The 54,404-nt window shown below is 60.6% G+C and carries 58 protein-coding genes, 2 tRNA genes and 1 riboswitch (1 of these 61 running past the window's edge); of the genes, 29 read left to right on the top strand and 31 right to left on the bottom strand.

The window, feature by feature from the left end; all coding sequences use genetic code 11:
• The 3 genes from L6D82_RS26660 to L6D82_RS26650 form a co-directional block, all read right to left on the bottom strand.
• A protein-coding gene (locus L6D82_RS26660; RefSeq protein ID WP_236191979.1) for an MFS transporter crosses the window boundary here: on the bottom strand, window positions 1–536 show its start. It extends 631 nt beyond the left edge of the window; the window shows 536 of its 1,167 coding nt (coding positions 1–536); the start codon lies at window positions 534–536; its stop codon lies beyond the left edge, outside the window.
• A 17-nt stretch (window positions 537–553) separates the two neighbouring features.
• Window positions 554–1,789 carry an aminotransferase class I/II-fold pyridoxal phosphate-dependent enzyme gene (locus L6D82_RS26655; RefSeq protein ID WP_102717492.1) on the bottom strand — a complete coding sequence of 412 codons (1,236 nt, stop codon included), beginning with the start codon at window positions 1,787–1,789 and terminating at the stop codon, window positions 554–556.
• A 209-nt stretch (window positions 1,790–1,998) separates the two neighbouring features.
• Entirely contained in the window at window positions 1,999–2,487 is a 489-nt protein-coding gene (locus L6D82_RS26650; RefSeq protein ID WP_236191978.1) for a DMT family transporter, read from the bottom strand.
• Between the two features lie 78 nt (window positions 2,488–2,565).
• Between L6D82_RS26650 and L6D82_RS26645 the strand changes: the two genes are divergently transcribed.
• The 8 genes from L6D82_RS26645 (at window position 2,566) to L6D82_RS26610 (ending at window position 8,391) form a co-directional block, all read left to right on the top strand.
• The gene (locus L6D82_RS26645; protein ID WP_176240489.1) at window positions 2,566–3,477 is read left to right on the top strand and encodes a LysR family transcriptional regulator; all 912 of its coding nucleotides are present in this window, start codon (window positions 2,566–2,568) and stop codon (window positions 3,475–3,477) included.
• Between the two features lie 21 nt (window positions 3,478–3,498).
• On the top strand, window positions 3,499–4,236 hold the full coding sequence (locus tag L6D82_RS26640) for a PA3715 family protein (protein WP_102685902.1): 738 nt from the start codon (window positions 3,499–3,501) through the stop codon (window positions 4,234–4,236).
• A 35-nt stretch (window positions 4,237–4,271) separates the two neighbouring features.
• Window positions 4,272–4,994: a PA3715 family protein gene (locus tag L6D82_RS26635; RefSeq protein ID WP_236191977.1), complete on the top strand. Its 723-nt coding sequence runs from the start codon at window positions 4,272–4,274 to the stop codon at window positions 4,992–4,994.
• A gap of 4 nt (window positions 4,995–4,998) precedes the next feature.
• Window positions 4,999–5,415 carry a fosfomycin resistance glutathione transferase gene (gene fos / locus L6D82_RS26630; protein ID WP_236191976.1) on the top strand — a complete coding sequence of 139 codons (417 nt, stop codon included), beginning with the start codon at window positions 4,999–5,001 and terminating at the stop codon, window positions 5,413–5,415.
• Between the two features lie 60 nt (window positions 5,416–5,475).
• Window positions 5,476–6,114 carry a LysE family translocator gene (locus L6D82_RS26625; protein WP_236191975.1) on the top strand — a complete coding sequence of 213 codons (639 nt, stop codon included), beginning with the start codon at window positions 5,476–5,478 and terminating at the stop codon, window positions 6,112–6,114.
• Between the two features lie 77 nt (window positions 6,115–6,191).
• A complete protein-coding gene (locus L6D82_RS26620; RefSeq protein WP_236191974.1) occupies window positions 6,192–7,541 on the top strand; it encodes a sensor domain-containing protein in 1,350 nt (449 codons plus the stop codon).
• Window positions 7,542–7,659: 118 nt separating this feature from the next.
• A complete protein-coding gene (locus tag L6D82_RS26615) occupies window positions 7,660–7,815 on the top strand; it encodes a KGG domain-containing protein (protein WP_077045875.1) in 156 nt (51 codons plus the stop codon).
• Between the two features lie 75 nt (window positions 7,816–7,890).
• Entirely contained in the window at window positions 7,891–8,391 is a 501-nt protein-coding gene (locus L6D82_RS26610; protein WP_134022660.1) for a DUF4142 domain-containing protein, read from the top strand.
• 48 nt (window positions 8,392–8,439) lie between these two features.
• Here the strand turns inward: L6D82_RS26610 and L6D82_RS26605 are convergent, their stop codons facing one another.
• A complete protein-coding gene (locus tag L6D82_RS26605; protein ID WP_102685907.1) occupies window positions 8,440–8,850 on the bottom strand; it encodes a low affinity iron permease family protein in 411 nt (136 codons plus the stop codon).
• A 216-nt stretch (window positions 8,851–9,066) separates the two neighbouring features.
• On the opposite strand from L6D82_RS26605, the gene tam reads away from it, so the two are divergent.
• Window positions 9,067–9,837 (top strand): trans-aconitate 2-methyltransferase, encoded by a 771-nt coding sequence (gene tam / locus L6D82_RS26600; protein ID WP_236191973.1) that lies wholly within the window; start codon window positions 9,067–9,069, stop codon window positions 9,835–9,837.
• Window positions 9,838–9,876: 39 nt separating this feature from the next.
• Here the strand turns inward: tam and L6D82_RS26595 are convergent, their stop codons facing one another.
• Entirely contained in the window at window positions 9,877–10,605 is a 729-nt protein-coding gene (locus tag L6D82_RS26595; RefSeq protein ID WP_236191972.1) for a class I SAM-dependent methyltransferase, read from the bottom strand.
• Between the two features lie 530 nt (window positions 10,606–11,135).
• Between L6D82_RS26595 and L6D82_RS26590 the strand changes: the two genes are divergently transcribed.
• Window positions 11,136–11,504 carry a DUF6124 family protein gene (locus tag L6D82_RS26590; RefSeq protein ID WP_236191971.1) on the top strand — a complete coding sequence of 123 codons (369 nt, stop codon included), beginning with the start codon at window positions 11,136–11,138 and terminating at the stop codon, window positions 11,502–11,504.
• A gap of 221 nt (window positions 11,505–11,725) precedes the next feature.
• Here L6D82_RS26590 and L6D82_RS26585 read toward each other — a convergent pair whose 3' ends face one another.
• The 15 genes from L6D82_RS26585 to L6D82_RS26515 form a co-directional block, all read right to left on the bottom strand.
• Window positions 11,726–12,133: a type II toxin-antitoxin system HicB family antitoxin gene (locus L6D82_RS26585; protein ID WP_007957951.1), complete on the bottom strand. Its 408-nt coding sequence runs from the start codon at window positions 12,131–12,133 to the stop codon at window positions 11,726–11,728.
• Window positions 12,134–12,167: 34 nt separating this feature from the next.
• Window positions 12,168–12,347 carry a type II toxin-antitoxin system HicA family toxin gene (locus L6D82_RS26580; protein WP_007957952.1) on the bottom strand — a complete coding sequence of 60 codons (180 nt, stop codon included), beginning with the start codon at window positions 12,345–12,347 and terminating at the stop codon, window positions 12,168–12,170.
• A gap of 223 nt (window positions 12,348–12,570) precedes the next feature.
• Complete coding sequence (locus L6D82_RS26575; protein WP_039772722.1) at window positions 12,571–12,981, bottom strand: PaaI family thioesterase; 411 nt, start codon at window positions 12,979–12,981, stop codon at window positions 12,571–12,573.
• 288 nt (window positions 12,982–13,269) lie between these two features.
• Window positions 13,270–13,343 (bottom strand) — tRNA-Gly (locus tag L6D82_RS26570).
• A gap of 170 nt (window positions 13,344–13,513) precedes the next feature.
• Entirely contained in the window at window positions 13,514–14,398 is an 885-nt protein-coding gene (locus L6D82_RS26565; protein ID WP_102685948.1) for an alpha/beta fold hydrolase, read from the bottom strand.
• A gap of 316 nt (window positions 14,399–14,714) precedes the next feature.
• The gene (locus L6D82_RS26560; protein WP_236191970.1) at window positions 14,715–15,407 is read right to left on the bottom strand and encodes a pseudouridine synthase; all 693 of its coding nucleotides are present in this window, start codon (window positions 15,405–15,407) and stop codon (window positions 14,715–14,717) included.
• A 33-nt stretch (window positions 15,408–15,440) separates the two neighbouring features.
• On the bottom strand, window positions 15,441–15,659 hold the full coding sequence (locus L6D82_RS26555; RefSeq protein ID WP_236191969.1) for a cysteine-rich CWC family protein: 219 nt from the start codon (window positions 15,657–15,659) through the stop codon (window positions 15,441–15,443).
• 5 nt (window positions 15,660–15,664) lie between these two features.
• Window positions 15,665–17,152, bottom strand: coding sequence for a sensor domain-containing diguanylate cyclase (locus tag L6D82_RS26550; RefSeq protein WP_236191968.1), 1,488 nt, complete (start codon window positions 17,150–17,152; stop codon window positions 15,665–15,667).
• Window positions 17,153–17,320: 168 nt separating this feature from the next.
• Window positions 17,321–19,093 (bottom strand): allophanate hydrolase, encoded by a 1,773-nt coding sequence (gene atzF / locus L6D82_RS26545; protein WP_102685952.1) that lies wholly within the window; start codon window positions 19,091–19,093, stop codon window positions 17,321–17,323.
• 24 nt (window positions 19,094–19,117) lie between these two features.
• A complete protein-coding gene (gene uca / locus L6D82_RS26540) occupies window positions 19,118–22,750 on the bottom strand; it encodes an urea carboxylase (RefSeq protein WP_236191967.1) in 3,633 nt (1,210 codons plus the stop codon).
• A gap of 279 nt (window positions 22,751–23,029) precedes the next feature.
• Window positions 23,030–23,671, bottom strand: a complete 642-nt coding sequence (locus L6D82_RS26535; protein WP_236191966.1) for an urea amidolyase associated protein UAAP2 — start codon at window positions 23,669–23,671, stop codon at window positions 23,030–23,032.
• An 11-nt stretch (window positions 23,672–23,682) separates the two neighbouring features.
• Entirely contained in the window at window positions 23,683–24,408 is a 726-nt protein-coding gene (locus tag L6D82_RS26530) for an urea amidolyase associated protein UAAP1 (protein WP_129972869.1), read from the bottom strand.
• Window positions 24,409–24,421: 13 nt separating this feature from the next.
• Window positions 24,422–25,210 carry an ABC transporter ATP-binding protein gene (locus L6D82_RS26525; protein ID WP_129972868.1) on the bottom strand — a complete coding sequence of 263 codons (789 nt, stop codon included), beginning with the start codon at window positions 25,208–25,210 and terminating at the stop codon, window positions 24,422–24,424.
• Window positions 25,207–26,022 carry an ABC transporter permease gene (locus L6D82_RS26520; protein WP_102685956.1) on the bottom strand — a complete coding sequence of 272 codons (816 nt, stop codon included), beginning with the start codon at window positions 26,020–26,022 and terminating at the stop codon, window positions 25,207–25,209. Before L6D82_RS26520 ends, L6D82_RS26525 begins: the two co-directional genes overlap by 4 nt.
• 18 nt (window positions 26,023–26,040) lie before the next feature.
• Window positions 26,041–27,108 (bottom strand): putative urea ABC transporter substrate-binding protein, encoded by a 1,068-nt coding sequence (locus L6D82_RS26515; protein WP_102685957.1) that lies wholly within the window; start codon window positions 27,106–27,108, stop codon window positions 26,041–26,043.
• Between the two features lie 63 nt (window positions 27,109–27,171).
• Window positions 27,172–27,271: riboswitch (guanidine-I (ykkC/yxkD leader) on the bottom strand.
• Between the two features lie 283 nt (window positions 27,272–27,554).
• Here L6D82_RS26515 and L6D82_RS26510 point away from each other — a divergent pair.
• A complete protein-coding gene (locus tag L6D82_RS26510) occupies window positions 27,555–27,818 on the top strand; it encodes a hypothetical protein (RefSeq protein ID WP_064383076.1) in 264 nt (87 codons plus the stop codon).
• A gap of 178 nt (window positions 27,819–27,996) precedes the next feature.
• Entirely contained in the window at window positions 27,997–28,398 is a 402-nt protein-coding gene (locus L6D82_RS26505; protein WP_074691080.1) for a hypothetical protein, read from the top strand.
• A 52-nt stretch (window positions 28,399–28,450) separates the two neighbouring features.
• On the opposite strand, the gene L6D82_RS26500 is transcribed toward L6D82_RS26505, so the two are convergent.
• Window positions 28,451–29,563 (bottom strand): enoyl-CoA hydratase/isomerase family protein, encoded by a 1,113-nt coding sequence (locus L6D82_RS26500; protein ID WP_085747229.1) that lies wholly within the window; start codon window positions 29,561–29,563, stop codon window positions 28,451–28,453.
• Window positions 29,564–29,695: 132 nt separating this feature from the next.
• Between L6D82_RS26500 and ung the strand changes: the two genes are divergently transcribed.
• Together ung and L6D82_RS26490 are read left to right on the top strand one after the other, a co-directional pair.
• A complete protein-coding gene (ung, locus tag L6D82_RS26495) occupies window positions 29,696–30,391 on the top strand; it encodes a uracil-DNA glycosylase (RefSeq protein WP_085605867.1) in 696 nt (231 codons plus the stop codon).
• A gap of 159 nt (window positions 30,392–30,550) precedes the next feature.
• Window positions 30,551–30,988, top strand: coding sequence for a hypothetical protein (locus tag L6D82_RS26490; protein ID WP_236191965.1), 438 nt, complete (start codon window positions 30,551–30,553; stop codon window positions 30,986–30,988).
• Between the two features lie 66 nt (window positions 30,989–31,054).
• Here L6D82_RS26490 and L6D82_RS26485 read toward each other — a convergent pair whose 3' ends face one another.
• Genes L6D82_RS26485 through L6D82_RS26470 form a run of 4 tightly spaced genes read right to left on the bottom strand, consistent with a single transcriptional unit; the run spans window position 31,055 to window position 35,096 of the window.
• A complete protein-coding gene (locus L6D82_RS26485) occupies window positions 31,055–32,095 on the bottom strand; it encodes an AbrB family transcriptional regulator (RefSeq protein ID WP_236191964.1) in 1,041 nt (346 codons plus the stop codon).
• Window positions 32,088–33,602 (bottom strand): tripartite tricarboxylate transporter permease, encoded by a 1,515-nt coding sequence (locus tag L6D82_RS26480; RefSeq protein ID WP_236191963.1) that lies wholly within the window; start codon window positions 33,600–33,602, stop codon window positions 32,088–32,090. Before L6D82_RS26480 ends, L6D82_RS26485 begins: the two co-directional genes overlap by 8 nt.
• A gap of 1 nt (window position 33,603) precedes the next feature.
• On the bottom strand, window positions 33,604–34,062 hold the full coding sequence (locus L6D82_RS26475; RefSeq protein ID WP_236191962.1) for a tripartite tricarboxylate transporter TctB family protein: 459 nt from the start codon (window positions 34,060–34,062) through the stop codon (window positions 33,604–33,606).
• Between the two features lie 56 nt (window positions 34,063–34,118).
• Window positions 34,119–35,096, bottom strand: coding sequence for a Bug family tripartite tricarboxylate transporter substrate binding protein (locus L6D82_RS26470; protein WP_127797195.1), 978 nt, complete (start codon window positions 35,094–35,096; stop codon window positions 34,119–34,121).
• A gap of 450 nt (window positions 35,097–35,546) precedes the next feature.
• On the opposite strand from L6D82_RS26470, the gene L6D82_RS26465 reads away from it, so the two are divergent.
• Both L6D82_RS26465 and L6D82_RS26460 read left to right on the top strand, forming a co-directional pair.
• Window positions 35,547–36,218 carry a response regulator gene (locus tag L6D82_RS26465; protein ID WP_007957980.1) on the top strand — a complete coding sequence of 224 codons (672 nt, stop codon included), beginning with the start codon at window positions 35,547–35,549 and terminating at the stop codon, window positions 36,216–36,218.
• Complete coding sequence (locus L6D82_RS26460; protein WP_011332897.1) at window positions 36,211–37,596, top strand: sensor histidine kinase; 1,386 nt, start codon at window positions 36,211–36,213, stop codon at window positions 37,594–37,596. Before L6D82_RS26465 ends, L6D82_RS26460 begins: the two co-directional genes overlap by 8 nt.
• On the opposite strand, the gene L6D82_RS26455 is transcribed toward L6D82_RS26460, so the two are convergent.
• Both L6D82_RS26455 and ygfZ read right to left on the bottom strand, forming a co-directional pair.
• Window positions 37,597–38,418 carry an HDOD domain-containing protein gene (locus L6D82_RS26455; RefSeq protein WP_039772686.1) on the bottom strand — a complete coding sequence of 274 codons (822 nt, stop codon included), beginning with the start codon at window positions 38,416–38,418 and terminating at the stop codon, window positions 37,597–37,599. It lies immediately after the preceding gene.
• 35 nt (window positions 38,419–38,453) lie between these two features.
• On the bottom strand, window positions 38,454–39,395 hold the full coding sequence (gene ygfZ / locus L6D82_RS26450) for a CAF17-like 4Fe-4S cluster assembly/insertion protein YgfZ (RefSeq protein WP_085747225.1): 942 nt from the start codon (window positions 39,393–39,395) through the stop codon (window positions 38,454–38,456).
• Between the two features lie 149 nt (window positions 39,396–39,544).
• Between ygfZ and L6D82_RS26445 the strand changes: the two genes are divergently transcribed.
• Window positions 39,545–39,799: an FAD assembly factor SdhE gene (locus tag L6D82_RS26445; protein WP_007957989.1), complete on the top strand. Its 255-nt coding sequence runs from the start codon at window positions 39,545–39,547 to the stop codon at window positions 39,797–39,799.
• A complete protein-coding gene (locus L6D82_RS26440) occupies window positions 39,783–40,235 on the top strand; it encodes a protein YgfX (protein ID WP_236191961.1) in 453 nt (150 codons plus the stop codon). The genes L6D82_RS26445 and L6D82_RS26440 overlap by 17 nt, the downstream gene beginning before the upstream one ends.
• Here L6D82_RS26440 and nadB read toward each other — a convergent pair.
• Window positions 40,204–41,820, bottom strand: coding sequence for an L-aspartate oxidase (gene nadB, locus L6D82_RS26435; RefSeq protein WP_007957994.1), 1,617 nt, complete (start codon window positions 41,818–41,820; stop codon window positions 40,204–40,206). The genes L6D82_RS26440 and nadB overlap by 32 nt on opposite strands.
• 558 nt (window positions 41,821–42,378) lie before the next feature.
• Here nadB and rpoE point away from each other — a divergent pair.
• The 4 genes from rpoE (at window position 42,379) to L6D82_RS26415 (ending at window position 46,205) form a co-directional block, all read left to right on the top strand.
• Window positions 42,379–42,960, top strand: coding sequence for an RNA polymerase sigma factor RpoE/AlgU (gene rpoE / locus L6D82_RS26430; protein ID WP_003172477.1), 582 nt, complete (start codon window positions 42,379–42,381; stop codon window positions 42,958–42,960).
• Window positions 42,961–42,991: 31 nt separating this feature from the next.
• Entirely contained in the window at window positions 42,992–43,579 is a 588-nt protein-coding gene (locus L6D82_RS26425; protein ID WP_085747223.1) for a sigma-E factor negative regulatory protein, read from the top strand.
• 8 nt (window positions 43,580–43,587) lie between these two features.
• Window positions 43,588–44,550 carry a MucB/RseB C-terminal domain-containing protein gene (locus tag L6D82_RS26420; protein ID WP_236191960.1) on the top strand — a complete coding sequence of 321 codons (963 nt, stop codon included), beginning with the start codon at window positions 43,588–43,590 and terminating at the stop codon, window positions 44,548–44,550.
• Window positions 44,551–44,756: 206 nt separating this feature from the next.
• Entirely contained in the window at window positions 44,757–46,205 is a 1,449-nt protein-coding gene (locus tag L6D82_RS26415) for a DegQ family serine endoprotease (RefSeq protein ID WP_007958003.1), read from the top strand.
• Window positions 46,206–46,282: 77 nt separating this feature from the next.
• Here the strand turns inward: L6D82_RS26415 and L6D82_RS26410 are convergent, their stop codons facing one another.
• Window positions 46,283–47,716 (bottom strand): M48 family metalloprotease, encoded by a 1,434-nt coding sequence (locus L6D82_RS26410; RefSeq protein ID WP_236191959.1) that lies wholly within the window; start codon window positions 47,714–47,716, stop codon window positions 46,283–46,285.
• A 97-nt stretch (window positions 47,717–47,813) separates the two neighbouring features.
• Between L6D82_RS26410 and L6D82_RS26405 the strand changes: the two genes are divergently transcribed.
• Both L6D82_RS26405 and L6D82_RS26400 read left to right on the top strand, forming a co-directional pair.
• On the top strand, window positions 47,814–48,053 hold the full coding sequence (locus L6D82_RS26405) for a sulfurtransferase TusA family protein (protein WP_007958011.1): 240 nt from the start codon (window positions 47,814–47,816) through the stop codon (window positions 48,051–48,053).
• A gap of 32 nt (window positions 48,054–48,085) precedes the next feature.
• The gene (locus L6D82_RS26400) at window positions 48,086–49,156 is read left to right on the top strand and encodes an AI-2E family transporter (RefSeq protein WP_007958012.1); all 1,071 of its coding nucleotides are present in this window, start codon (window positions 48,086–48,088) and stop codon (window positions 49,154–49,156) included.
• Between the two features lie 34 nt (window positions 49,157–49,190).
• On the opposite strand, the gene L6D82_RS26395 is transcribed toward L6D82_RS26400, so the two are convergent.
• Window positions 49,191–49,664, bottom strand: coding sequence for a peroxiredoxin (locus L6D82_RS26395; protein ID WP_134022624.1), 474 nt, complete (start codon window positions 49,662–49,664; stop codon window positions 49,191–49,193).
• A gap of 10 nt (window positions 49,665–49,674) precedes the next feature.
• On the bottom strand, window positions 49,675–50,235 hold the full coding sequence (locus tag L6D82_RS26390; protein ID WP_007958014.1) for a glycine cleavage system transcriptional repressor: 561 nt from the start codon (window positions 50,233–50,235) through the stop codon (window positions 49,675–49,677).
• Window positions 50,236–50,548: 313 nt separating this feature from the next.
• Between L6D82_RS26390 and dapA the strand changes: the two genes are divergently transcribed.
• From dapA to L6D82_RS26365, 5 genes are all read left to right on the top strand, one after another.
• Complete coding sequence (gene dapA, locus L6D82_RS26385; protein WP_085747220.1) at window positions 50,549–51,427, top strand: 4-hydroxy-tetrahydrodipicolinate synthase; 879 nt, start codon at window positions 50,549–50,551, stop codon at window positions 51,425–51,427.
• Window positions 51,428–51,444: 17 nt separating this feature from the next.
• Complete coding sequence (gene bamC / locus L6D82_RS26380) at window positions 51,445–52,560, top strand: outer membrane protein assembly factor BamC (protein ID WP_064383102.1); 1,116 nt, start codon at window positions 51,445–51,447, stop codon at window positions 52,558–52,560.
• A gap of 4 nt (window positions 52,561–52,564) precedes the next feature.
• Window positions 52,565–53,323, top strand: a complete 759-nt coding sequence (locus L6D82_RS26375) for an MBL fold metallo-hydrolase (RefSeq protein WP_007958017.1) — start codon at window positions 52,565–52,567, stop codon at window positions 53,321–53,323.
• A gap of 28 nt (window positions 53,324–53,351) precedes the next feature.
• Window positions 53,352–54,065, top strand: coding sequence for a phosphoribosylaminoimidazolesuccinocarboxamide synthase (purC, locus tag L6D82_RS26370; RefSeq protein WP_007958019.1), 714 nt, complete (start codon window positions 53,352–53,354; stop codon window positions 54,063–54,065).
• Between the two features lie 83 nt (window positions 54,066–54,148).
• Window positions 54,149–54,238, top strand: a tRNA-Ser gene (locus L6D82_RS26365).
• Window positions 54,239–54,404 lie beyond the last annotated feature (166 nt).

Raw genomic sequence — 54,404 nt, 5'->3', positions numbered from 1 at the left:
AGGCGCGAGACAATCGCGGCCATCAACAGGCTGACCGCCCCCAGCAGATAAAAGATCGCCTGCCAGCCCAGCGTCACCTGAATGAGCGAACCGGCGTATTGCCCGATCCCCAGCGCGACAACGAACGAAATCGAAATCCACGACAGTGCCTTCGCCAGCAGATCGCCCCGGAAGCTGTCACGAATCAGCACCCGTGCCATCACCGAAATACCGCTGGCGCCGATCCCCTGAAGCAGTCGCAGCAACAGGAATGTCTCCAGTGTCGAGCCCAGCGGCAGCGCCAGATTCGCCAGACCATAAATCCCCAGCGCCGCCAGCAGCACCGGTTTGCGGCCGATGCGCTGGGCCAGACTGCCCCAGAGCAGCATCGGCAGCGCCATGCCGATCAGGTACAGCGACAAGCCCCAGGCCACCTGTGTTGCATCGACGTGCAAGTGCCCGGCGATCTGCGGTAACGCCGGCAGGTAGATGCTCATGCCCAACTGGGCGAGGAACACGGTGGAGCAGGTGATAAGCAGAATGAGGCCGGGGTTCATAAGTCGTCCGTGAAGGTTCAGCGGTGGCGATCGCTACCGTGAGTCATTAACAGGTCGGTGATCAAATCACAGAAGTGGTGGATCAGTGTCGATTCCATGTCGGCGCGCAGCGTAACGCGGATCGCGGCTTTGCCCTGGGCTACCACCGGGAAAAACACGGCGCTGGTGAAAAAACCGTGTTCGGCCAGTTCAATGGCGATTCGATTGGCCAGGGCGGCGTCGCCACAGTTGATCAAGCGGATGGCCATGGAGCTGCCGTGCTGTTCGGTGCTCAAGAGGCTGTCGAACAGGCGAATATTGGCCTGGAGCCGAACCTGCAAGGCCCTCAGTTCTGCACTGCGATGCAGCTCGATCGACGCGAGGCCCGCACCAATGGCCGCGCAATTGAGGCTTTGCGACCAGTTGCTCGGCCCGCCGTAACGCTGGATCAATGTCTTCTGCCGCTGATTGCCGAGCATCACCAGACCGCCGCTCGCCCCGAACGATTTGGCCAGCGAAGCGACGATCAGGCAGTCCTCTTCCAGTGCCGGCATTCTTGGCCGTACAAGGCCGGCACCGTTGCTGCCCACCGCCGACAATGCGTGGGAGTCGTCCAGATAAAGAAACAGGCCGTAACGTTCTTTCAGATACAGCAGGCCGTCCAGGTTGGCGACGCCGCCCATGCTGTAGGCACCGTCGGCGATATAGGCGACGGTTGTGTGGCGCTGGCACACCGATTCGAGAAAATCCATGTCGTTGTGAGGGCCGGTCAGTACCTGGGTTTCGTCGGCGCAACTGGCTTTCAGGTGATTCATCGAATAGTGGGCCAAGCGGTCGAACACCATCACCGGCGGACGGTTGTGCGTGAACACGCCACTGGCCAGCAGCGGCAGGATCCCGGCGCTCGCGGCGCTGCAGGACAGACTGCTCAGACACACCGCGCCAAACAATTGCGACAGCTCGTTTTCGTACTGATCGAGCAGTGCCAGCTTGCAGCGGTTTTTCGAATTGGCAACGCGCAGTGTCCCGGTTTCACGCAGCGCCGCGATGGCGCCTTCAAGCAGGGCAGGGTGGTGGTCGAGACCCAGATAGGAGGTGGTGCAGAAATGATGAAGTTGGCGCCCGTGCTGATCAAGCAAGTGATTGCAGCCTTTGACCTCGACGTTGAGTGCGGCGATTTTTCCGGCTTCGGCGGCCTCCCAATCGTGGTCTGCCAAAGCGATGACTTTGCGGTAATTGGAGAAAGTGTTGGCGGATTCCGTCAGGTGATTCATAGGCAGCTCTCCTTGAGCAGGGCAATCCATGGGGTGTTGCAAATTGTGTGTGTTGCCAGACTTTACAGAGAGCTATGCAAGGTCAGAATCGGCTGCGTCCGATAGCATTGACGGCTGTTGGAGATTTACTTGTAGGGCGAAGCCTTGCCGGGCTGTGAAGCGATGAAATGCCCGACAAGTCCGGTGCTAGAGAGCCTACGCTTGAACCCTTATCCAACGGCTGTGGCGCTCTTTTCCAGCGTCGGGGAGAACTGGATCAACGCCACTCCCGCCATCAACAACACCGCGCCGAACAGGCGCGGCAATGTCAGGTGCTTCTCCACCAGCCCGAACAGGCCGAAGTGATCCAGCAAGATTGACGTGATCATTTGCCCGGCCAAAGCCAGCGCCAGAAATCCCGAAGCCCCCAGCTTCGGCAGCAACACCACCGCCAATGCGACGAAGCACACCCCGAACGCGCCGCCGGTCCACATCCACAACGGCAGCTTGCCGGCGAGGGCCAGCGACGGCAACGGTAGGCGCAAGGCGACAATCACCGGCAACAGCACCAGCACGCTCACCACCAGCGAGGTCAGCGTCGCCCACAGCGGATGCCCCAACCCGCGCGCCAGATTGATGTTGATCGCACTCTGAAACGGCACCACCGCCCCGGCGAATACCGCCAACAGCAGCAATCCGACCCACTGCAACGTTCCCATGATCGTTCTCCGGCAAGGTTTTGCTGGACTCTAGGGTATTCGTCGCGCAGATTTAAATTCTGTTTTTGTATCCGGGACATGCACCTAATGAATGATCTGCGCCGTATCGATCTCAATCTGCTGGTGATCCTCGACGCCTTGCTCGGCGAGCAGCACGTGACCCGCGCTGCCGAGCGCCTGCACCTGAGCCAACCGGCAGTCAGCCACGCGTTGGCGCGTCTGCGCGACTTGCTGGGTGATCCGTTGCTGGTGCGTGCCGGTTCCGGGCTGGTGCCCACCGCGCGGGCGCTGGAGCTGGCGGCGCCGCTGGCCGAAACCCTGGCTCAGGTGCAATCGCTGCTGGCGCCGAACACCTTTGATCCTGCCAGCGCCCGTCGGACCTTTCGCCTCGCGATGTCGGACTACGGCGCGGCGCTCATCCTGCCCGGGCTGATTCGCACTCTGCGCGCGGAAGCGCCGGGCATCGACCTGCAAATCAGCCATGCCAGCCGCGAAGGCATGGTCGAAGGCCTGCTCAACGGCGACATCGACCTCGCCGCCGGCGTACTCCCCGAATTGCCCGGCGAACTGCGCAGCACGCCGCTGTTCGAAGAGCGCTACGTCTGCCTCCTGGATCGCCAGAGCCTTCCCGCCGGAGGTGTTCTCGACCTGCCAACCTATCTCTCCCGTCCCCATGTCTTACTGGAAATGCGCGGCAGCGGCACCCCGGAAATCGAACGCACCCTGACCGCCCTGCGCGAACGCCGTCGCGTCGCCATCAGCCTGCCGCACTGGAGCGTTGCGCCGCGGTTCATCAGCGGCACGGATCTGATCCTGACCGTGGCTTCGCGGGCGTTGAACGAGGTGGATGACGAATCGCTGATCGTCGTGCCGCCACCGTTTGAAATAGAGCCGTTCACGTTTGTATCGGCGTGGCACAAGCGGCGGGGCGGGGATCAGGCGTTGAACTGGTTGAATCGGCGAATTGAGCAGGGGATAGTGCGCGGCTGAAAAAACATCAAGGAGCGGGGCGTGACAGTGAAGTCTGGGGTTGTTGTGGGGCTGGCGCTTTGTGGGGCGCTGATGGCGGGGCAGGTGCTGGCTGATTGTGTGCCTGCGCCGGTGACGGGCGCGCGGGACTTTTCAGTGTGCAAGGCGTGGCCGGCCTTTCCAGGTTTGACGCTCAAGGCTGTCTCTAAATTTGAGCCGGATCCGGTATATGGCAAAACCGGTGATGTCGGCAGTTACGATCTTGCGCTCTCTGTTGTCTCGGTCGAGGATCCGGAGCCTCTGGCCACCTATCACAAGCCTTCTGCATTCCAGTCCGATGCGTTCGCGCTGGAAAATCTGGAGTTCGATACGGCGCGCTACAAATTGACCCCTGAAACTCGGGCCTTTGGTGTTCGGGTCGTCTTCAAAGGCTCCTCACGCGTCAATCCCATGGATGAGACTTCGCTGTCCCTTTACGTGAAAGAGGGCGACACATTACGGCCAGTGCTGGATCGGCTTGTGGTGTATGGCTACAACGGAGAGTGGGATGGAAATTGTGCGGGAGAACGCGCGAGCACCCTGCGCACGATCGAGATTGGAAAGACCAGTTCTCATGGTTACGCCGACCTGATCGTCAAATCGGTGACTACGGGTACTGTTGGCAAAGGTGATCCAGACACTTGTGATGAGAAAACCACAACCGGTAAACCTGTGCTGACAACCCTTCGCTACGACGGAAAATCTTACGTTTTGCCTAAAGGTTTCAAAGCCATCGAGTGATACAGAGCCAACGCGACTTATTTCAAGGAAGAACAATGCTCACCCCAACCCGACTTTTCATCGCTCTCGGCTTACTGGCCATCACCGCTCCAGCCCAGGCCCAGGTTTCCTGCGTCACCAAGGATTACAACGACCAGTCAATGGCACGCTGCAAGGCATGGCCGGCGTTCAAGGATCAGGCGATTGCCCTCAAATCCACCTACGTGCCAGATGCTGGTAGTGACGATGCCGGTGTGTTTGATCTGGATCTGGCGATCATCGATACCAGCAACTGGAAGACGCTGGCGACGTATGCGAAACCCGGTGCCTACAATTCCGATGCCATTCGTTTCACTGATCTGCTGGTCGATACCGCTCGCTATCGCCTGGCCCCGGATGTTCGCGCGTTCGGGCTGCGGTCAAAGTTCTCGCACAATTCAAGCGCCATCCCCTACGAAAAAACCGACCTGACACTCTATGTGCGCGAGGGTAATAAACTGCGCCCGGTACTTGATGGCCTGGTGGTCTACAAGAATAACGGTGAGTGGCTGGAAAACTGTGTGGGTGAAGGTCTGCAAATTCGCCGAACCGTGGAAATAGGCCCGGTCAGCCACAACGGCTATTCCGACCTGATCGTCACCTCAAGCGGCACGGCGATGAAAACCGTCAAGGCCGGCAAGGAATGCGTTTCTCAGGATTCCCCGCTGAAGAAAACCCAAATCACCCTGACCTACGACGGCAAGCAATACACCGTCCCCGAAAACCTCAGAGGTTACTGACCCGATGCTCACCGGCCTCAACCATCTGACCCTCGCCGTCACCGATCTGGATCGCAGCCTCGGGTTCTACCGCGACGTGCTGAAGCTGCGAGTCGAAGCCACGTGGGACGCCGGTGCCTATCTGTCGCTTCCGGGCCTCTGGTTGTGCCTGTCCCTAGACTCGAAGCGCCATCCCGAGCCCGCCGCCGACTACACCCACTACGCCTTCAGCCTTGGCGCAGTGGATTTCCCGCTGTTCGTGCAACAGCTTCGCGCCGCCAACGTGCAGGAATGGCGCGACAACCGCAGCGAAGGCGCGTCGTTCTACTTCCTCGACCCGGACGGGCACAAACTCGAAGCCCACGTCGGCGATCTCGCCTCGCGACTGGCCGCGTGTCGGCAAAAGCCTTATGCGGGGATGCGTTTTTTCAACGAGTCGTGAATATTCACAAACCGCTGGGATAGACTGGCGGCCACGTTTTCCGGGACTTGCAGGTTTTCCATGACTCCATCATTGCTAATGGCCGTGCTGGCTTCGGGTTTCATTTACGGCATCACGCCGGGGCCGGGTGTGCTGGCGGTGTTCGGCATCGGCGCCGCGCGCGGGCGGCGGGCCGGGGCGGGGTTTCTGTGCGGGCACCTGCTGGGCGATGTGATCTGGTGCAGCACGGCATTGATCGCGATTGTCGGCGCCCGGGAAATCGGCAGCACCGCGTTCGATGTACTCGGCGTACTCAGCGGCCTGTACCTGTTCTGGCTCGGCTGGCGTGCGGTACGGGCCAAGCGCAGCAACGTCGAGCAGCCCCAGGGCGTGGCGCGTCAGCCGTTCTGGCACGGCATCCTGTTCGGCCTGACCAACCCCAAGGCTTACCCGGTGGCGGTGGCGACCTTCACTGCGTTGTTGTCGAGCCGCGCCGAACTGCTCAACTGGTCGATGCTGCCGATGCTGATCGCTTTGAGTTTCCTCGGCGGATTGCTCGCCTACGCTATCCTCATTGGCATCGTCGGGGCGCGCCAGGTGCGTACGTTGTACCAGCGTCATGAACTGGCGATCACCCGATTGTGCGGGATCATGTTCATCGGTTTTGCCATCAACGCGCTGGTGCATGCGCTGCCAGGGCTGATACCGAACAAGGCTTGAAAACATTCGCTGGGATGCGAGGTCGAGGTCATGGATGGTTGAACAGTGCTGCATTGCCCGGACACCTTTTTTGAACCATGGAAAGCCGAAATTCCGCGCCGCTGGCGAGTTACATCGATCTGTTGCTGGACGCCGTTTGCGCGGTCGACAGGCAAGGTCGTTTCGTTTTTGTCAGCGCGGCCTGCGAGCGGATTCTCGGCTACACGCCTGACGAACTGATCGGCCAGTCGATGATTGACTACGTCTACCCGGCCGACCGTGAGCGCACCCTGGCCGCCGCGAGCGACATCATGGGCGGCGAGCCCAAGCACAATTTCGAAAACCGCTACGTGCGCAAGGACGGCAGCGTCGTGCACATCCTGTGGTCGGCGCGCTGGTCGGAAGTCGATCAACTGCGCATCGCCGTGGCCCGTGACATCACCGAGCGCAAACTCGCCGAATCCCGTCAGGCGGCGTTGTACGCGATCTCTGAAGCGGCCCATGCGGCGGAGGATCTGCTGGCGCTGTTCAAGCGCATCCATATGATTATTGGCGAATGGCTGCCGGCGCTGAATTTCTCGGTGGCGCTGTACGACGAACACTGCGCGCAGCTGAATTTTCCCTATCACGTCGACGATGACGAGTTGCAACCGGAGCAACCCGGCACCGTCACCGGACGCCTGTGTGCGGAAGTGATCCGCAGCCGCCAGCCAATCCTCCTGACCCCGGATTGCCCTCACGCGCCGCCGGAGTTCGCCGCGCTGGTGGCCGGCCAGCAATCGCCGTGCTGGCTCGGCGTGCCGCTGAGTTCGAAAGACCGCACCATCGGCGCGCTGATCGTCAAAAGCCTGGCCGGTGGCGAGCGCTACACCGAACGCGACAAGGAACTGCTGCAATACGTCTGCGCCCAGGTCGCCACCGCCATTGAACGCCAGCAACTGCACGCCCGCCTGCGGCGCATGGCGCAATACGATCAACTGACCCAGTTGCCCAACCGCGAACTGCTGCGGGATCGGCTAAAGGCTGCGCTGAACCATGCGCGGGAACGGGCTGGGCACATGGCGCTGCTATACGTCGATCTGGATCGTTTCAAACAGGTCAACGACACCTTTGGCCATGGGGTCGGCGACATGCTGTTGCAGGCGGTGGCCAACCGGCTCAAGGGCTGCGTGCGCGAGACCGACACCGTGGCGCGGATCGGCGGCGACGAGTTCGTGGTGCTGTTGCACAGCGTCCACGCCGCCGACGATGCCGACAGTGTCGCGGAAAAAATCCGACAGGTACTGGTGCAACCCATGCGCCTGGACGGGCACAACCTGCACATCGAACCGAGCATCGGCGTGGCCCGTTATCCCGAGCATGGTGATGAGGAACAGCAACTGTTTCGTCACGCCGATCAAGTGATGTACGCCGCCAAACGGCAGAATCATAAAAGGCTGGACAGCTGATCGGCGGGTCACCGTTCGTCGCGGCGACGGCAACTTTTCTAAACCTTTGTCAGTCAGGAAATTCTCAATCTAGGCGGGCACCTGCTCGCTTACGATCAATGCCAAGAGGTAGAGAATCATGCCTAACTCAAGAAACTCGAACTCGGGAAACTTCGCCAACGATCGAACGAAGGCGTCTGAAGCCGGTCGCAAAGGTGGGAAAACCACCACCACGACTGTCGACAAAGAGCCAAAAACCGACATGGGCCGCAAGCCTGCTCAGAAATCGAAGTAGTCGGCGAAGGTTGTTTTGATTGAGAGGCGGGGGCGCAAGCTCCCGCTTGAATCTGCACAGAAGGAGGGCGCGACCATGAGCCGGATGGCCACCCGAGTACGCCACATCAGTTTTGTCAGCCTGCTGGGGTTGTTCGCCAGCAGCGCTTTTGCCCAGTCGCCCGCCGACTTCATCAACGAGGCCTCGGCCAAAGGCATGGCCGACATCGAGGCCAGTCGTCTGGCGCACAGCAAGGCTGAATCCAAAGAGGTCAAGGATTACACCATCGTCGTCATCAACGACCGCACCACCGCCAACCAGCACCTGGCGAAAATCGCCAAGAAACTGGATCTCCCGGTGGCGCCACGCGAAGAAGTCGCCGACAAGGCCAAAGCGTTGATGCCGGAAGTCAAAGAAGGCGCCAGCTTCGATCAGGCCTACGCCGCCAGCCAGGTCAAAGCCACGGAAGAGGCCATTCAGCAGATCCAGCAGGAAGCCCAGACCACCGACGTGCCCGAGATCAAGGCGTTTGCCGACGAGACCCTGCCGAAACTGCAGAGTCATCTGGAAATGGCCAAGGCCCTGGCCAGTCGCTAAATCCGCAGCAATAAAAAAACGGCGCTCATGGCGCCGTTTTTGCGTTCTTCAACAGTCGTTCAGATCCTGTTTCGGCTTGCTCTTGTCCCCAAGGCCTTCCAGGTCGAACACCTCGTTCTCGCCCATCGCCCGGTAATGCCGGCGCAGCGCTTCCAGCTGCTTGAGATCCAGCGACTCCAGCCCGAGCATCGCGTTCTGCGCCTCCTTGTTCACCCGCAGCAACTCATCGAGTTTCAAATGAATGATGTCGGTGTCGCGGTTCTGGGTGTTCTGAATCAGGAACACCATCAGGAACGTGATGATCGTGGTCGAGGTGTTGATGATCAGTTGCCAGGTGTCGTTGTAATCGAAAATCGGCCCGCTCAATCCCCAGAGCCCGATCAGAATCAAAGCCCCCATGAACGTCTTGGGGCTGCCGGCCCAGAGCGCCAGCGTTTGCGAAATCTTTGCGAATTTCATGGCCGTGTTCCTTGTTGGGGGGAGCTTGAAATTCAGACATCGGGGGTGGGCGGAAAATTCTACTTACAGTTTTCTGAGTCCCTGTGGGCACGGCCGAAAACAGCGTTCCCGGCGATATCGGACCTACGTAGGGGAGGGCAGATAAACACGATCGCTGTATCGTGACGGCAGCCGCTTTTCCACGTTTCGCCAGAACGTCCACGACAGGAGAACGCAATGACCTGGTCCGCCAAGCAATACGTCACTTTCGAAGATGAACGCACCCGCCCGGCCCGCGACTTGCTGGCGGCGATTCCCACGCCCGAGGCACGTTCTGTGGTCGATATCGGATGTGGCCCCGGCAATTCGACCGAGTTGTTGGTGGAGCGTTTTCCGGGGGCGAAAGTGCAGGGGCTCGACAGTTCGCCGGACATGATCGACGCCGCGCGCAAGCGTCTGCCGCAGTTGCAGTTCGCGGTGGCGGACATCGATAAATGGGCCGATGAAGGGCCGTTCGATGTGATCTTCGCCAACGCGGTTTTGCAGTGGGTGCCGGATCACGCGACGTTGCTGCCGGCGCTGGCGGGCAAGCTGGCGCAGGGCGGCAGTCTGGCGATTCAGATGCCGGACAACCTCAACGAGCCGTCCCATCGGTTGATGCGCGAAGTCGCGGCCAACGGGCCTTGGGCCGACAAACTGGCGGGCGCGGCGGGGCAGCGGACCGAGATGGCGGATGCCAGTGCTTATTTTTCGATGCTGCGTCCGCATTGCGCGCGGGTCGATGTGTGGCGCACCACCTATCACCATCAGTTGGCGGGCGGGGCTTCAGGCGTTGTCGAGTGGTTCAAGGGCAGCGGTCTGATTCCGTTCCTCAGTCCGCTGACTGAAGCGGAGCGGGCTGAGTATCTGGCGCACTATCTGGCGGAGGTTGCAAAGGCTTATCCGGCGCTGGCGGATGGTTCGGTGTTGTTGCCGTTTCCGCGGTTGTTCATTGTCGCCACACGTTGAAATGAAAAAGGGCCGATTTGATCGGCCCTTTTTTTGCGGTCAGCGCTGTACGGCGACCAGCATCATCATCGGCCGCTCACGCTCTTCAGCGAGCGCCGGTTGCGCGGCCACTTCGGCATCGCTCGGGCCCCATTCATTGACGTGTTGAATCGTGAACCCGGCGTCGATCAACGCGTTGAGCAGCGTGCCGACCGTACGATGCTGCTTGATCACGCCATCGGCCAGCCAGTTGGTCACCCGCTCGCCCTCCATTTGATAACTGTCCAGCGGCCAGCGCTTGTGGCCCTCGCTGTCGATCAGCCAGCCCGGATTGCGCGGCGCCATGAAGATCGGGTGCTCGATGGAAAACACAAAATGCGCACCGGGTTTAAGCGCCGTATGCAGTTTGGCAAACAGCCCAGAGAGATCCTTGATGTAGTGCAGGGCCAGTGAGCTGTAGGCCAGATCGTAAGTGCACGCAGGCAAATCGAGGTGTTCCAGGTCGGCACGTTCGTAGCTGATGTTCGCGGCCGAGGTGGTTTCCTTCGCCCGTTCGAGCATTTTCTCCGAGACATCCAGCCCCAGTACGTCGGCCGCGCCCTGTTCGCTGGCCCAGCGGCAGAACCAGCCGTAGCCGCAGCCCAGATCCACTACCTGCAAACCGTGCAGGGATGGCAGCAGGGCTTTCAACGCGGGCCATTCCGGCGCGGCATCGAGGCCACCGATGGAGCGGTTCATCTGGCTGTAGCCCTGGAAAAACTCGGGGTCGTCGTAGATGTTCTGGGTCATGGGTTTGCTGCTCTTTTGAATTTGATTTGGGTGGCTCGGAGGCCACGGATTTGAATCCCTCGAAACGTGAAGGCGCGTATTCGTCGATGGCCGCGCAGTGGGAGGGTGGTGGGCGATGGGGAAATGCTAGCGGGTCGTGGCGAGTGTGAGAACCGGGGGAGTGTTGGGGATCTGTAAACGCGGTTTTTCGATTCGGGATGTTTAAAGAGTGGGTTCCGTTTACTGATCCTTCCCACAAGGTTTTCAGGTTGTCCGTCGGAAGTGCGGACTCTAGCCTGTGAGGGTCGCTGATGAATCGGCGATCGGGATTGGAACCCCGGCGACTTCCCAAAAAAGCAAAAGCAGCTTTCATGACGTATGCTTGCCCGCCTTCATGGTGTGCACTCTTGTTATGGCGGCTGTGCGCGAGAGACTTCGAGTCTGTCGGGTTTTTGGCTTTTTTCGCCCGGGTTCCAACTCGCGTACAGCTGCCACCTCTTCGATTGGAACCGAGTAGGTCAGCTCCACCTATCGACTAGAAAGAAGCCATTATGAAGAAGCCAACCCCGAATCCCCCAGAAGTCGAAACCGACCCAACGTCCCCCTACAGCTCAATCGACTGCAGAAAACTCCACGACGCCGCCAACCGCGCCCTCGATCATTACCTCTGCCCCGGCGCCCATGTCATGGGCACGACCAAACAACCCGAACCGATGTACTTCGCCAACCCGGCCTACGACACCGAATCCCTGCTGGCCAACGCCAGCGAGTCCCTGGGCTCGGCATCCGAGATGCTCAACAACTTCGCCGCCACCCTCGACCCCACCCACCGCAGAACCGCGATAGGCATTGCGCAGTTGGTGATGCTGGGGGAATTGGCGGTGAATCAGGCGCTGGATCATGTTGAGGTGAAAGGCTGATGCTTTGTTTTGGTGAAAAGGCTGAGCCGGATAAGAGCAAAATATAGTGAAACCTAACGGTATATAGGGACACCCGTTATACGTCGGTAGATTTATGTAGAAACAAGCAATTGTGAAGCTGTCTTAAATCCCGGCGTCGCTGAATCGAACAAGTAACTACGCCGATGCGACGTTTCAGCGGGCAAGAAAAAACCGGTCTTCAAGACCGGTTTTTATTCGCTTCAACGTTGCTGCAAAACCTTGAGCGCCGCCGAGGCCAGGAATCCGGAGCGGCTTTTCTCTTCCGGATGGTGCAACACGTATTCATCGATACGGTTGAGCAAATAGCCGGGCAATGTGATGTTGAGTTTCTGAGCTTTGCCCAGGTATTTGGTCACATCGATATCAACCACCGCCCACGTGCAGCCAGCGTATTTGGGGTTGGCTGCATGCAGTGTGACCTTGTTGGCCGGCGGGATGGGCGAGCCGTCTTCGGCCAGAATCTCGAAATGGCCTTCGATGGCTTCGCGGGCCATCGCCATCGCGTCATCCAGATCATCTCCAGCGGAGAAGCAGCCCGGAATATCCGGCACCTCCACTCCCCAGGCATGTCCTTCATCACCCACTGAAATCGCGATCGGGTAAAGCATGTGTCGTCCTCCACGGCGCAATTGACCTGATGAGTCAGAGCAGCGCCTGCTGCAAAATACTGATGGCCGTTTTCTTGAGCAGATCCTTCTTCGGGTGAGGCACTGTGACCAGACCAGGTTTGGTCGGATGCTTGAAGTGATGATGACTGCCCCTGACCCGCACCAGATACCAACCGTCTGCGACGAGCTGGCCAATTAGAAAACGGCTATTCACAACACCTCCCTGTGGTGTGCTTGGTGGGTACTATACCCACGATTTTTTATCGATCAACACTATAACCACCGAGCGGTCATCGTCCTTTGGTGGGGCTGGTGTTCGCGAAGGAGTCTAGGCGGGAATACTTCAGCGGAATGGGGAGTGTATTGCGGGCCGTTGCTGCGAAATGAAACGGGCACAAAAAACCGGTCATCAAGACCGGTTGGATGCAGGGGGGATACTACTGCGGCACCGCGAACACCGCACTGGCACGGGCAACCATTCGATCACCGACATGCAACCCAACAGTGGCAAACGCCAGCTGCCGTCCTTTTTTGGAGTGCTCAACGCGTACCTCAAGCCACTCATTGATCTGCACCGCGCTGAGATAGTCCAGGGTCATACTCGCCGTGATCAATGGCAGGGGAGGGTCGCTGGAGAATGCCATGGCGTAACCCATGCCGACATCCGCCAAAGTCGCCAATACACCGCCATGCAACGTGCCCCGTCCGTTGGCATGTCGTGAGTCTGTCCGCAGACCGATTTCAAGTTGCAAGCCACTGCCTCTGGTATAGATCGGGCCAAGCAAGTCGAGCAGCGGACTGCTGCGGGTCAGCGGAGTGAAGCCCTCGGGGATAGCGGTGTCGTTCATGGTCGATCCCTCTTCCGGTTGGTTACCAGCTTATTTAGCCTGGATACGGAGCGTAGCTTAGAGGGTTTAATCCTGATTTCGCCGTCGGAGAAGGATCATGCGTATGGGGAATTTGCAGCGATAAGCTGATCACGATAGAGCATTAGGGGCAGGGTTGTTTCGACGGTAGCGATCTTTGGATTTACTAATGAAAACTCAAATCCCGGACACAAAAAAACCGGCCATCAAGGCCGGTTTTTTCTGTTTGCTCATCCCCCGTCAAACCACGACGCAGGACATAAATTCGATTGGAGCGGGTGAAGGGAATCGAACCCTCGTTATCAGCTTGGGAAGCTGGAGTAATGCCATTATACGACACCCGCTCAGAGCGGCTGACTTTGTACCAGACTCGGCCACGGATTTGAAGTTTTCTTTGCACGCGAACTACGGAAAGTCTTGAAACAGAGCCGAAATCGGTCAATCGCGGGCAAGCGCTGCGGGCTGGAGGACGGCTTAATCTCAGCCCCGCAGGCTTGCTCGCGACGACACTGTTTCAAATGGCCAATGCATGGTGATCCTGGACAAACTGGTAACGCGTTCGGCTGGCCTGTTGCGCCGGTTTCAGGAAACCGAGCAGGGCGTTCTGGCTGTCCCGGCAGGCCGATTTGTGTTCCATGTCGAGGAAGTGCCCGGTGGCCTGCAGGGTGGTGAAGGTGCTCTGCGCCACGTGGCTGCCGAACAGGCGCGCATCCTCAGCGGCGGTGTACTCGTCCCATTCGCCGTTCATGAACAGCACCGGCACGTTGATTTTCTTCGCCGCGTTCAGATAGCACTGACGGTCGCTGTGCAGCACGTCGTTGATGTGGAAATGCATCTGCCCGTATTCGTGCTCGGCCAGGCTGCTGACGTGGCGATAGTTGAAGCGCTTGAACAGCGACGGCAGGTGTTTGCCGATGGTGTCGTTGACGAGGTGGCCGACCCGATCGCCGTCGCGTTTGCCGAGGCATTCGACGCCGCGTTCGAGGTAATCGAGCATGTGCGCGTTGATTACTGGCGAGAACGAGCTGATCACGGCTTTTTCGATGCGCCGAGGCTGATGCGCGAGGGCGACCATGGTCGCAGCGCCACCCCAGGAGAACGACAGCACGTGTTCGGCCGCGAAGTGATCGATCAGCTCCAGCAGGATCAGACCTTCGACTTCTTTCGTCAGATGTTTCTCGTGGCGGTTGTGGACTTTCGACTTGCCCGCGTAGGGCTGGTCGTAGCAGACCACGTTGAATTGCGGGTGCAGATTTTTCACGGTTTGTGCAAACGACGCAGTCGTGGCCATCGAGCCGTTGACCAGGATGATGGTCTTTTCTGCGGCGTCTGCGCGATAGAACTCCGTGTAAACCCGATACTGACCCTGTATATCCAGCACAGCGATTTCTGGCCTCATGTCATAAGACTCCTGGCAAGCAAGCGGGTATGCGCGCAAATGAGATTGCACGAGCTTTGTGACAGGTAGGCATATGCCTGGAATTTTGTGGCCCATGTCGATCCGGTACGGCAGGTCGACGGGTGTTGTTATTGGCGGGCAGTCTGCCGGCTGAGGCGCAGCCCTGATGGGCTGTCTACCGACAAAAAGTTTCTTGGATGTTATGTGTGACTTATCGGTCACAATTTGGCCGACGACCTGATTCAAGCAGGGGGATCCGGATCGCGCAAGTGCCGTTGGTAAATTGTTCGACAACTTCTGCTGAGCGGTCGGCTGCTTAGAACAAATGAATCTCTTCGGTGCGCAAGGCGCGGTACTCGCCCGGTTTTAGCGCGTGATCCAGCGGCAGCGGGCCCATGGATTCGCGGTGCAGGCGCAACACTTTGTTGTTGAAGTGACCGAACATGCGCTTCACCTGATGGTAACGACCTTCGACGATGCTCAGCCGCGCCGTTCGTGGGCCGAGCACTTGCAACTGCGCCGGTTGGGTGGTCAGGTCTTCGAAGGCGAAGTAGATCCCTTCAGCGAACTTGATCGCATATTCCGGGCCGATCTCCTGTTCGGTCTCGACGTAATAGACCTTCGGCAATTTGGTCTGCGGCTGGGTCAGGCGCCGCGACCAGTTGCCGTCGTTGGTGATCAGCATCAATCCGGTGGTGTTGAAGTCCAGGCGCCCGGCGATGTGCAGGTCGTCCTTGTCCGGCTCGTGGATCCGGTCGAGCACGGTCGGATGCTCGGGATCGCGGGTGGCGCTGACGCAGCCTTGCGGTTTGTACAGCATGAAATAGCGCGCCGACTTGCCGCTTTGCAGCACTTTGTCGTCGACTTCGACGCGGCTGAATTCCAGGACTTCGCTGTGGGGATCGCTGACGACTTTTCCGTCAATGCGCACGCGCTTTTCCGCCAGCAACAGGCGAACCTGCTTGCGGTTGTAGCGGGGCAGGTTACTGAGGAAACGGTCGACGCGCATGATCAGGAATCGGCAGGAAGCGGGCCGCGCATCTTACGGGATCGACGGCCTGGCCGCTTGCAGTTGCGCCTCGACCTGAGCGCAACGCGGGCACAGGCAGGATTGGTCGCGCAGTTCCGCCGGCAAGGCTTCGAGCACTGCCGGGTCGATGGAAACGCCGTAGCACCAGCAGGCACGGTCGGCGGTGCGCGGGTCGGCCAGGCTGCAGTCGTTGCGTGCGCCGCAGGCCGGGCAGAGGTCAGGTTTGTTCATGAATGTCAGGCATAGGTCGAGTGAGGCATTTCCACGCAGGTGCGGTTGCGGCCGGTCTGTTTGGCCCGGTACATCGCATGATCGGCCCGGGACAGCAGACTGTGCAAGGTGTCATCCGGTTGCAGGGTGGTGGCGCCGATGCTGACCGTCAGATTCAGGGTGTGACCGTTGTAGGCATATTCATGCTGTTCGACGTGCTGGCGGATCTTCTCGGCAATCTTCTGACCGGTCTCGCCGTCGGTGTCCTTCAGCAGAACGATAAATTCCTCACCGCCCCAACGACAGACGATGTCGGAATGCCGAAGGCAACTTTGCAGATCCCGGGCAAAACCGATCAGCACCTGATCGCCGGCCATGTGTCCGTAGGTGTCGTTCAAGACCTTGAAGTGATCCAGATCCAGCAGCAGCGCCGTCAGCGGTTTCGGCTCGCGGTGAGCTTCGTGCAGCGCTTGCACGGCGAGCAGGTCGAAGCCACGGCGGTTGGGCAGTTCGGTGAGGCTGTCGAGGGTGGCCTGGGCGTGGATTTTTTCCTGATAGCGGCGGATCAAGCGGTTGACCAGGGCCAGCACGATCAACGTCACCAGCAGGCAGATCAGCAGGTTGAGGTACAGCGACTGGCGGATTTCGCTCAGTGCGCCGTCTTCGCGTTTGTCGACAAACAGGTACCAGTTCAGCTCCGGAATGAACCGCACGTTGAGGAAATGTCCTTGGCCGTGGGTGGAATATTCGTAGCTGCCGCTGTGGGGTTTGGGCAGCTGGCTGACCAGGCTTTTCATGCTCTCGAGGTCGTTCAGGCTTTTCCCGACTGGCGCCCCTTCCGGCCCACCCTCGGCGCCGGTCAAGACCAGTCGGCCGAAGGTGTCGACGAAGTAAACGCTGCGTTGATAGCGCTGCTGGTACTTGTCGATCAGCTTGATTACCGCGTCCACCGTCAGCCCTACGCCGGCGGCGCCGATGAAGCGATTGTTGTAGTCGTAGACCTTGTAGTTGATGAAGAAGGTCATGTTGTCTTTGTTGGCCAGATCCGGGTCGACATTGATCTCGTACTGATCCTTCATGTCGCGCACGCGGAAGTACCAGGCGTCACGCGGTTCGTCGATTTTCACCTGCTTGAGCACGCCCTTGGCGTGGTAGTAGGTGTGGGTGCTGTTGGAGACGAAGAACGCGGTGTAGGCGCCGTAGTGGGTCATGACCTCGTCGAGGTAACGGGTCATCTGGTCGCTGTCTTTCTCGCCGTTCACCACCCAGTCGCGCATGAAGGTGTCGCGGGACATCATCGAGGAAATCAGGATCGGTCTGACGAGGTCTTTCTGGATTTCCGAGTACACCGTGTCGGACGTCAGCGGCAGTTCGGTGTTGACGATGTTGTCGCGGATCGATGCCCGCGAGGCGTAGTAGCTGAGCAGGGAGGTGGCGAGGAAACCTGCGCCGAGGAGGGCGACGAGGGTCAGTACCAGCGAACGTTGGGAGTGAAACGCAGATCTGAGCGGCATTGGCAATTCCGTTGACAGTGACCCGATGGGCAGCATTCTAGTGGCACGGCGGGGAAAAGACTGCGGGATTTGTGCCTGAAATGCGGGGGGATCAGCCGGGCAGGGGTGTCTGGAGAATGGCTCGCTCATCCAGCCCCCTCCCGGAACGAGAGGGGGGCGGTGTTCGGATCAGTTTCCGGTTTGCAGATACGCTCGCCAACCACCCAAGTGGCTGATATCGATTGCACCTTCCAGACCGTAAGGTTCGCAGATGAATCCGCTTTCCCATCGGCCATCCGCCAGTTGCACCTTGCCCAGGCCCAGCGGCGCCGGGATGCCGGTCAGGAACGAGCCCAGCTCACGGCTCGGCAATTCCCAGACTTCCACCTCGATGGCCACGCCACCTTCGGCCACGCGCAGCATCCCCGGACGCAACGGTGGGCCGCCGGCCAGGGCATAGAGTTTGTAGTCCTTCGAGCTGTAGGTGGCCTCGATCAGGCGTGCGTCGCGCTGGCGCAGTTGCCAGTTCAGGGCCAGCCCGTCCAGATGCGCGCCGCAGACCACCAGTCGTGCACGGTCATGGCGCGCCGGATTGTTCGGCGTCGGCAGCGCGCGATCCTGCTGGCGCTGCAAGGCATCGGCAACACCCAGCAAGTACTGATCGGTGAACACCCGGCCAAACAGCGTCACGCCCCACGGCAGCCCGTTGGCCATGAAACCGCTGGGCACGGCGACGGCGGCGTAATCGAGCAGGTTCATGAAGTTGGTGTAGTAGCCCAGTTCGGAATTGCGCAGCACCGGTTCGGCGTCCAGTTCCTCCAGCGTCACCGGACGACCGATGGTGGGCGTGAGCACGCAGTCGAGTTCTTCCAGTGCTTTATCGCAAACGGCTTTCAGCGCTTGCAGGCGATATTGCGCGCGGAACGTCTGCACGCCGCTGACGGCCGGTGCTTTGGCCAGCACCGCGCGGATCACCGGCAGCACCGATGCGGGATTTTCTTCCATCAATTCGCCGGCCACGCTGTAGCGCTCGGCCACCCAAGGCCCTTCATAAAGTAACCGCGCCGCTTCGAGGAACGGCGACAAGTCCAGCTCGACCGCTTCACCGCCCAGAGCTTTCAGACAGTCGATGGCGTCGCCGAACAGCTGCGGGCCTTCTTCACAGCCGAAAAATTCCAGGTCTTGCGCACGCGGTACACCGAAGCGAAACGGCCGTGGCGCACCGAACGCGGAGCCGTCGTTCCATGACGGATTGCTGCGGCTGTATTCGTCCCGTGGATCGAGGCGCGCGGTCAGCGCCAGTAGCTGACTGGCTTCCCGCGCCGTTGCGGTGAACGTGGTGACGCAATCGAGCGTGCGACAGGCCGGCAGCACGCCGGCGGTGGAGATCAGGCCTTTGCTGGCCTTCAATCCAACCAGATTGCTCAACGCCGCCGGCACCCGGCCGGAGCCGGCGGTGTCGGTGCCCAACGCGAAACTGGCCACGCCTAGCGCCACGGCCAGCGATGAGCCGGCGCTTGAACCGCCCGACGGATACTCCGGCAACACGCTGTTCGGGCACACGCCATAGGGCGAACGGCTGCCGTTGAGGCCGGTGGCGAACTGGTCGAGATTGGTCTTGCCCAGCGGAATCGCGCCCAGCGCCAGCAGCTGCTCGACGATGGTCGCCGAACGTTCCGGTACGTAGGCGAACGCCGGGCATGCAGCGGTGGTCGGGACACCGGCCAGATCAATGTTGTCCTTGATCGCGAACGGCACGCCATACAACGGCAGGCTGTCGAGATCGCGACCGTCGAGGGCGGCCAGATAAGGCTCCATTTCCTCGGCGCTGAGCAGGTGGATGAACAGGTGATAATCCGGGTTCAGCGCAGCGGCTTTTTCCCGCAACGCCAACAGCAATTGCCGGGGTGTGGTGTCGCCAGAGCGGTAGGCCTGGCGCAGGGCATCGAGTTGCAGATTCATGGGTTGATCCTTTGGCAAATGGGTTCAGTCGAGTTCCAGCACCACGACCCGTTGACCGGCGCGTACCGCCGAACCAGGTTGCACGCGAATCTCCCGGACCACGCCGGGCAGCGGCGCGAGCACGGGGATTTCCATCTTCATCGACTCCAGAATCACCAGCGCATCACCGGCCGCGACGCGACTCCCGACCTCGACCTGGACCTGCCACAGATTGCCGGCGATGTGGCTGTCGACACTCTGCTGACCGCTGGCCAGCGGTGTTTCTTCGTGGCTTTGCGGCACGGCCTCTTCGCTGTCGAAGTGCGCCTGGCCGCTGGCGATCCAGCGTTCGCGTTCGGCGTTGAACGCGGCTTGTTGTTGCAGGCGAAAGGCGTGGATGCTCTCGGCTTCGCGGTTGAGAAACCCTTGATAGTCGCCGAGGTTGAGCTGGCTCTGTTCGATGTTCAGCTCGAAGCGGCCGAGGGGAAAGTCGCGGCGGATGCGCAGCAGTTCTTCGGCGCTGACCGGGTAGAAACGGATCTGATCGAAAAACCGCAGCAGCCACGGTTTGCCGTCGAACGCGGCGACTGCGCGATAGCGGTTCCACATCTGCAAGGTACGCCCGACGAACTGATAACCGCCGGGGCCTTCCATGCCGTAGACGCACATGTAGGCGCCGCCGATGCCCACCGAGTTCTCGGCGGTCCAGGTGCGCGCCGGGTTGTACTTGGTGGTCACCAGCCGATGGCGCGGGTCGAGCGGCGTGGCGACCGGTGCGCCGAGATACACATCACCGAGGCCCATCACCAGATAGCTCGCGTCGAACACCGTGCGCTGCACCTCGTCGAGGTTCGGCAGGTCGTTGATGCGGCGGATGAACTCCAGGTTGCTCGGGCACCACGGCGCGTCCTTGCGCACGGTGGTCATGTATTTCTCGATCGCCAACTGGCAGGCCGGATCGTCCCACGACAGGGGCAAGTGGACGATTCGCGACGGCACTTGCAAGTCCTGGGCGGCGCACACCGCATCCCATTCACCGGCGACGATGCCGAGCAGATCGGCCAGCGGCAATTGTTCGGGCTGGTAGTGGATCTGCAAAGAACGAATGCCCGGTGTCAGGTCGATCACGCCGTGCAGGTTTTTGCCTTCCAGCGCCTGCATCAGGGCATGGGCGCGAAAGCGCAGGACCAGATCCAGTTCCGGCGCGCCGATTTCCAGCAGCAGATGGGTATCGCCGGACACACGCCCGACCAGCCGCTTGTCGTACTGACCCAATTCCAGAACCACAGGCGAAACCAGGGCCTGTGGGAGCTGGCTTGCCAGCGATGAAGTTGACTCGGTGTCTGCTCGGGCCCCATCGCTGGCAAGCCAGCTCCCACAGGTGTCCCAATTGAGGGCGAGATCGCGTGCGGTCTTGAGATCGACGGGCACGAACTGCACTTTGTCCCCGGCCTTGAGTTGACCCAGTTGCCAGAGATCGGCCTCGATCACCGTCACCGGGCACACGAAACCGCCAAGGCTCGGGCCGTCCGGGCCGAGGATCACCGGCATGTCGCCGGTGAAGTCCACGGCGCCGATGGCGTAGGGATTGTCGTGGATGTTCGAGGGATGCAGCCCGGCCTCGCCGCCGTCGGCGCGCACCCACTCTGGTTTCGGCCCGATCAGGCGCACGCCGGTGCGGCTGGAGTTGAAATGCACTTCCCATTGCGTGGCGAAAAAGGTGCCGATGTAGTTTTCAGTGAAGTATTCCGGCGCGCCGTGGGGGCCGTAGATCACCCGGATCCGGCGCACGGCGGGCAGTTCTCTGACGTGATGCGGGGCCAGCGTCTGCGCGGCGCTTCGGTCGCTCAGTGGGGCCAGGTGCAACACGTCCCCGGCACGCAGGGCTCGCCCGCCATGACCGCCGAACTGACCGAGGGTGAAGGTGCTTTTGCTGCCCAGATAGTTCGGCACCTGCAGGCCGCCGCGCAGGCACAGGTAGCTGCGGGCGCCGGCGTCGAGCAAACCGCCGAGATGTAACTGGCTGCCCGCTTCAATCAACAGCGCGGTGTTCATCGGCACCGCTTCGCCGTCGAGGGTCAGCGCCAACGGCGCCCCCGTCACCGCCACCACCGCATCGCAATTGAAGCGCAGCAACGGCCCGCTCATGGTGATTTCCAGCGCCGCCAGGCCTTCATCGTTGCCCAGTAAACGATTGCCCAGACGCAACGCGCGACTGTCCATCGGCCCCGAAGGTGGCACGCCGACCGCCCAGTAGCCGAGGCGACCGGGGTAGTCCTGGACGCTGGTCTGGGTGCCGGCGCTCAGCACTTCAAACGTGTTGGCCCGGTACACCAGGCCTTCCAGGCAACGGGTCCAGGGCTCGCCGCTGGCAAACGGCGCATCGAGCAGAATCTGCCGCAGGTAGTCGCGGTTGGTTTCCACGCCGTACAGCAGGCTGTCGCCGAGCGCCTGATGCAGATCGGCGCGGGCCTGTTCGCGGGTCGGCGCCCAGCTTATGACTTTGGCGATCATCGGATCGAAGTAGGGCGGGATCTCGCAACCGGCCTCGACCCAGGTGTCGATGCGCAGATGCCGGCCATCGGCGACGGGGAAATCGACCGCTGTCAGCAAGCCTGGGCTGGGCTGGAAATCGCGCCCAGGATCCTCGGCATACAGCCGCGCCTGAATCGCATGCCCCTGCGGTCGCAAACCTGCGAACAACTCGGCCAGCGGCGGCAAGTCACCGGCCGCCAACTCGATCATCCAGCGCACCAGATCGACGCCCCACACCTGTTCGGTAACGCCGTGTTCGACCTGCAACCGGGTGTTCACTTCCAGAAAATAGAAGCGCTGCGCATCGCTGTCGAAAACGAATTCGACGGTACCGGCGCTGCGGTAATTCACCGCTTTGGCCAGTTTGATCGCCGCCGCACACAGCTCATCCGCCATGCCGTCGGGCAGGTTCGGTGCCGGGGTTTCCTCGAGGACTTTCTGATTGCGCCGCTGCACCGAGCAGTCGCGCACGCCGAGGGCGATCACCGCGCCGTGGCCGTCGCCGAACACCTGGACTTCCAGATGCCGCGCACGCTGGATGTACTTCTCGATGAACACCCCGGCGTCGCTGAAGTTGTTCTGGCCGAGGCGCTTCACTGCCTCGAACGACTCGCTCAGTTCGCTGGCGTTACGGCACACACGCATGCCGATGCCGCCGCCACCAGCAGTGCTTTTGAGCATCACCGGATAACCGACCTGCGCGCCGGCAATCAGTGCAGCATCGAGGCTGTTGAGCAGTTCGGTGCCTTCGAGCATCGGCACGCCGTGCTGTTTGGCCAGGGCCCGTGCGGTGTGCTTGAGGCCGAACACTCGCAGTTGCTCCGGTGTCGGGCCGATGAAGGCAATGCCATGGTTTGCGCAGGCTTCGGCGAACGCGGCGTTTTCCGAGAGGAAGCCGTAGCCGGGGTGGATCGCGGTGGCGCCAGTGGCTTTGGCGATGGCGAGAATCTTGTCCACGGCCAGATAGGTGCCGGCCGCTGCGCCTTCGCCGAGGCTGTGGGCTTCTTCGGCTTGCAGGATGTGCAGGCTGGCTGCATCGGCTTCGGAGTACACCGCGACGCCTTCGACGTGCAGTTCACGCAAGGTGCGCAGAATGCGGCAGGCAATCGCGCCACGGTTGGCAATCAGGACTTTTTTGAACATGGCAAAACCCCTGAAGGGGATGCGGGCCGTCCCGCAGTTTTTCGATGAGCGCCGGGGTCGTCCCCGACGGCAAAATCACAATTCGAAAGTCACCATTGACCTTGTGGGAGCGGGCTTGCCCGCGATGGCGGTGTGTCAGTCATCATCAATGTTGGCTGTGCCGACGCCATCGCTGGCAAGCCAGCTCCCACAGGGTTCAGGGGTGTTTTGGGGATTTCAGACACTGGCCGGAACGGGCCCGGCACAGGGCAAAAAGCCAACGGCGCAGACGGACGAATTTCAGTTCCATACCAGTAGCTCCGCAGGTGTCGGGTTGTAGGCGTTGCACGGGTTGTTCAGTTGCGGGCAGTTGGAGATCAGCACGATCACGTCCATCTCCGCGCGCAGGTCGACGTATTTGCCGGGGGCGGAAATCCCGTCTTCGAAGGTCAGGCCACCCTCGGCAGTCACCGGCACGTTCATGAAGAAATTGATGTTCGGCCCGATGTCACCTTTGCCCAGACGCCAGTCGTGGGCGCAGGCGCGCAGGTAGTTGTCGCGGCAGCTGTGCATGTAGCGTTTTTCCAGGGCGTAGCGCACGGTGTTGCTCTCTTGCGCGCAGGCACCGCCAAGGGTGTCGTGGCGGCCGCAGGTGTCGGCTATCAGGGTCAGCATCGGTTTGCCGAGGTTGGAATACAAAACGCTGCCGGTGCTCAGGTAGACGTTGTTTTGTCGGCGCAATGTGCGTTGCACGTCGTAGCGTTCACGTGGATTGGCGAGGCTGTAGAACAGCGTATCGACTGCCTGATTGCCTTCCAGGTCTAGGATGCGCAGGGTCTGGCCGGCCTTGACCTCCATCAGCCAGGGTTCGCCGGCGGGAATGGTGGCGCGGTACACCGCAGTGTCGGGTTGTTTTTGCGAAGTGGCGATAGCAACTGACATGGCGACGATCCTCAGGCGAACAAACGGTCGGTGTTGATAAAGCCGCGCTCGTTTTCCGGGCGCGAGGTACGGCAGTGCTCGGCGACGCTCGGGTCGGCGTTCATCCAACTCAGCTTCAGCGGTTTGGGGGCGTATTGCGGCGACGGATCCAGCGGATGTTGCAGGGCGGTGAGCACAACCAGGGTGTCCATCGGTGCATACAGTTCGATGTAGTCACCGGCCTGCGAGTGGCCTTCGACGAAGTGCAAACGCCCGTTGTCATCGACGTTGACCCGGCTGAACAGGTTGAGGGTCATCAGCAGGTCGGACAGGCCCAGCCCCCACTTGCCGAGCTCCACCAGCAGGTTGTCGGTGCCGTTGCGAAAGAAGCCGTTGCGCAGTTCCTGATAGCGGCCCTGACCGTATTTTTCCGCGACTTCCTCGGCGCACAGTACACCGCCGAGGCTGTCGCTCCAGCCGCAGGTGTCGGCGGTGATTGCCGCCAGCACCCGACCCATGTCCGAGTACAGGCAATGGCCGGTGGTGAGCTTGGCGGTGTGTTGGCACTTGAGGCTGTCGGGCAGGTTCAGGCGCTCGGTTTTCTCGTTGGCGTTGAGCAAGGTCAGGCTGACGTTGGCACCGCCGCGCAGGTCGGTCAGGCGCAGCAACTGGCCGCGTTTAAGGACGAAGGAACGGTGGCCGCCGCCGGGCAGGGTTTCTTCGGCGAAGGGTGGAAACAGTTGGGTCGAATCAGTCATGGGAGCAGTCCTCTCAGGCAATACGAAGGGTGCCGGCCAACGCGGCGGGCAGGGCGTCGACGGCGGCGCGTTGGGCGCGACGGTCGCTGTTTAAAGGGATGTCGTAGGTGATGCGGGCGCCATAGGCGCCGGGGGCGTGCGGGTCGAGGCGGACCTTGTCGAACACCAGCAGGCGGGTGCCGAGGCTGAAGCCTTCGGACAGGTCGTGGGTGACCATGAACACGGTCAGTTGCGTTTCGCGCCAGAGCGCCAGCAGCAGCGCGTGCATGTCCTTGCGAATGCCCGGATCGAGCGCGCCGAACGGTTCGTCGAGCAGCAAAACCCGCGGTTTCATGATCAGCGCCTGGGCGATCGCCAGCCGCTGTTGCATGCCGCCGGAGAGCTGCGCGGGGTACTTGTCCAGCGCATGGCCGAGGCCGACTTTGTGCAGCAGCGCCGAGGCCTGTTCGCGGGCGTCTTTTTTCGCGCTTCCGAACAAGCGCCCGAGCAGCGGAGCGCGCGGCAATTCCAGGCCGATCGCAACGTTGTCCAGCACGCTCAGATGCGGGAATACCGAGTAACGCTGGAACACCACGCCACGGCTGGCATCCGGCTCTCGGGCCAGCGGCTGGCCGTCGAGCAGAATCTCGCCGCGACTGGCGGTTTCCTGCCCCAGCAGCAGGCGCAGGAAGGTCGACTTGCCGCAGCCCGAAGCACCGACCAGCGTGCAGAACTCGCCCTCGTTGACGTTGAGGTTCAGGCCTTCGAGCACCACTTGGTCGGCGTATTGCTGCCAGACGTTTTTCACCGTGATGAAGCTCATTTGGCGGCCCCCTCATACCAGGGAAATGCCCGACGGGTCAGGTATTTGAGGCCCCAATCCATCAGCCAGGCGAGCAGGGTGATCCAGACCACGTACGGCAGGATCACGTCCATCGCCAGGTAACGGCGCACGAGGAAAATCCGGTAGCCCAGACCGTCGGTGGAGGCGATGGCTTCGGCGGCGATCAGGAACAGCCACGCCGAACCGAGCATCAGCCGCAGCGAGATCAGCAGACGCGGCAACAGTTGCGGCAGCACCACACGCAGCATCAATGTCCAGGTCGAGGCGCCAAGGGTCTGCGCCTTGATCAGCAGTTCGACGGGGATGTCCCGGGCGCGCTGTTCCAGATCTCGGGCCAGGGCCGGGGTGATGCCGATCACGATCAGCATCACTTTCGACAGCTCGCCGAGGCCGAAGACGATGAACAGGATCGGCAGGATGGCCAGCGGCGGCACCATCGACAGCACCGTCAGCATCGGCGACAACGGTGCGCCGAACAGCGGCAGGGTGCCGGCCGCCATGCCCAGGCACAACCCGGCCAGCGCCGCGATGCCGAGGCCGATGGCCAGGCGTCCGAGACTCGACGCGGTATCCTGCCAGAGCAGGTATTCGCCGGTTCGACTATCGGCATTGAATGCCAGGCGTTTGACCGCATCGCTCATCTGCACCGCACTGGGCAGCAGTTTGTCGTTGGGGTTGTCCGCCAGGCGCTCGGCCGAGCCCATGAAGTAGGCGAACAGCACCAGGGCGAAGGGCAGGATCACCAGCAACAGGCGACTCGGTCGATCCGGGTGACGATTGATCAGGCGCATGGCCAAATCCTCCGTGGCTTACAGCTTGGCGTCGGCGGCCAGCTGCACGTAAGTCGGATCGAAACGCAGCTTGAGATTGCCTGTGTCACCGCTGGTCACGCCGTTGGCGAAGGACATGCCGACGGCACTGGTGTCTTTGGCGCCTTCGCCGAGCAAGCCGTGCTGGAACGAGAACTCGGCAACTTTGCGCATGGTTTCCGGCAGTTGCTTGCTGGTGGCGAACGCCAGGGCTTCTTTCGGCGTGGCGAACAGTTTGGTGGTGTCCAGTTGCGCCTGGAATCCGGCCAGATCGGTGCCCGAAGCTTTGGCCATGTGCTCAAGCGCGGCTTTGCCGGCGGCGTTTCTGGCGTTCATCAAATCGACCACTTCGAACCAGGCGCCGGTCAACGCCTTGCCCAGCGCCGGGTTGTCTTTGAGGGTGGCGCTGTTGACCACCATCATGTCCATGATTTCGCCGGGGATCTGGCTGGAGTTGAAGACTTCGGTCACGCCGGGTTTGGCCTTGATGTCCGAGAGCATCGGGTTCCAGGTGGTGACGGCGTTGACCTGCTCGGTGTTGAAGGCGGCGGAAATGTCGGCGTCGGAGGTGTTGACCACTTTCAGGTCTTTCTCGGTCAGGTCCACCGAGTCCAGCGCGCGGGCCAGCAGGTAATGCGAGACCGACAGTTCGACCAGGTTGACATCCATGCCCTTCAGGTCGGCAACTTTTTTGCCTTCGCCCTTGAGGACGATGCCGTCGTTGCCGTTGGAGAAATCGCTGACGATCAGCGCGGTGCTGTCGACGCCACCGGCGGCCGGAATGGTCAGCGCATCCATGTTGGTCATGGTGCAGCCATCGAACTGACCGGCGGTGTATTGATTGATCGATTCGACGTAATCGTTGAGTTGCACGACATCAATCTTGATCCCGTATTTCTTCGCCCATTTATCGACGATGCCCTGGCTGCCGGCGTATTCCCATGGCATCCAGCCGGCATAGATCGTCCAGCACACGCTGAAATGGTCTTTCTGCGCGGCGGGGGATTGAGTGCTGATGAGCGCGGCGAACGCGGCGGCGAGCAGGGCGGGCAAACGTAGTCGGGACATGGTGGCTTCTCCAGTTGATCGAGGGCGGACAGGAAGGCAACGCGGCACCGCGAACGGTGGCTTGTCTCCCGGGCTTTTGTCCCGCCGTGTAACCTCAACTGGAGGTCGCCAACTCTCGGACCAGCACTCGCAGATGCGAGCCGGAACCCTAGTCAGCCATTGCAAATTGTGGTGCCGCGAACCTGTGATGACTCCTGCACGGGTTTGCTAAAGCGAGAGGCGTGCCAAGTCGGGTCGGGCCCTCTGCTACGGGCTTTCGTGACGTTGCGGCGGACGGCGAACGCCTGTGGGCGCTTTGTGTTGGTGCGCGGTTGCACCGTCATGCAGCGTCCGCTGCCGCTGATCCGATGCCCGTGAGGGTTGGGCACTCGCTGCCGGTCCGCCAGTCAAATCTGTTGTCAGCCGGTCTGTGCCGACTGCTGTCACAGGTCTTTCAGGAGGCCGCCATGCGTATTTCAAAATTGCTGCGTCGGGTGCTGCTGGGAGCAGTGCTCGGTCTAGGGCTGTCCGGTTGTTACTACTACGCCGGCGGCTACGATGTTTACTCCACGCCCTATTACTATCCCGGCTATTACTCACCCTATTACTACGGTGGTTATTACGGTCCGCGCTACTACGGCGGCGCCCGCTATTATTACGGCGGCCATGGCTATCGCGGCGGGTACGGACGGGGTTATCACGGCGGCGGATACCACGGTGGGCACCACTAATCAGCGGCTGAATGACGGAGTTTCTGCATGAACAAGGTTTCATGAATCACTTGTTTCAAGTTGTTGCAGAAACGCACCGGATGCCGAAAACGCTGTCAGATATTTCGTCAGTCGCCGAATGAAAGACTGACGCCTGCCAGCGTCGCTGGTGTGGCTACCCGCGGTCCAGGAGGCCGCCATGTATCGCCGAATTCTTCTGTTTACCGTGATGCTTTTTTCCCTTGGCGGATGCGTCCCTTATTCCTACGGAGATGGCTACTACAGCTCAGAGGTCTACACATCGCAGGCACCTTCGTATTACAGCGGTGGCACCTATTACAGCGGCGGCAGCACGTATTATTCGGCGCCGCGCTACTACCAGCCAGCACCACGCTATTACCAACCGGCTCCACGCTATTACTCGGCGCCTCGTTACTACCAACCGGCTCCGCGTTACTACGAGAACCGTCGCTGGCACGGTCATGATCGCGGACGCTGGGACGACCACCGTCGCGGCGGCTGGGATGATCGCCGGGGTCGTGGCAACTACGACCGTCACAGTGGACGCGGCGATTACAACCGACACGGCAACCGCTGGTAACCTCCCCGCAAAAAAGCGGCGCATTGAGCGCCGCTTTTTTTGTGCCCGGATTTCAGTAGCTGGAGAGATCCGCCAACGGATGCCGCCCCTCCCACACCTTGTGAAAGTGCGCCTCGACCACCGCGTCCGGCACCCGGGCGATGTCCGGCCAGTGCCAGTGCGGTTTGTGATCCTTGTCGATCAGCCGCGCCCGGACCCCTTCGCTGAATTCCGGATGCCGGCAGCAATTGAGGCTCAGGGTGTATTCCATTTGAAAGACTTCGGCCAGCGACAAGTGGCGGGCACGAATGATCTGTTCCCAGACCAGATGCGCCGTCAATGGCGAGCCTTCGCTCATGGTTTTCGCCGCACGGGCAATCAACAGGTCGCTGCTGTCCCGATGCAGGCTGATGGCTTTCCACGCGCAGGTCACGTCGCTGACATCCAACAGCTCATCAATCTGCCGACGGCGCGGTAACCATTGCGCTTCCGGCATCTGCGCCACGGCTTCCTGCTGCAATGCCTTGAGCAGGCTGTTGAGCTGCATGGCGGTCTGTTCCTGCCAGTTCAACTGCAACAAGCCGTCGATCAGTTCCTGCTGCTGTTCGTCGAGCAGGAAGCGGTCGGCCAGGTCCAGATCGATCGCATCGCGGCCGTTCATGTGCGCGCCGGTCAAACCAAGGAACAGACCGAGCTTGCCCGGCAGACGCGACAGGAACCAACTGGCGCCGACGTCCGGGTACAGGCCGATGCTGATTTCCGGCATCGCCAGACGACTGCTCGGCGTGACGATCCGGATGCTCGCGCCTTGCAGCAGGCCCATACCTCCGCCGAGCACATATCCATGGCCCCAGCAGATCAACGGTTTCGGGTAAGTGTGCAGGCTGTAATCCAGCCGATATTCAGCGTTGAAGAACTGTGCGGCCAGCGGTGGCACTTCGCCGGGATGGGCTCGGCAGGCTTCCACCAGGCTGCGCACTTCGCCGCCGGCGCAGAAGGCCTTGGCGCCGTTGCCGCGCAGCAGCACGCAGACGATTTGCGGATCCTTGGCCCAGGCGTTCAATTTGTCACTCAGGGCGTGGATCATCGGCAGGGACAGCGCATTGAGCGACTTTTCGGCATCCAGCGTGGCCACGCCGATGCGCGCGCCGTCGGTGCCGGTGAGTTCTTCGAAGTGCAGATTCATCGTGACCTCGATCGGGAATTTGAACGATCAGTATGATCGCTGTGTGGGAAAGTGCCGGATCTGCGTCAGATCAATTGACAAGCGTGGTCGGCTTTCCTAGGGTTCGCCCCATTGTTTTTGCCGGGTATGACCATGACTGCTGACGACCGTATCAAACTCGAACCGAGCTGGAAGGAGGCACTGCGTGCCGAATTCGACCAGCCCTACATGGCAGAGTTGCGCACTTTTCTGCAGCAGGAGCGGGCGGCCGGCAAGGAAATCTATCCGCCGGGCCCGATGATCTTCAACGCGCTGAATTCGACGCCGCTGGACAAGGTGAAAGTGGTCATCCTCGGCCAGGACCCGTACCACGGCCCGGGCCAGGCCCACGGCTTGTGCTTCTCGGTGCAACCGGGCGTGCCGGCGCCGCCGTCGCTGGTCAACATCTATAAAGAGCTGAAGCGCGACCTGAACATCGACATCCCCAACCACGGCTATCTGCAGAGCTGGGCCGATCAGGGCGTGTTGATGCTCAACACCACCATGACCGTCGAACGCGCCAACGCCAATGCGCACAAGGACAAGGGCTGGCAGTTCTTTACGGACCGGATCATCGAAGTGGTCAGCCAGCAGCAACCGCATCTGGTGTTCATGCTCTGGGGCGCACATGCGCAAAGTAAACAGAAGCTGATCGACGCCACCAAGCATCTGGTGCTGACCTCGGTGCACCCGTCGCCGCTGTCGGCTTATCGCGGCTTTCTCGGTTGCGGGCATTTCAGCCGCACCAACAAATTCCTCGAGCAGAACGGCGAAGCGCCGATCGAGTGGCGCCTGCCGTCGGTTGTTTAATTAATCTTCTGAAGTCTCTCGGGTGGTGAGAGCCGCCCGTCGGATTGCTTCATCGACCTGTTATTTCTGACAGTAGATATAAAAGCGAAACCCGCGTTTAGTTATGCAGTCGGCGTCCACAGTCGAGTGCGCTGGTAAACATTGGAGCGGGAGATCGTCATGACAGATTTGAGAATCAAGAATGTAAAGTCCTTTCCGAAGGCGTCGGGAAGTCTTTTTGCAAGAACTACGCGGTTTGATCAAGATGACCCACGAAACGTTATCGACACTCAAGATGTTTTTCTCCACGATGACGACAACTATTTCGCTGCAGGTGGTCGTATCGATATCGATAGATATTTTACGTCGCTTATTTTTAAGCTTCCAAAAGGCCTCGCGAGTGGCAAGCACGCTCTCGGGCCCGGCAGTATTGACGTAGATTTCTTCGTTGATGTGGGTGATGGCGAAGAGCACTACCGAGCGATTAGTGGAGAGATCACGCTCACTGAAGTCGTCGAAGGTACCCGTTATAAAGCCTTGGAGTTTCGATTGACAGGCCGCATCGGCGTGTCTGGTAAAACGGTAGAAGTGATGATGGGGAAATTCGATATTTCCTGATTGGGCTAAGAATACGCTTCAAGTCATGCTCCTCCGGTCTTGAAGCGTATTGGGCGTCTACATGACTTACGGACATTCCCCGTTTCTATTCCAATACTTGAACAACGGTTCCGCCAGAAACAACACGAACAACAACCGCATCACCTGCATCGCCGTCACCAACGGCACTGACAGTTGCAGGGTTTCCGCCGTCAGGCTCATCTCGGCGATCCCGCCGGGCATCATGCCCAGGGTCAGCGATCGCAGATCCAGATGCGTCATTGCGCTCAGCCCCAACGCCGCCAGGGTCGCGATCAACATGGTCAGCGCCGTGCCGATCAACGTGCGTCCCATGAACGATGGTGCGCGGCGGAAGAACTGCCGGTTGAAGTGGCAACCCAGGCCGCTACCGATCAACCACTGGCCAATCTGACTGCCGCCATTGGGCAGACCGATGTGCAGATCCCAGCCGATGCTCACCGCCGCGCTGACCAGCAGCGGGCCGAACAGCCATGGGTTGGGTTGACGCAGGCGTTGCCAGATCCAGGCGAGCAGGCCACCCGCCGGAAAAAGAATCGCCAGCCAGCGCCAATCGACGCTGCCGGCGTGTGAAATCGGATTGCCATCACCCAGCAGATACTTGAACGCCGCCGGAACACACAACACCACCACCAGCACCCGTAGACTCTGCCCGGCCGCGACATGGCTGAGCAGCGCGCCGTTGCGGGCGCCGAGGTTGACCATCTCGCCGGAGCCGCCGGGCATGCTGGAGAAAAACGCCGTGGCGCGATCCTCGCCGGTGCGGCGCATCAGCCACACGCCGACCACCGCCGAGAGACTGGTGACCAGTGCGCCGAAGAAGATCAGGCCGAAGTGGCCGAGTACCTGCTCCATCACCAGCGGGGTGAAGTGCAGGCCGATACCGATGCCGACGATCCACTGGCCGCACTTGCGGCCGCCAGGGATTTCTGTCAATTGCCACGGGGTCAGGCAGCGCACCAGGATGATCGCCAGCAACGAGCCGACCATCCACGGCAGCGGCCAGCCGATCTGGCTGGCGATGAAACCGCCAAGCAGACCGACCAGCGGGGTTCCCCACCAGGTTTTGAGGGAGAGCCGATCAGACATCGGCAACGGCGCGTTGCGCGGCCGAGCGTTTGCGCCAGATACGCAGCAGCGGCATCAGCAACATGATCGCGGTCAGCACCCAGACGCCGAAGGTGATCGGGCTCGACCAGAGAATCTCCAGCGCACCGTTGGAAATCGACAGCGCCCGGCGCAGGTTCTGCTCCATCAGGCCGCCGAGGATGAACCCCAGCAGGACTGGCGACAGCGGGAAATCCAGTTTGCGCAGGATGTAGCCGAAGATGCCGATGCCGACCATCAGGAACAGGTCGAACGTGGTTGCATGCACGGCGTACACGCCGATCCCGGTGATGATCGCGATCACCGGCACCAGCGCCCAGTTCGGCACGGCGAGGATGCGGGTGAAGATGCGGATCATCGGGATGTTCAGGATCACCAGCATGATGTTGGCGATGAACAGCGAGGCGATCAGGCCCCAGACGATGTCCGGCTGTTGCTGGAACAGCAGCGGGCCGGGGGTGATGTTGTACAGCGACAGGGCGCCGATCATCACCGCTGTGGTACCCGAACCCGGAACACCGAGGGTCAGCATCGGCACCAGCGCGCCGCAAGCGGAGGCACCGATGGCGGTTTCCGGCGCAGCGAGACCGCGGGCGTCGCCCTGGCCAAACTTGCCGCTGGCACCGGCGATGCGTTTCTCGGTCATGTAGGCCACGGCGCTGGCGAGGGTCGCACCGGCACCCGGCAACACGCCCATGATGAAACCGAGCAGGCCGCAACGGATGTTCACCACGAACACCGACGCCGCTTCCTTGAAGGTGAACATCATCCGTCCGGTGGCTTTCACCGCTTCCTGGCCGCGATGGGTTTTCTCCAGCAGCAGAAGGATTTCGCTGATCGAGAACAGGCCCAGCACCAGCACCACAAACTGAATGCCGTCAGTCAGGTGAATGTTGTCGCCGGTAAAACGGTACACACCGCTGTTGGCGTCGATGCCGACGCTGGAAAGGAACAGACCGATCAACGCCGCGATAAAGGTTTTCACCGGTCGGTCACCGGCCATGCCGCCGAGACAGACAATCGCGAACACCATCAACACGAAGTATTCCGCCGGCCCGAAGGCAATCGCCCATTTCGCCAGTAGCGGGGCGAACAGCACCATGCCGCAGGTGGCGATGAAGGCGCCGATGAACGAACTCCACGCCGACAACGACAACGCCACACCGGCCAGGCCTTTGCGGGCCATCGGGTAACCGTCGAGGGTGGTCATCACGGTGGAGGCTTCGCCCGGAATGTTCAGCAGGATCGAGCTGATCCGGCCGCCGTATTCGCAGCCCAGATACACCGCCGCCAACAGAATCAATGCCGATTCCGGCGGCAGGCCGAGGGCGAACGCGATCGGGATCAGCAACGCCACGCCATTGATCGGGCCCAGGCCCGGCAACAAGCCGACCACGGTGCCGATCAGCGTGCCGGTCAGGGCCGTGACCAGGTTGTACGGACTCAGCGCGACGCCGAAGCCCTGACCCAAATAACCGAGAGTATCCATATCAGTTCTCCAGAACGTCGAGCAGGCCGAGGGGCAGCGGAACGTCCATCACGCGGTCGAACAACACGTACAAACCAATCGCCATCAGCGTCGTGACAATGACGCTGGGCACCCAGCGCCCGCCGTACAGGCGCGCCATCGGGATGCCGATCAGAATGCTGCTGAGGATGAAGCCCAGCGGTTCGAACAAGCCGGCGAACACCAGCAGCAAGGCGACGCAGATTGCGATCTTGGTCAGGGTTTCGCGATCCAGCGGCGGCTCGTCATCGCTGTGTTTGATCGGCGCCGGGCGAAACACCATGTACAGCAGCGCCAGGCTCATCAGGCCCAACATCAACAGAGGGAATGCCCGAGGACCGACCGGTTCGTAGGAAAAAGCCGCCTGATACGGCCACGCCATCAGCGCCAGGCTGGCGCAGGCCAGCAACAGCACTGAGGCAAAAATGCGTTGAATAAGCATGAGGGAACTCCTGCCATGGCCCCGGCGAGAGGGCCATGGACGCTAGACAGAGACGATCACTGAATCAGGCCGAACTCTTTGGCCAGCACCTTGTAGTCCGCCACCTGTTTCTTGACGTAGGTGTCCAGCTCGGGACCGGTCATGGCGAACGGGAAGAGTTCACGCTGATCACGCAGCTTGGCGAAGTCTTCCGAGGCCAGCAGTTTGTCGAAGGAGTCTTTCCACCAGGCGTAGTCTTCATCGCTGACTTTCGGCCCGAGGTAGAAACCGCGCACCACCGGCCAGACGATGTCGTAGCCTTGCTCGCGCGCGGTAGGAATGTCCTTCATTTCCGGCTCGTCCAGGCGTTTCTCGGCAAACACGGCCAGCAGGCGCATGTCACCGCTCTGAATGTGCGGCATAGAGTCGGAGATGTCGGTACTGCCGACCTGAATGTGGCCGCCAAGCAGGGCGGTGGCGATCTCGCCGCCCCCTTCGAGGGCGACGTAGCGCAGGTCGCGTGGGTTGATCCCGGCGGCTTTGGCGATCAGCGCAGTCTGCATCCAGTCCTGGCTGCCGACGGTACCGCCGGAACCGATCACCACAGCGCTCGGATCTTTCTTCAGCGCCTGCACGAGATCATCGAGCGTTTTGTAGGGCGAATCGTTTTTCACCGCGATGGCGCCATAGCTGGTGCCGACCGCCGCCAGCCAGCGCACGTTGGTTTCATCGAACCGACCGAACTTGCCCTGGGCCAGGTTCAACAGCGAACCGCTGGACCACGCCACCAGCGTGCCGGCATCGGCGGGACGCTGCGCCACAACGGCGTTGTACGCCACTGCGCCGACACCGCCGGGCATGTAGGTCACGCGCATCGGTTTGGTCAGCAGTTTTTCGTTGACCAGCGCGCTTTGCGCCAGTTTGCAGGTCAGGTCGAAACCGCCGCCGGGGGAGGCGGGGGCGATGCATTCCGGACGTTTCGGTTCGGCCATCAGTTGGCCGGCGAACAGCACGCAACCGGCGGCGAGGGCGAAACGGCGCAGGGATCGGTTCATGAGTGTCTCCACGGGAGTTGTTGTTTTTGGGGATGTTTCAGGTGCGGCAGTTGCGCGCGCGCAGGCTATCAGGCTCAGACCCGGACGGGTTGAACGCCGCGCAGCCGAGGATGGCGCTGACAAGCGAAAACGGGGAAATTCGAGAGGAAGAATGAAACGGGTCAACCTGAAGCTGTGTCGACAGCATGGTGCAGTACCTCGTTATTGTTCTTATTGGCGAAAACGCATCGTGGCGTTTTTCGAGAGCTACGTTTTGAAGCTACGGTGCAAGTACAGGCAAAACGGCGAAGGTCGGCAGTCGGGACCTTCGGTGAAACGACTCTAACGGCCCAACCTTTCGCTAACCTTTCAGTATTCTTTCGCGTGTTTTCGGGCTTCACAGTGGCGGTTGCGGCTGTAAACTCCGCCGCAAAGAATGGCGTCGGCCATCCCTGAATGAGGTAGAGATCCATGCGTGTCCTGCTCGTCGAAGACCATTTACCGCTGGCCGAAAGCGTCGCTCAGGCGCTCAAGAGCACCGGCCTGACCGTGGACGTCTTGCACGATGGTGTGGCTGCCGACCTGGCCCTGGGCAGCGAGGAATACGCGGTGGCGATCCTTGATGTCGGCCTGCCGCGCATGGACGGTTTTGAAGTGCTGGCGCGCCTGCGGGCCCGGGGCAAGAACCTGCCGGTGCTGATGCTGACCGCTCGCAGCGACGTAAAGGATCGGGTCCATGGACTCAATCTCGGTGCTGACGATTATCTGGCCAAACCGTTCGAACTCACCGAACTCGAAGCGCGGGTCAAAGCACTGTTGCGCCGTAGCGTGCTCGGCGGCGAACGCCAGCAGCGTTGCGGCGTGCTGGCCTACGATCTCGATACCCGACGCTTCACCCTCGGTGATGAATTGCTGACGCTGACCTCCCGCGAACAGGCAGTGCTCGAAGCGTTGATTGCCCGTCCGGGTCGGGTGATGAGCAAAGAACAACTGGCTGCGCAGGTGTTCGGTCTCGACGAAGAGGCCAGCCCGGATGCCATCGAAATCTACGTGCACCGCCTGCGCAAGAAACTCGACGGCCATTCAGTGGCCATCGTGACTTTCCGCGGTCTGGGTTATCTGCTGGAAAGCCGCGATGCATAAGCCCAGCAGCCTGCGCTGGCGGTTGTTGTGGAACCTCGCGCTGTTGCTGGTGGTGTTGATGCTCGCCAGCGGATTGAGCGCGTACTGGAACGGTCGCGAGGCCGCCGACACCGCCTATGACCGCACGCTGCTGGCCTCGGCGCGGACCATCGCCGCCGGTCTGTCGCAGCGCGACGGCAGTCTCAGTGCCGACGTGCCTTATGTGGCGCTGGATACCTTCGCTTACGACAGCGCGGGGCGCATCTATTACCAGGTCAACGACATCAACCAGAAGTTGATTTCCGGCTACGAAAACCTGCCGGGCCCGCCGCCGGGCACCCCGAGAACCGACAGCTATCCCGCCCTCGCGCGCTTTTACGACGCGAAATATCAGGGGCAGAACGTACGTGTGGTGAGTCTGCTCAAGGCAGTGAGCGAGCCGAACATGAACGGCATGGCGGAAATCCGCGTCGCCGAAACCGACGAGGCGCGTGTCAGCATGGCTCGTAGTCTGGCGGCCGACACCTTGCTGCGGCTCGGGATGCTGGCGATTGGCGCGTTGTTGCTGGTGTGGTTTGCGGTGAGTGCGGCGCTGCGGCCGATCGAGCGTTTGCGCACGGCAGTGGAAGAGCGTCAGCCCGATGACCTGCGGCCGTTGCCGCTGGTCGAGGTGCAACACGAGTTGTGGCCGCTGGTGCGGGCGCTCAATCACTTTACCGAACGCCTGCGCGGGCAATTCGAGCGGCAGGCGCAATTCATCGCCGATGCGGCCCATGAACTGCGCACGCCACTGGCGGCGCTCAAGGCGCGACTTGAACTGGGCTTGCGCTCAAACGAGCCGCAGACCTGGCGCGACACGCTGGAGTCCTCGGCGCAAAGCACGGATCGCCTGACCCATCTGGCCAACCAGTTGTTGTCGCTGGCGCGGGTGGAAAACGGCGCCCGGGCGATCGCCGAGGGCGGGGCGCAGTTGCTCGATCTGAGTCAGTTGGCGCGGGAACTGGGCATGGCCATGGCACCGCTGGCTCATGCTCGCGGCGTTGCCTTGGCGCTGGAAGCGGACGAGCCGGTCTGGCTGCGTGGCGAACCGACATTGCTCAACGAGTTGCTGAGCAATCTGGTGGACAACGCGCTGGCGCACACGCCGCCGGGCGGCAACGTGATTCTGCGGGTCACGGCGCCGGCGGTGCTGGAGGTTGAAGACGATGGGCCGGGCATTCCGCTGGAAGAGCGGGATCGGGTGTTCGAACGTTTTTACCGGCGCAACCAGCAGGTGGCCGGTTCCGGGCTGGGGTTGGCGATTGTCGGGGAAATCTGCCGCGCGCATCTGGCGCAGATCAGTCTGCACGATGGCGAGCAGGCAGGTTTGAAAGTGCGGGTGAGTTTTGTCGCCGGTTGATCAGTAGAACATCGACCGCGATTCTTCCAGATCGGCGCACAGCGCCTTGTTTTCCGGATCGATGCCAAGCTTGCGGAATGCCGGCACGCTGAACGGATCGATGCGGGCCAGCGGATGGTCGGTGTCCTTGTGGCAATACAGGCTGGCCACTTGCACGATGTCGACGTAATCGATCTGCTGCGATTCGCGCTTGAGGTCCTGATACAGCCCCGGCAGCTCCACCAGACGCTCCGGAAACTCCCAGACCCGCAGCAGCTTGTCGCCGAGCAACGGATGAATGTGGTCGATCACATGGTTGAGGCTGACCGGATCGGACAGCAATTCGTAGTGGTCTTCGGCATAGGTCAGGATCGGCAGCACGCCGATCTGATGAACCAGTCCACCGAGCGCGGCCTGATCGGGCTTGAGCTGGGTGTAACGGCGGCACAGGGCGTAGCTGACGCCGGCGATTTCCAGACTCTTGCGCCAGACTTCGCGCATCTTCTGTTCGACCACATCCGAGCGGGCGTGGAAGATCTGCTCCATCACCAGGCCGATCGCCAGGTTGCTGCTGTAATTGACGCCAAGCCGGGTGATGGCGGTGTGCAGGTCGGTAACTTCCTGGGTCGCGCGCAGCAGCGGGCTGTTGACCACTTTGATCAGGCGCGCCGACAGCGCCGTGTCGCGGCCGATCACTTTGCTCAGGTCGCTGACGCTGATGTCCGGATCTTCAGCGGCCTTGCGAATCTGCAAGGCCACTTCCGGTAACGTTGGCAGAACCAGGTCATCGTTATCGATGGCCTCAACCAAATCCTGTTGGACCTTATCCGCCAGCTCACTCATGTCGTTTCTCTAGGGTGTTGCAACAAATGCTGCGATCAGCGCTGGATTTCGCGGTCGCGATCCAGTTCGTAAGGCAGGTCGAGCAAGTGCAGCGCCGGACCTTCGGCCGTGCCCAGATGCAAATCGCCTGCGTCGGCAGCTTCGGCCTGCAACACCGCCAGCAGTTCAATATTCTTTTCGGCACGGGCGGCCAGCACCACTTCGCCGATGGAGCTGCCGTGGCTCGGGGCGAACAGCGGGGTGCCCGGCTCCGGCAATTCACTGGCGTCCAGTTGCACGCGGTACAGGCGACGCTTGAGCTTGCCCAGATACTGCATGCGCGCGACGATTTCCTGGCCGGTGTAGCAGCCTTTCTTGAAGCTCACGCCGCCGACGGCTTGCAGGTTGAGCATCTGCGGGATGAACAGCTCGCGGGTGCTCGGCATGACCTGGCCGATACCGGCGCGGATCTGGCCCAGCAGCCACTGATTGAGTTCGCCTTCGATCAATTGTGCGGACAGCTTGCCTTTGATGCCGTCGGCCTGATCGGCAGGCACCCAGAGTTCGGCACGGTTCGGGGAGACGCGAATCGCGATCAGCCCTTCGTGGCGAGCCACGCTGTCGGTATTCGCCGGCAGTTCCAGACCCAGGCTGCTCAGGGCAGCATCGCCATGATCCAGACCGAAGCGCACCCAGGAGGCGCTTTCGTCGGTCAGTTTCGATTTGGAGAACACCGCGTACTTTTTCAGATCCGCCAGTTGCGGCTCCAGCAGCTCGCCGGCCATCGCCAGCAATACGCCGTCGCCTTCCAGCACGATGCGGAAACTCGACTGCATCCGGCCTTTCTGCGTGCAGCGGGCACCGAGGCTGGCCTGGGTATCACTCAGGTAATTGATGTTGCAGGTCAGCTGGCCTTGCAGGAATTTGCCGGCATCCGCGCCGCGAACCGCGAGAACGCCTTCATGAGAGAGGGTGCAGAAAAAAGCAGAATCGGCCATGGGTCATCGCAGGGTAAATAGACTGGGGCACATCATAAGGGGGTGGTGTTGAAATGGGTAGTTGATAAAGGATCGGTGGTGCCCGACCAAAGCCGACTGTTCGGCCCGCTTCGGGCCTGTATACTTGCGGCCTATTTGAGGAGGGCTCCATGGTCGAACAAGTTGAACTGAATCGCCTCTTTTGGCACAGCCGTCGCGGCATGCTTGAGCTTGACGTGTTGCTGGTGCCGTTCGTGAAAGAGGTCTACGCCAATCTGAACGAGGTGGATCGCGCGCTGTATGTCCGCCTGCTCGAGTGCGAGGATCAGGACATGTTCGGCTGGTTCATGGAGCGCAGCGAATCGGAAGATCCCGAACTGCAACGCATGGTTCGCATGATTCTGGATCGTGTCCAGCCCAAGTAACACGTTTGAATGCCGCTGGCATGCCTCACGGCAGTTGCTGGCGGCGTATCTTCTGGCCCAGGCATTCGCGCTGGGTTCTCTGTTTCTGTTATCGATTCCATTCTGGGTCGGGTCGCTCGGGGTTTTCGCGTGTCTCGCCCATGCTGCCTGGGTGTTGCCGCGGCACATCCTGCTGAGTCATCCCAAGGCATTCTGCGGATTGCGCCGGGACGCCGATGGCTGGCAACTGTGGAACCGGGCCGATGGCTGGCAAGCGGTGCAATTGCGCCCGGACAGTCTGGCGCTGCCACTGATCGTGGTGCTGCGCTTTCGATTGCGCGGTGAGTGGCGGGTCAGGTCGATCTGCGTGCCCCGGGATTCGCAGGCGGCGGATCTGCACCGACGCCTGCGGGTACGCCTCAAGTTCAGCCGACGTAGGTGGGCGGCACCAGAATAGTGTCGAGTGCTTCGGGCAGCAGGTCCGGGTAGTCGAGGGTGTAATGCAGGCCACGGCTTTCCTTGCGCTCCATGGCCGAGCGGATCATCAGTTCCGCTACCTGCGCCAGGTTGCGCAACTCGATCAGGTCACGGCTGACTTTATAGTTGCTGTAGAACTCGTCGATTTCGTCCAGCAGCAAACGCACGCGATGCTGGGCCCGTTGCAGGCGCTTGTTGGTGCGCACGATGCCCACGTAGTCCCACATGAAGCGCCGCAATTCGTCCCAGTTGTGGGCGATTATCACGTCTTCATCGGAGTCGGTCACCTGGCTGGCGTCCCAGGCGGGCAGGGCGCGCGGGATCGCGACGTCGGGCAGTTGCTCGAGAATGTCCGCCGCCGCCGATCGGGCGTAGACGAAGCATTCGAGCAGCGAGTTGCTGGCCATGCGGTTGGCGCCGTGCAGGCCGGTGAAGCTGGTTTCGCCGATGGCGTACAAACCGGGCACGTCGGTGCGGCCCTGTTGATCGACCATCACGCCGCCGCAGGTGTAATGCGCCGCCGGCACGACCGGGATCGGTTGCTTGGTGATGTCGATGCCGAATCCGAGGCAGCGCTCGTAGACGGTCGGGAAGTGCGATTTGATGAAGGCTTCGGGTTTGTGGCTGATATCGAGGTAGACGCAGTCGACACCCAGACGCTTCATTTCGTGGTCGATGGCGCGGGCGACGATGTCCCGTGGCGCCAGTTCTGCACGTGAGTCGAAGCGCTGCATGAAGCGTTCGCCGTTCGGCAGCTTCAAATGAGCGCCTTCACCACGCAGGGCTTCGGTCACCAGGAAACTCTTGGCTTGCGGGTGATAGAGGCAGGTGGGGTGGAACTGGTTGAACTCCAGGTTCGCAACCCGGCAGCCCGAACGCCAGGCCATGGCGATGCCATCACCGCAGGCACCGTCCGGGTTGCTTGTATAGAGATAGACTTTGGCAGCGCCGCCGGACGCCAGGATCACGAAGCGTGCCCCGAAGGTATCGACTTCCCCGGTTTTGCGGTTGAGCACGTAGGCGCCCAGGCAGCGTTCGCCTTCCAGCCCCAGCCGACGCTCGGTGATCAGATCGACCGCTACCCGCTGTTCGAGCAATTCGATGTTCGGGCGTTCTTTGGCCTGGGCCAGCAGGGTTGTGAAGATCGCAGCGCCAGTGGCATCGGCGGCGTGGATGATCCGTCGATGGCTGTGGCCGCCTTCGCGGGTGAGGTGGAATTCAAAGCCGCCATCTTCTGTGCCGGACTGTTCGTCACGAGTGAAGGGCACGCCCTGGTCGATCAGCCACTGGATCGCTTCCTTGCTGTGCTCGACGGTGAAACGCACGGCGTCTTCATGGCACAGGCCGCCGCCGGCATTCAGGGTGTCATCGACGTGGGATTCGACGGTGTCGGTATCATCCAGCACGGCCGCGACGCCACCCTGGGCCCAATAGGTCGAGCCGTTGGCGAGGTCGCCTTTGCTCAGTACGGCGATGCGCAAGTGACCGGGCAGGGTCAGCGCGAGACTCAAACCGGCAGCGCCGCTGCCAATCACCAGAACATCGTGTTGAAACTGTTGGCTCATTTCAGGATTCCGCTCAAAGCGACCCGGGTCGGGGTTGGCGCAGGACAGGCGGATGGGCGAGTCGAGACAGCCACACAGCCCACTAGTATATAGAGGGGTGGGGCGGCACAATAGCCGGGCCGATATGGCATTGTGAAACTACCGTGACGGAGAAATATCGACGCTTTGTCGGATGTTTTTTTCAGCGGTTTTGGGAAAAAGCGACTGTATCGCAGATGAAACACGCTTTTTCTGCTCACGGTTGCACAATGTCGGCGCGGCACGTCTATAAATATTTGGAACTTTTGCCAAAGGCCCAAGATCAATAGACAGTTGCCCGAAACAAGGGACAGTGTCGGCTTCAATGCGGAACCTGCGGTTGGGTTCTTGCCGGCGAGCCGATGACAAGATTATTCGCGCAGCCGGTTCATCCCGCGCTGCGTTTTTCGTGCGTGCCAAATCAGAGCCCGCAGGAAACTTGCTTGGAGGGGGAGAACTTTTGCGAAAAGCCCGAGTCTATGTTTGCAAGTCCGGTCGTTTGGTCATGCAAGCCTCCTCCGAGTTTATCGAGGAGTGTTCATGCTAACCCAGGAAGAGGATCAGCAGCTGGTCGAACGCGTTCAGCGTGGCGACAAGCGAGCTTTCGATCTGTTGGTGCTGAAGTATCAGCACAAAATTCTCGGGTTGATCGTGCGTTTTGTGCACGACACCCATGAAGCCCAGGACGTCGCACAAGAAGCCTTTATCAAGGCGTATCGAGCGCTTGGAAATTTCCGCGGCGACAGTGCGTTTTATACGTGGCTGTACCGCATCGCCATTAACACGGCGAAGAACTATCTGGTTTCACGCGGCCGTCGGCCGCCGGATAGCGATGTAAGTTCCGAGGATGCAGAGTTCTACGATGGCGATCACGGCCTGAAAGATCTCGAGTCTCCTGAACGTGCATTGCTGCGGGATGAGATCGAAGGCACCGTCCATCGAACCATTCAGCAGCTGCCAGAGGATTTGCGCACGGCGTTAACTTTGCGCGAATTCGATGGTCTGAGTTACGAGGACATCGCGAGCGTCATGCAATGTCCGGTTGGTACCGTGCGCTCCCGGATTTTCCGCGCCCGGGAGGCCATCGATAAAGCTCTGCAACCGTTGTTGCAGGAAAACTAAAGACAGCGGCGACAGCCAAGAGAGGAACGCCATGAGTCGTGAAGCCCTGCAGGAATCGCTGTCCGCAGTGATGGATAACGAAGCGGACGAACTGGAATTGCGTCGAGTGCTCAATGCACTGGACGACGTTGAAACCCGTGAAACCTGGGCTCGTTACCAGATCGCTCGGGCAGCCATGCACAAGGATCTGTTGCTTCCACGTCTGGATCTCGCTGCGGCGGTTTCAGCTGCGCTGGAAGACGAAGCGACCCCTGCCAAAGTGACACGCGGCCCATGGCGCAGCCTCGGTCGTCTGGCTGTAGCCGCTTCGGTGACCGTTGCTGTATTGGCAGGTGTTCGTCTGTACAACCAGGACGAAATCGCCGGCGTCGAACTCGCTCAGCAATCCAATCAGCCAGTGCTGGCTACCCCTCAGGTCAAAGGCCCGGCGGTATTGGCAGGCTATAATGAGAGTTCTGAAGCTACTGGCCCAATGGCCAATGGCGTACTGCAAGGTCAGCCAGGCTGGCACGATCAGCGTCTGCCAGGTTACCTGCGTCAACATGCTCAACAGGCTGCCTTGAAAGGCACCGAGAGCGCGCTGCCATATGCACGTGCAGCAAGCCTGGAAAACCGTTAAGGGGGATCATGCGCGCCATACCTCTACTTTCGCTTCTGCTCAGCGGCTGGTTCATTGTTCCAGCCCACGCCGACGAGGCTCAGGACTGGTTGACCCGCCTGGGCCTGGCCGAGCAGCAGCAAAGCTTTCACGGCACATTCGTTTACGAGCGTAACGGTAGCTTTTCTACCCACAACATCTGGCATCGCGTCCAGAATGGCCAGGTCCGAGAGCGTTTGCTTCAGCTCGACGGTTCGGCTCAGGAAGTCGTGCGCATTGATGGACATACTCAATGCGTCAGCGGCACCTTGATTGCGGGTCTGGGGGATTCTCCCAATTCCGCCGCTCGCCCTCTCGATCCCCAAAAGCTGAAGAACTGGTATGAGCTTGCCGTCATTGGCAAGTCGCGCGTGGCCGGGCGTGAAGCGGTGATCGTATCGCTGACGCCGCGTGATCAGCACCGCTACGGTTTCGAACTGCATCTGGACAAGGAAACGGGCCTGCCGCTCAAGTCGCTGCTGTTGAACGACAAGGGGCAGTTGCTTGAGAGATTCCAGTTTACGCGGCTGGATACCTCTGAAGTCCCATCTGATAAAGACCTGCAAGCCAACTCCGATTGCAAGACAGTCACGCTCGACAGCGACAAGGCGTCTGCGGTCAAAACCGCACAGGTCTGGCGTTCCGACTGGCTGCCTCCTGGCTTTGAACTGACCAGCAGTTCCTCGCACAAGGATCCGGAAACCAAGACCCAGGTCAACAGCCTGATGTATGACGATGGTCTTGCCCGCTTCTCCGTGTTTCTCGAGCCGCTGAACGGCGCAACCGTCACCGATACCCGGACTCAACTGGGCCCGACCGTTGCCGTATCCCGCCGTCTGACAACGCCTCAAGGCGAAATGATGGTGACGGTGGTTGGCGAGATTCCAATCGGGACCGCCGAACGGATTGCCCTGTCGATGCGCAATGATGGCGCTGCAACCAGCAAGCAGTGAGCTGATTCCAGCTATCTCCACTTCGTCGTCGAGACGTGAAATGTTTGCTGAGCATTTTCATTTGCAAAACACCCGAAAATTTTTTATAGGTCAGAGCCTCTCGGCTCTGGCCTTGTTTGTTGTTCCCGGAACAAAAATGCCGGCCTGTGGTTTCCGGTGTTCCTTGCTCCATATCGCTTAACCCTGCTCGTCGTAACGGGAGCTGTATGTCGATACCAAGCTTGAAGTCTTATCTCTCCATTTTCGCCACCGTGCTGGTGCTCGGTCAGGCTGTTCCTGCAGTCCAGGCGGCTGACGCGGCCAGCCCGGCAAACCTGCCTGATTTCACCCAACTGGTCGAACAGGCCTCGCCTGCGGTGGTGAACATCAGTACCACGCAAAAGCTGCCGGATCGCAAAGTGAACCAGCAGATGCCTGACCTGGAAGGCTTGCCACCGATGCTGCGCGAGTTCTTCGAGCGGGGCATGCCGCCGCAACAGCGTTCTCCGCGTGGTGATCGTCAGCGCGAAGCGCAATCGTTGGGTTCGGGCTTCATCATTTCGCCGGATGGCTACATCCTGACCAACAACCACGTAATCGCCGATGCCGATGAAATTCTCGTCCGTCTGGCAGATCGCAGTGAAATGAAAGCCAAGCTGATCGGCACCGACCCACGCTCCGACGTGGCGCTGCTGAAAATCGAAGGCAAGGATCTGCCAGTGTTGAAACTCGGCAAATCTCAGGACCTGAAAGCCGGTCAATGGGTGGTCGCAATCGGTTCGCCATTCGGCTTTGACCACACCGTGACCCAAGGCATCGTCAGTGCCGTCGGCCGCAGTCTGCCGAACGAAAACTACGTGCCATTCATCCAGACCGACGTGCCGATCAACCCGGGTAACTCCGGTGGCCCACTGTTCAACCTGAACGGTGAAGTGGTTGGGATCAACTCGCAGATCTATACCCGTTCCGGTGGCTTCATGGGTGTGTCGTTCGCCATTCCGATCGACGTGGCCATGGACGTTTCCAATCAGCTGAAAAGTGGCGGCAAGGTCAGCCGTGGCTGGCTGGGCGTCGTCATCCAGGAAGTGAACAAGGATCTGGCCGAGTCGTTCGGTCTGGATAAACCGGCCGGTGCGCTGGTTGCACAGATTCAGGATGATGGCCCGGCTGCCAAGGGCGGCCTGCAAGTGGGTGACGTGATCCTGAGCATGAACGGTCAACCGATCGTCATGTCTGCTGACCTGCCACATCTGGTGGGTGCTTTGAAGGCTGGCGCCAAAGCCAATCTCGAAGTGATTCGCGACGGCAAGCGCAAGAATGTCGAGCTGACTGTCGGCGCGATTCCGGACGAAGATAAGGAACTGGATGCTCTGCCGAAATCTGGTGCTGAAACCAACAGCAATCGTCTGGGTGTATCGGTTGCCGAGCTGAGCGCCGAGCAGAAGAAAACCTACGACCTGAAGGGCGGTGTGGTGATCAAGGAAGTGCAGGACGGTCCTGCGGCCCTGATCGGTCTGCAACCGGGCGACATCATCACGCACCTGAACAATCAGGCCATTGGTTCTTCCAAGGAGTTTGCCGAGATCGCCAAGGCGCTGCCGAAGAACCGTTCGGTGTCGATGCGCGTTCTGCGTCAGGGCCGTGCCAGCTTCATCACCTTCAAACTGGCTGAATGATCCAGTTATCGAAGAAGTAAAAAAACCGCCTCGAAAGAGGCGGTTTTTTTGTGTCCGGAATTTGTCGCGGCGCGGGCTTAACCCATCATGTCCTTGACCATGCGCTCCTGCTCCATCAGTTCGCGCTGGCGGGCATCGATGCGTGAGGACAGCGGGAAGTTGCTGCCTGCCTTGCGCTTGGCGAAGTCCAGTTGCTGGATGGCCTGGCGGTAATCGCCGACCAGCGCGAAATATTCGGCACGTGCCTGATGCAGGCCAATGATGTTGCCGGACAGTCCGCGTGTTTCTGCAACCTGATACCAGACGTCCGGATCGTCCGGACGCGATTTCAACAAACCTTCCAGCGCCTTCTCCGCATCGGCGGTACGATTTTGTTTCAGCAGCAGATCGACGCGTACCTGGTTCAGCGGGTAGTTGCCTGGATACTGACTGAGCATCCGGTCAACGCGTGACTGGGCATCGGCCAACTTATTGTTGGTGATGTCCAGATCGACCTGCGCCAGGTTGTAGATGATCTCGTTCGGCGATTTCTCCAGCAGTTGCTTGAGATTCTCCCGCGCTTCGTTCAACTGTCCGCCCTTGATCTGGGCAATCGCCAGACCGTAACGAGCCACGTCGTTTTTCGGGTTCTCATCCAGCTGAGCGCGGAAACGCTTGGCGCCAAGGCCGGGCGTTTCTTCATAGGTCAACTGCACCCGCGCACGGATCAGTTGATAGCGCATGCTGTCTTCGATGCCGCCGGGTTTAGCCTGTTCGGCGCGGTTACGGGTGTCGGCGATACGCGATTCGGTGACCGGGTGAGTCAGCAGGAATTCCGGCGGCTTGGCGTCAAAACGGTATTGGCGCATCAAACGCTCGAACATGGTCGGCATCGAGCGCGGATCGTAGCCTGCCTTCTCCAGATTGAGGATGCCGATGCGGTCGGCTTCCTGCTCGTTCTGGCGCGAGAAGCGCCGTTGCTCCTGGATCGCCGCCGCCTGAGTGCCGGCAATCGCTGCAATGCCGGCATCGCCTGCGCCTGCCGCAGCGATCACGATGCCGGCCAGCAGCGCCGCCATCATCGGCACCTGCATCCGCTGCGAAGCCTCGACGCCTCGGGCGAAGTGGCGTTGGGACAAGTGAGCCAGTTCGTGAGCCAGTACCGAGGCATATTCGCCCTCGGTCTGGGCATTGAGGAACAGACCGCCGTTGACCCCGACAATCCCGCCCGGTGCCGCGAAGGCGTTGAGCTGCGGGCTGTTGATCAGGATGAATTCCAGGCGTCGGTCATTGACCTGGCTGGTTTCCACCAGCTTATAGACGCTGGACTCGACGTAGTCCTTGAGCTGTGGATCGTTGAGCTGCGAAACCTGGCTGCGCAGCAAGGCCAGCCAGGCGCGACCCAGTTGATATTCCTGTTGTGGCGAGACGATGGCAGAGCTGGCGTCACCGAGTGACGGCAGGTCGTCGGCGAAGCCCGGTGAGGCGAGCAGGCAAGCGAGCGTCAGCAGGGTAGGGCGCAGAAATGTCATGCACAAAGCCTTAGTCGACAAAGACCTTACTGTAGCCGGACACCGGGCCTGCGACCAGATATTCTAGGCAGCCTGACCACCTGATCCGGAGTGACGCATGACCGACGCTGTAGCCCATGACTGTGAACTGGACGCCAGTGGCCTGAATTGTCCGTTGCCGTTGCTCAAGGCCAAGATGGAGCTGAACAAGCTGCCCAGTGGCGCGGTACTCAAGGTGATTGCCACGGATGCCGGCTCGCAGCGCGACTTTCGCACCTTTGCCAAGTTGGCCGGTCATACGCTGCTGCGTGAAGAAGACGAGGCGGGTGTCTACCGTTACTGGCTGAAAAAAGCCTGAAACCGATCGCGTAAATGACCTAAGGAATATTGATGTTCAAAGTGTTGCGCGACTGGATTCAGCGCTACTTCTCCGATGAGGAAGCGGTGGTGCTGGCGGTTTTGCTGTTTCTCGCCTTCACCGCTGTACTGACGCTGGGCGGAATGCTCGCGCCGGTGCTGGCCGGAATGGTGCTGGCGTACCTGATGCAGGGGCTGGTGGTTACGCTCGAACGCTTACGTGTGCCCGGCGGCGCGGCGGTCGGTCTGGTGTTTGCGCTGTTCATGGGTGTGCTGATGGTGTTCATCGTCGTGGTGCTGCCGTTGCTCTGGCATCAGTTGATCACCCTGTTCAACGAGCTGCCGGGCATGCTCGCCAAGTGGCAATCGTTGCTGCTGTTGCTGCCGGAGCGCTATCCGCATCTGGTCTCTGACGAGCAAGTGTTGCAGGCGATCGAAGCGGCGCGAGGCGAGATCGGCAAGTTTGGCCAGTGGGCGCTGACATTCTCGTTGTCGAGCCTGCCGCTGCTGGTGAACATCATGATCTATCTGGTGCTGGTGCCGATCCTGGTGTTCTTCTTCCTCAAGGATCGGGCAATGATCGGCGAGTGGGTGCGCGGCTATTTGCCGCGTGAGCGGGCGCTGATCACCCGGGTCGCCGAGGAAATGAACCGGCAGATCGCCAACTACATTCGCGGCAAGGTCATCGAAATCGTGATCTGTGGCGGCGTGACCTATATCGCTTTCGTCGCACTGGGTCTCAACTACGCGGCGCTGCTGGCCCTGTTGGTCGGCGTATCGGTGGTGGTGCCGTATGTCGGGGCGGTGGTGGTGACCGTACCGGTGCTGCTGATTGCGCTGTTCCAGTGGGGCTGGAGTGATCAGTTCATCTATCTGATGGCGGTTTACGGGATCATCCAGACGCTGGATGGCAACGTGCTGGTGCCATTGCTGTTTTCCGAAGCGGTCAACCTGCACCCGGTGGCAATCATCTGCGCGGTGCTGTTGTTCGGCGGGTTGTGGGGATTCTGGGGAGTGTTCTTCGCGATTCCGCTGGCAACGCTGTTCAAGGCTGTGCTTGATGCCTGGCCGCGCAAGGAGCCGGTGGTGGCGCCGCTGCTTTGAGAATGAATCGGCGCCCGCAAGGGCGCCGACAACATCAGGCCTTGTTCAGCGACTGAGAAGCAGCCAGCACTGCATCGACGTGTCCTGGCACTTTCACGCCACGCCATTCCTGACGCAATACACCGTTCTTGTCGATCAGGAAGGTGCTGCGATCAACGCCCAGGTATTCCTTGCCGTAGAGTTTTTTCAGCTTGATCACGTCGAACAGCTGGCAGACGGCTTCGTCCTTGTCGCTGATCAGTTCGAACGGAAACTCCTGCTTGCACTTGAAGTTCTCGTGGGACTTCAGGCTGTCGCGGGAAATCCCGAAGATTTCCGTGTTGGCAGCCTTGAATGCTGCGTATTGATCGCGAAATCCCTGGCCTTCGGTCGTGCAGCCCGGGGTGCTGTCCTTCGGGTAGAAGTAGATCACCACTTGCTTGCCCTTGAGGGCCGACAGGCTGACAGTCTGCCCGCTGGTGGCAGGTGCTTCGAAATCCGTAACCGGTTGGTCGATGACAACGGCCATGAAAGCTTCCTTACATTGGGTTCTGTGGGCGCCACGGTTCGATCAGTGCATCCAGGTTCATGGCGTCGGCGAAATCCAGGAACTGGTCGCGCAGCCAACTGATCTGGGTGCCGGCGGGCAGGGTCACGGTGAACGTGGCGTTGAGCATGGTGCCGCCGGTCTGCGGTGCCTGATAGGTATCGCACGTCAGGTTTTCCAGCTCGACGTTGTGATCCATGAAGAACTGGCACAGCTCGTTGATGATATCCGGACGGTACGCCGAAGACACGTAAGCCACGTACGGCAGGGCTTGCGGACGGTTTTCCAGGGCGGCGCTGCGCACCACGTTGACGGTGAACGCATGACGCTTGGCCAGCACGGGCAGGCTGCCTTCGAGGCGAGCCAGGGCGTCCCAGCTGCCGGAAACTTCAAGCACCAGCGCGCTGCACTCGCCGTGGCGGGTCAGGCGCGAAGTGACGACCGCACAGCGGTTTTCATGGCTGGCGCGGCACAGGACGTTGGTCAGCTCCATGGGATTGGCGCCGAGGGCACTGATGACAAGGAATTGTTCGCGAACTGTGGGGGTGGACATGCAGCATTCCTAAAGCGATGAGCGGTCGGTAGGGAGAGGGCGTTGATTGCCGGGGCAATGACTGTCCGGAAGACCCGATTCGTGTGGCGCTACGGCTCCATCAACAAGCAAGCGTACGGCAACGACACTGGAACGGGGCCCGGGAGGCCGAAACGGGAGACTGGAACCCGGCGTACAAGCTGATCAGTACCGATCAAAGTCTGAAGGGTAGCGAAAAGCGGCGCCAAGGGGAATGGCGGCACAGTACTTCGCTTGTGCAAGCATCTTGGCGCCAGTACCATTACCGCTCTCTTTTTCCGGCAGGAGCGGTTTCATGATTGCGGGCAGTATGGTGGCACTGGTCACACCCATGGATGCACAAGGGCGTCTTGACTGGGACAGCCTCAGCAAACTCGTGGACTTCCATCTCAAGAACGGCACCCATGCCATTGTCGCGGTCGGCACCACCGGCGAGTCGGCAACCCTTGATGTAGAAGAACACATCGCCGTCATCAAAGCCGTGGTCAAACAGGTTGCCGGTCGCATTCCGGTGATCGCCGGTACCGGCGCCAACTCGACCCGCGAAGCTGTCGAGCTGACCCGCAATGCCAAGGAAGCCGGCGCCGATGCCTGCCTGCTGGTAGTCCCGTACTACAACAAGCCGACCCAGGAAGGCCTGTACCAGCACTTCAAGCACATCGCCGAAGCGGTCGACATCCCGCAGATTCTCTACAACGTTCCTGGCCGCACCTCCTGCGACATGCAGGCCGAGACCGTGATCCGCCTGTCCACCGTGCCGAACATCATCGGCATCAAGGAAGCGACCGGCGACCTGAAACGCGCCAAGGCGATCATCGACGGCGTGAGCAAGGACTTCATCGTGCTGTCCGGCGATGATCCGACCGCAGTCGAGCTGATTCTGCTGGGCGGCAAGGGCAACATCTCCGTCACCGCCAACGTCGCCCCGCGCGAAATGGCCGACCTGTGCGAGGCCGCGCTCAAGGGCGACGCCGAGACCGCACGGGCCATCAACGAAAAACTGATGCCGCTGCACAAGGACCTGTTCATCGAAGCCAACCCGATTCCGGTGAAGTGGGCTTTGGTCGAAATGGGCCTGATGCACGAAGGCATCCGCCTGCCGCTGACCTGGCTGAGCACACCTTGTCATGAAACGTTGCGCTCGGCCCTGCGCCAGTGCAGCGTCCTGGTTTAATTGAGGAAGTACAACGCATGAAGCGAATGGCCGGACTTTCCGCACTTGCCTTGATTATCTCCAGCACCAGTGGCTGCGGATGGGTCTGGGGCCCGGAAGGTTATTTCCGTGACCGTGGTAGCGATTACCTGGAAGCGCAACAGACTGCACCGATGCAACTGCCACCGGATGTCAGCACCTCCAAGCGCCTGGATCCGCTGCTGCCGATCCCGCGCAACGTGGCCGACGACACCGCCAAGGGTGAATACATCGTTCCGCGCCCTCAACCGCTGTCGACCGTTGCCGACGCCAGCGACTACTCGCTGCAGAAGAGCGGTGATTCGCGTTGGGTCATGGCCCAGCACCCACCGGCCGAAGTCTGGCCAGTGGCGGTGCAGTACTTCCAGGACAACGGTTTCCGTCTGGATGAACAGCGCCCGCAAACCGGCGAATTCACCACTACCTGGCAGCATTCCGACGAACTGTCCGCCGCCATGGCCAAGCGCCTGAGCGCCGCCGGCGTCAGCACGGACAGCGAAACCCGCGTGCGGGTGCGCATCGAGCCAGGCGTGCAGCGCAACACCAGTGAAGTCTATGTGGTCAGCGCCGAGCGTCCTGCCGGCAGCACCGCCAATGTCGATTTCACTAACCGTTCGGTCAACACTGGCCTGGACGCTGCGCTGGTCGACGACATGCTCGCAAGCATGAGCCGTACCTCCGAGAAGGGTGGTTCGGTGTCGATGCTGGCTTCGCGTGATTTCGATACCCCGAGCCGTGTCAGCCTGAGTGAAGACGGCAGCGGCAACCCGGTACTGAACGTCGGTACGGACCTGGATCGTGCCTGGTCGAGCGTCGGTCGTGCGCTGGAACAGGGCGAATGGCGCGTTGAAGACATCAACCGCAGCCTGGGTCTCTACTACATCAACTTGTCCGAAAAGGCCGAGAAGAAAGACGAGAAGCCTGGTTTCTTCAGCAGCCTGTTCGGCAGCGCGCCGACCAAGGAAGAAGTTGAAGCTCGCGCCGAGCGTTATCAGGTTCGCCTGAGCAAGGTCGGCGAGAACGTTCAGGTGACCGTCGAGAAAAACATCAACACCGTTGCGCCGGCCGATGTGGCTCGCAAAGTGTTGAGCGTGATTCAGGACAACCTGGGCTGATCCAATGCGTTTTGCCGTTCTCGGCAGCGGTAGCCAAGGGAACGGCACGCTGATCGCCAGTGCTGATACGTATGTGCTGGTGGATTGTGGTTTTTCCCTGCGGGAAACCGAAAAACGCCTGTTGCGCCTGGGTGTGAACCCGGCGCAACTGAGCGCGATACTCGTAACCCACGAACATGCCGACCACGTGCATGGCGTGGGTTTGCTGTCTCGGCGCTACAATCTGCCTGTCTACCTCAGTCGCGGCACACTGCGCGGGATGCGCAAACCGATTGAACCTGCCGGTTTCGTGACCGGTGGCGAGCAACTGCAGATCGGTGCTCTGAACATCGGGGTCATTGCCGTGGCCCATGATGCGCAGGAACCGACCCAGTACGTGTTCAGTGACGGTGAGCGGCGCTTCGGCCTGCTGACTGACCTGGGCTCTTACTGCGAGCGGGTGCTGGACGGTTATCGGGACCTCGATGCGTTGATGATCGAGTCCAATCACTGTCGCGACATGCTGGCCCGTGGTCATTACCCGTACTTTCTCAAGCAGCGGGTGGGCGGCGAGCTGGGACATTTGAACAACCATCAGGCGGCATTCCTGGTGGCCGAGTTGGGCTGGCAAGGCCTGCAACACCTGGTCCTGGCCCATCTGAGCAGCAAGAACAACCTGCCGCAGCTGGCCCGGCAATGTTTTGTCGACACCCTCGGGTGCGACCCGGACTGGCTGCAACTGGCCGATCAAGATTCAGGGCTCGACTGGCGCCACATCGCCTAGCCCATCTACTTAGCAAGCGGAGCCCATCATGGAAAAACGTGAAGAACTCTACCGCGGCAAAGCCAAATCGGTTTACAAGACCGACGACGCTGACCGCTTGATCCTGCTGTTTCGCAACGACACTTCGGCGTTCGACGGCAAGCGCATCGAGCAGCTCGACCGCAAAGGCATGGTGAACAACAAGTTCAACGCCTTCATCATGCAGAAACTCGAAGCGGCTGGCATTCCGACCCAGTTCGACAAGCTGCTGGCCGACAACGAAGTGCTGGTGAAAAAACTCGACATGATCCCGGTCGAGTGCGTCGTGCGTAACTACGCCGCCGGCAGCCTGGTCAAGCGTCTGGGCGTCGAGGAGGGCATGAAGCTCAACCCGTACACCTTCGAACTGTTCCTGAAGGACGACGCCAAGGGCGACCCGTTCATCAACGAATCCCACGTCGTGGCGTTCGGCTGGGGCACCGCCGAGCAACTGGCGCGCATGAAAGAACTGTCGCTCAAGGTCAACGAAGTCCTGAGCAAACTGTTCGACGACGCAGGCCTGCTGCTGGTGGACTTCAAGCTTGAATTCGGCGTGTTCAGCGACGGCTCCATCGTCCTGGGCGACGAGTTCAGCCCGGACGGCTGCCGTCTGTGGGACAAAGACACCAAGAAGAAGATGGACAAGGACCGCTTCCGCCAGGGCCTCGGTGACGTCATCGAAGCCTACGAAGAAGTCGCCAACCGTCTGGGCGTACCGCTTTAATCGACGCAAGCATCTGATAGCACGGAGAAATTTTCGAAAGAGGGTTTGCTTTCGGTAAAAGTGTTGTTATGATGCGCGCCGTTGGAGAGATGCCAGAGTGGCCGAATGGGACGGATTCGAAATCCGTTGTACCTTCACCGGTACCTAGGGTTCGAATCCCTATCTCTCCGCCATACATAGAAAAAGCCCCGTAGATGAAAATCTACGGGGCTTTTTCGTTTGCGCTCGGAAAGCGTGTTTTGCTAGTAGAGCCGTTCAGATCGTTTTTGTCCGCGTAGGGAAAATAAATCTGCCGCCGCTGCAGTAATGAATTATAGGGGGGCTGACTCTTATACACAT

The organism is Pseudomonas paraglycinae (assembly GCF_021601625.1).
GTDB classification, from domain to species: domain Bacteria; phylum Pseudomonadota; class Gammaproteobacteria; order Pseudomonadales; family Pseudomonadaceae; genus Aquipseudomonas; species Aquipseudomonas paraglycinae.
The sequence above is the reverse complement of the archived record's forward strand: the minus strand, read 5'-3'. Positions and strand labels throughout refer to the sequence as shown.

What these genes read in the sequence shown, in the direction of transcription:
- L6D82_RS26655 (WP_102717492.1), bottom strand. Translation starts at nt 1,789, where the DNA reads ATGAATCACCTGACGGAATCCGCCAACACTTTCTCCAATTACCGCAAA.
- L6D82_RS26650 (WP_236191978.1), bottom strand. Translation starts at nt 2,487, where the DNA reads ATGGGAACGTTGCAGTGGGTCGGATTGCTGCTGTTGGCGGTATTCGCC.
- L6D82_RS26645 (WP_176240489.1), top strand. Translation starts at nt 2,566, where the DNA reads ATGCACCTAATGAATGATCTGCGCCGTATCGATCTCAATCTGCTGGTG.
- L6D82_RS26635 (WP_236191977.1), top strand. Translation starts at nt 4,272, where the DNA reads ATGCTCACCCCAACCCGACTTTTCATCGCTCTCGGCTTACTGGCCATC.
- fos (WP_236191976.1), top strand. Translation starts at nt 4,999, where the DNA reads ATGCTCACCGGCCTCAACCATCTGACCCTCGCCGTCACCGATCTGGAT.
- L6D82_RS26625 (WP_236191975.1), top strand. Translation starts at nt 5,476, where the DNA reads ATGACTCCATCATTGCTAATGGCCGTGCTGGCTTCGGGTTTCATTTAC.
- L6D82_RS26620 (WP_236191974.1), top strand. Translation starts at nt 6,192, where the DNA reads ATGGAAAGCCGAAATTCCGCGCCGCTGGCGAGTTACATCGATCTGTTG.
- L6D82_RS26615 (WP_077045875.1), top strand. Translation starts at nt 7,660, where the DNA reads ATGCCTAACTCAAGAAACTCGAACTCGGGAAACTTCGCCAACGATCGA.
- L6D82_RS26610 (WP_134022660.1), top strand. Translation starts at nt 7,891, where the DNA reads ATGAGCCGGATGGCCACCCGAGTACGCCACATCAGTTTTGTCAGCCTG.
- L6D82_RS26605 (WP_102685907.1), bottom strand. Translation starts at nt 8,850, where the DNA reads ATGAAATTCGCAAAGATTTCGCAAACGCTGGCGCTCTGGGCCGGCAGC.
- tam (WP_236191973.1), top strand. Translation starts at nt 9,067, where the DNA reads ATGACCTGGTCCGCCAAGCAATACGTCACTTTCGAAGATGAACGCACC.
- L6D82_RS26595 (WP_236191972.1), bottom strand. Translation starts at nt 10,605, where the DNA reads ATGACCCAGAACATCTACGACGACCCCGAGTTTTTCCAGGGCTACAGC.
- L6D82_RS26590 (WP_236191971.1), top strand. Translation starts at nt 11,136, where the DNA reads ATGAAGAAGCCAACCCCGAATCCCCCAGAAGTCGAAACCGACCCAACG.
- L6D82_RS26585 (WP_007957951.1), bottom strand. Translation starts at nt 12,133, where the DNA reads ATGCTTTACCCGATCGCGATTTCAGTGGGTGATGAAGGACATGCCTGG.
- L6D82_RS26575 (WP_039772722.1), bottom strand. Translation starts at nt 12,981, where the DNA reads ATGAACGACACCGCTATCCCCGAGGGCTTCACTCCGCTGACCCGCAGC.
- L6D82_RS26565 (WP_102685948.1), bottom strand. Translation starts at nt 14,398, where the DNA reads ATGAGGCCAGAAATCGCTGTGCTGGATATACAGGGTCAGTATCGGGTT.
- L6D82_RS26560 (WP_236191970.1), bottom strand. Translation starts at nt 15,407, where the DNA reads ATGCGCGTCGACCGTTTCCTCAGTAACCTGCCCCGCTACAACCGCAAG.
- L6D82_RS26555 (WP_236191969.1), bottom strand. Translation starts at nt 15,659, where the DNA reads ATGAACAAACCTGACCTCTGCCCGGCCTGCGGCGCACGCAACGACTGC.
- L6D82_RS26550 (WP_236191968.1), bottom strand. Translation starts at nt 17,152, where the DNA reads ATGCCGCTCAGATCTGCGTTTCACTCCCAACGTTCGCTGGTACTGACC.
- atzF (WP_102685952.1), bottom strand. Translation starts at nt 19,093, where the DNA reads ATGAATCTGCAACTCGATGCCCTGCGCCAGGCCTACCGCTCTGGCGAC.
- uca (WP_236191967.1), bottom strand. Translation starts at nt 22,750, where the DNA reads ATGTTCAAAAAAGTCCTGATTGCCAACCGTGGCGCGATTGCCTGCCGC.
- L6D82_RS26535 (WP_236191966.1), bottom strand. Translation starts at nt 23,671, where the DNA reads ATGTCAGTTGCTATCGCCACTTCGCAAAAACAACCCGACACTGCGGTG.
- L6D82_RS26530 (WP_129972869.1), bottom strand. Translation starts at nt 24,408, where the DNA reads ATGACTGATTCGACCCAACTGTTTCCACCCTTCGCCGAAGAAACCCTG.
- L6D82_RS26525 (WP_129972868.1), bottom strand. Translation starts at nt 25,210, where the DNA reads ATGAGCTTCATCACGGTGAAAAACGTCTGGCAGCAATACGCCGACCAA.
- L6D82_RS26520 (WP_102685956.1), bottom strand. Translation starts at nt 26,022, where the DNA reads ATGCGCCTGATCAATCGTCACCCGGATCGACCGAGTCGCCTGTTGCTG.
- L6D82_RS26515 (WP_102685957.1), bottom strand. Translation starts at nt 27,108, where the DNA reads ATGTCCCGACTACGTTTGCCCGCCCTGCTCGCCGCCGCGTTCGCCGCG.
- L6D82_RS26510 (WP_064383076.1), top strand. Translation starts at nt 27,555, where the DNA reads ATGCGTATTTCAAAATTGCTGCGTCGGGTGCTGCTGGGAGCAGTGCTC.
- L6D82_RS26505 (WP_074691080.1), top strand. Translation starts at nt 27,997, where the DNA reads ATGTATCGCCGAATTCTTCTGTTTACCGTGATGCTTTTTTCCCTTGGC.
- L6D82_RS26500 (WP_085747229.1), bottom strand. Translation starts at nt 29,563, where the DNA reads ATGAATCTGCACTTCGAAGAACTCACCGGCACCGACGGCGCGCGCATC.
- ung (WP_085605867.1), top strand. Translation starts at nt 29,696, where the DNA reads ATGACTGCTGACGACCGTATCAAACTCGAACCGAGCTGGAAGGAGGCA.
- L6D82_RS26490 (WP_236191965.1), top strand. Translation starts at nt 30,551, where the DNA reads ATGACAGATTTGAGAATCAAGAATGTAAAGTCCTTTCCGAAGGCGTCG.
- L6D82_RS26485 (WP_236191964.1), bottom strand. Translation starts at nt 32,095, where the DNA reads ATGTCTGATCGGCTCTCCCTCAAAACCTGGTGGGGAACCCCGCTGGTC.
- L6D82_RS26480 (WP_236191963.1), bottom strand. Translation starts at nt 33,602, where the DNA reads ATGGATACTCTCGGTTATTTGGGTCAGGGCTTCGGCGTCGCGCTGAGT.
- L6D82_RS26475 (WP_236191962.1), bottom strand. Translation starts at nt 34,062, where the DNA reads ATGCTTATTCAACGCATTTTTGCCTCAGTGCTGTTGCTGGCCTGCGCC.
- L6D82_RS26470 (WP_127797195.1), bottom strand. Translation starts at nt 35,096, where the DNA reads ATGAACCGATCCCTGCGCCGTTTCGCCCTCGCCGCCGGTTGCGTGCTG.
- L6D82_RS26465 (WP_007957980.1), top strand. Translation starts at nt 35,547, where the DNA reads ATGCGTGTCCTGCTCGTCGAAGACCATTTACCGCTGGCCGAAAGCGTC.
- L6D82_RS26460 (WP_011332897.1), top strand. Translation starts at nt 36,211, where the DNA reads ATGCATAAGCCCAGCAGCCTGCGCTGGCGGTTGTTGTGGAACCTCGCG.
- L6D82_RS26455 (WP_039772686.1), bottom strand. Translation starts at nt 38,418, where the DNA reads ATGAGTGAGCTGGCGGATAAGGTCCAACAGGATTTGGTTGAGGCCATC.
- ygfZ (WP_085747225.1), bottom strand. Translation starts at nt 39,395, where the DNA reads ATGGCCGATTCTGCTTTTTTCTGCACCCTCTCTCATGAAGGCGTTCTC.
- L6D82_RS26445 (WP_007957989.1), top strand. Translation starts at nt 39,545, where the DNA reads ATGGTCGAACAAGTTGAACTGAATCGCCTCTTTTGGCACAGCCGTCGC.
- nadB (WP_007957994.1), bottom strand. Translation starts at nt 41,820, where the DNA reads ATGAGCCAACAGTTTCAACACGATGTTCTGGTGATTGGCAGCGGCGCT.
- rpoE (WP_003172477.1), top strand. Translation starts at nt 42,379, where the DNA reads ATGCTAACCCAGGAAGAGGATCAGCAGCTGGTCGAACGCGTTCAGCGT.
- L6D82_RS26425 (WP_085747223.1), top strand. Translation starts at nt 42,992, where the DNA reads ATGAGTCGTGAAGCCCTGCAGGAATCGCTGTCCGCAGTGATGGATAAC.
- L6D82_RS26420 (WP_236191960.1), top strand. Translation starts at nt 43,588, where the DNA reads ATGCGCGCCATACCTCTACTTTCGCTTCTGCTCAGCGGCTGGTTCATT.
- L6D82_RS26415 (WP_007958003.1), top strand. Translation starts at nt 44,757, where the DNA reads ATGTCGATACCAAGCTTGAAGTCTTATCTCTCCATTTTCGCCACCGTG.
- L6D82_RS26410 (WP_236191959.1), bottom strand. Translation starts at nt 47,716, where the DNA reads ATGACATTTCTGCGCCCTACCCTGCTGACGCTCGCTTGCCTGCTCGCC.
- L6D82_RS26405 (WP_007958011.1), top strand. Translation starts at nt 47,814, where the DNA reads ATGACCGACGCTGTAGCCCATGACTGTGAACTGGACGCCAGTGGCCTG.
- L6D82_RS26400 (WP_007958012.1), top strand. Translation starts at nt 48,086, where the DNA reads ATGTTCAAAGTGTTGCGCGACTGGATTCAGCGCTACTTCTCCGATGAG.
- L6D82_RS26395 (WP_134022624.1), bottom strand. Translation starts at nt 49,664, where the DNA reads ATGGCCGTTGTCATCGACCAACCGGTTACGGATTTCGAAGCACCTGCC.
- L6D82_RS26390 (WP_007958014.1), bottom strand. Translation starts at nt 50,235, where the DNA reads ATGTCCACCCCCACAGTTCGCGAACAATTCCTTGTCATCAGTGCCCTC.
- dapA (WP_085747220.1), top strand. Translation starts at nt 50,549, where the DNA reads ATGATTGCGGGCAGTATGGTGGCACTGGTCACACCCATGGATGCACAA.
- bamC (WP_064383102.1), top strand. Translation starts at nt 51,445, where the DNA reads ATGAAGCGAATGGCCGGACTTTCCGCACTTGCCTTGATTATCTCCAGC.
- L6D82_RS26375 (WP_007958017.1), top strand. Translation starts at nt 52,565, where the DNA reads ATGCGTTTTGCCGTTCTCGGCAGCGGTAGCCAAGGGAACGGCACGCTG.
- purC (WP_007958019.1), top strand. Translation starts at nt 53,352, where the DNA reads ATGGAAAAACGTGAAGAACTCTACCGCGGCAAAGCCAAATCGGTTTAC.